This is a genomic window from Pseudomonas sp. NPDC089534 (assembly GCF_044749305.1).
Taxonomy (GTDB): Bacteria; Pseudomonadota; Gammaproteobacteria; order Pseudomonadales; family Pseudomonadaceae; genus Aquipseudomonas; species Aquipseudomonas ekonensis.
This window is the reverse complement of record NZ_JBIVHR010000045.1, coordinates 1-48993: the sequence shown is the minus strand read 5'-3', so window position 1 is coordinate 48993 and position 48993 is coordinate 1. Positions and strand designations below refer to the sequence as shown.

Here is a 48993-nt window from a genome sequence, read left to right as displayed (position 1 = left end):
GGCGCCCCCTGAGTACACCAGGCCATCACCCACCTCACTCAGACACAACGGGCCGCTTCGCTCAACACCCCGGGAGAGCGCCTGTTGCAGCAGATGCGTGAGGCAGGTCTGCCGCACACCGCCGCCGAAGAACATGTGACTGACAGTGAGAAGCAGTCCCTGCTGACTCACTTGAAGAGCAGCCACAAGGCGAAAGTGGAAGAGCCACGCAAGATTACGCTGCAGCGTAAAACCACCAGCACCCTGCGTGTGGCGGGCAGCAAGAGCATCAGCGTAGAAGTGCGCAAGAAGAAGGTTTTCGTGCAGCGCAGCCCGGAAGAGATCGAGGCCGAGCGTCAGCGTGAGCTGGACGAGCGCCGCGCCGTGGAAAACGCTGCCCGTCAAAAGGCTGAAGAGGAAGCCCGTCTGCGCGCTGAAGAAGAAGCGCGCCGTCAGCCTCCTGTTGCGCCGGCAGCCCCGGTCGAGCCAGTGGCCGCTGCGGCGCCTGCTCCGGCGGCCGAGCCTGTGCGCGAAGTGGTATCCGCTGCGCCGGCCGCCCCGGTCGTCGAAGTGCGCAAGCGTGACGACCAGCGTCGTCCGGACAAGCCACGCGCCGACGAGAACAGCCGTCGCGGCGGCGGTGACGGCGAGCGCAAGAACGCTCCGCACCGTGCATCGGTCAAGGAAAAGGCGCCGGCTCCTCGCGTGGCGCCCCGCACCACCGACGAAGAAAGCGATGGCTTCCGCCGCGGCGGTCGCAGCAGCAAGTCCAAGCTGAAGAAGCGCAACGCCCACGGTTTCCAGAGCCCTACCGGGCCGGTGGTGCGTGACGTGAAGATCGGCGAGACCATCACTGTGGGCGATCTGGCCCAACAGATGTCGGTCAAGGCCGCTGAAATCATCAAGTTCATGTTCAAGCTGGGCACCCCGGCCACCATCAACCAGGTGCTGGATCAGGAAACTGCCCAACTGGTTGCCGAAGAACTGGGCCACAAGGTGACCCTGATCAGCGACACCGCCCTGGAAGATTCCCTGGCCGAGTCCCTGAAGTTCGAAGGCGAGGCGGTGCCTCGTGCTCCGGTCGTGACCGTCATGGGCCACGTCGACCACGGCAAGACCTCGCTGCTCGACTACATCCGTCGCGCCAAGGTCGCTGCGGGCGAAGCCGGCGGCATCACCCAGCACATCGGTGCCTACCACGTCGAAACCGAACGCGGCATGGTCACCTTCCTCGACACCCCGGGTCACGCGGCGTTCACCGCGATGCGTGCCCGTGGTGCCAAGGCGACCGACATCGTGATCCTGGTGGTCGCGGCCGACGACGGCGTGATGCCGCAAACCATCGAAGCGGTTCAGCACGCCCAGGCTGCTGGCGTTCCGCTGGTGGTGGCGGTGAACAAGATCGACAAGCCGGGTGCCGACCTCGATCGCATCCGCAGCGAACTGGCGACCCACGGCGTGACGCCGGAAGACTGGGGTGGCGACACGCCGTTCGTTCCGGTTTCGGCGAAGATGGGTACCGGCGTCGACGAGCTGCTCGAAGCCGTGCTGCTGCAGGCCGAAGTGCTTGAGCTCACCGCCACTCCATCGGCCCCTGGCCGTGGTGTCGTGGTCGAGTCGCGCCTCGACAAGGGCCGTGGCCCGGTGGCGACCGTGCTGGTTCAGGACGGTACCCTGCGTCAAGGCGACATGGTGCTGGTCGGTTCGAACTATGGCCGCGTGCGCGCCATGCTCGACGAGAACGGCAAGCCGATCAAGGAAGCGGGCCCGGCCATTCCGGTCGAGATCCTCGGCCTGGACGGCACGCCTGACGCCGGTGACGAGATGAGCGTGGTGGCCGACGAGAAGAAGGCCCGTGAAGTGGCCCTGTTCCGTCAAGGCAAGTTCCGCGAAGTCAAGCTGGCCCGCGCCCACGCCGGCAAGCTGGAAAACATCTTCGAAAGCATGGGCCAGGAAGAGAAGAAGACGCTCAACATCGTCCTCAAGTCCGACGTCCGTGGTTCGCTGGAGGCCCTGCAAGGCGCCCTCAACGGCCTGGGCAACGACGAAGTGCAAGTGCGCGTGGTCGGTGGCGGCGTCGGTGGCATCACCGAGTCCGATGCCAACCTGGCACTGGCTTCCAACGCCGTGCTGTTCGGCTTCAACGTGCGTGCCGATGCGGGCGCACGGAAGATCGTCGAGCAGGAAGGTCTGGACATGCGTTACTACAACGTGATCTACGACATCATCGAAGACGTCAAGAAGGCCCTGACCGGCATGCTCGGCAGCGATGTCCGCGAGAACATCCTGGGTATCGCCGAAGTGCGTGACGTGTTCCGTTCGCCGAAGTTCGGCGCGATCGCCGGCTGCATGGTGGTCGAGGGTGTCGTGCACCGTAACCGTCCGATCCGCGTACTGCGTGAAGACATCGTGATCTTCGAAGGCGAGCTGGAATCCCTGCGCCGCTTCAAGGATGACGCTTCCGAAGTGCGTGCCGGCATGGAGTGCGGCATCGGCGTGAAGAGCTACAACGACGTCAAGGTCGGCGACAAGATCGAAGTCTTCGAGAAGGTTCAGGTTGCTCGCAGCCTCTGACTCGCGCACTTCAGGAGCCGCCTCGGGCCGCCGCAGCGATCTGCGCAGCCCGTCCGGCGGACTCTAAACGCAACGCCCGGTCTGGCCTCCGCCAGGCCGGGCGTTTGCCGCTTTCAGACCTCGCGGATTTCACCGTGGGGCAGTTACAGGTAACAAACCATGGCAAAAGAATACAGCCGTACCCAACGTATCGGCGATCAGATGCAGCGTGAGCTGGCCCAACTGATCCGTCGTGAAGTCAAAGACCCGCGCGTCGGCCTCGTCACCATCACCGCGGTGGATGTCAGCCGTGACGTCGGTCACGCCAAGATCTTCATCACCGTGATGGGGCAGGACAGCGCCGCCGACATCGCGCAGAGCATCAAGGTGCTGAACGCCGCGGCCGGTTTCCTGCGCATGCAGTTGGCCCGCGAAATGAAGCTGCGCAGCGTGCCGCAACTGCATTTCCACTACGACGAGAGCGTCGCCCGCGGTGCGCACCTGTCGGCCCTGATCGACCGTGCCGTGGCTGAGGACAGCCTGCACGAGACGGCGGCCGAACCCGAAGACTCCAAGGAGTAATCCGGTGGCCCAGGTCAAACGTATCCGTCGTAACGTCAGCGGCATCATCCTGCTCGACAAGCCGCTGGGGTTCACCTCCAACGCGGCGCTGCAAAAGGTTCGCTGGCTGCTCAACGCCGAGAAGGCCGGGCACACCGGCAGCCTCGATCCGCTGGCCACCGGCGTGCTGCCGCTGTGCTTCGGCGAGGCGACCAAGTTCTCGCAGTACCTGCTCGATTCCGACAAGGGCTATGAAACCCTGGCGCAACTGGGCAAGACCACCACCACGGCCGATGCCGAGGGCGAGGTTTTGCAGGAGCGCCCGGTGACCGTTGGTCGCGCCGACATCGAAGCCGTCCTGCCGAAATTCCGTGGGCAAATCAATCAGATACCGCCGATGTACTCGGCACTCAAGCGTGATGGCCAGCCGCTCTACAAGTTGGCCCGTGCAGGTGAAGTAGTGGAGCGCGAACCGCGTTCTGTTACTATTGCGCGCTTGGAATTGCTGGCCTTCGAAGGCGATACTGCGCGACTGGCGGTGGATTGCAGCAAGGGCACCTATATCCGCACCCTGGTGGAGGATATCGGTGAGCAGCTCGGTTGTGGTGCGTACGTCGCCGAATTGCGTCGTACCCAGGCCGGGCCTTTCACCCTGGCGCAGACCGTGACCCTCGAAGAGCTCGAAGCGGCACATGCCGAAGGCGGCAACGAAGCGCTCGACCGCTTCCTGATGCCATCGGACAGCGGCCTGCAGGATTGGCCGTTGCTGCAGTTCTCGGAGCACAGCGCGTTCTACTGGCTCAACGGCCAGCCGGTGCGGGCTCCGGATGCTCCGAAGTTCGGCATGGTGCGGGTACAGGATCACAACGGTCGCTTCATCGGCATCGGTGAAGTGAGCGAAGACGGGCGCATCGCGCCGCGTCGCTTGATTCGGTCGGAATGACCGGAACCGGTTCGCGTAACAGCGGGCCGGCGAGGGTGGCTGTCAACAGGCACGGTCACTGCTCTTTTATTGATACAGGGATTTGTCCCTGGCCTGTTGAAACCGTCCCTGGACGGTTTCCTGATAAAAGGATTGCCTCATGGCTCTCAGCGCAGCAGAAAAAGCTCAAATCGTTACCGACTACCAGCAAGCCGTTGGTGATACCGGCTCTCCAGAAGTGCAAGTTGCACTGCTGACCGCCAACATCAACAAGCTGCAAGGTCACTTCAAGGCCAACGGCAAAGACCACCACTCCCGTCGTGGTCTGATCCGCATGGTTAACCAGCGTCGCAAGCTGCTGGACTACCTGAAAGGCAAAGATCTGAGCCGTTACAGCGCTCTGATCGGCCGCCTGGGCCTGCGTCGCTAATCAGCGATTGCGCTATGAGGTTGGTTGTCTGTCGGATGCCAGCGGTTTACCGCCGGCATCCGGCAGGCTCCCAGCCTCAAGTTTTATCTGAAGCACCTGATTTATCCGAGCAGCACCCCGGACAATCCGCATCGGGCCGATTCCCGACGTTGCCCAAGAATTTCGCAAGAAACCAGTTCCCCCAAGAGCCACAAAGAAGGTAGGACACCGTGAACCCGGTAATCAAGAAGTTCCAGTTCGGTCAGTCGACCGTCACCCTCGAGACAGGCCGCATCGCCCGTCAGGCCACCGGCGCAGTACTGGTCACCGTTGACGACGACGTCAGCGTATTGGTGACCGTCGTAGGTGCCAAGCAAGCCGATCCGGGCAAGGGTTTCTTCCCCCTGTCCGTTCACTACCAGGAAAAGACCTACGCCGCCGGCAAGATCCCTGGCGGTTTCTTCAAGCGTGAAGGCCGTCCTTCCGAGAAGGAAACCCTGACTTCCCGACTGATCGACCGTCCGATCCGTCCGCTGTTCCCTGAAGGCTTCATGAACGAAGTGCAGGTCGTCTGCACCGTCGTCTCCACCAGCAAGAAGACCGATCCGGACATCGCTGCGATGATCGGCACCTCGGCTGCCCTGGCCATCTCCGGCATTCCGTTCGACGGCCCGATCGGCGCCGCCCGCGTCGCTTTCCACGAAAGCACCGGCTACCTGCTGAACCCGACCTACGAGCAACTGGCCGCTTCGAGCCTGGACATGGTCGTGGCCGGTACCGAAGAGGCCGTGCTGATGGTCGAGTCGGAAGCCAAGGAGCTGACCGAAGACCAGATGCTGGGCGCCGTGCTGTTCGCCCACGACGAATTCCAGTCGGTCATCAAGGCCGTCAAGGAACTGGCCGCCGAAGCCGCCAAGCCGACCTGGGACTGGGCGCCTGCCGCCGAGGCCACCGAACTGCTGGGCGCGATCCGTGCCGAGTTCGGCGAAGCGATCTCCCAGGGCTACACCATCACCGTCAAGGCCGACCGCTATGCCCGTCTGGGCGAGCTGCGCGACCAGGCGGTCGCCAAGCTGTCCGGTGAAGAAGGCCAGCCTTCGGCCGGCGACGTCAAAGCCGCTTTCGGCGAAATCGAATACCGCACCGTCCGCGAGAACATCGTCAACGGCAAGCCACGCATCGACGGCCGCGACACCCGCACCGTGCGTCCGCTGAACATCGAAGTCGGCGTGCTGCCGAAGACCCACGGTTCGGCGCTGTTCACCCGTGGCGAAACCCAGGCCCTGGTGGTCGCGACCCTGGGCACCGCCCGTGACGCGCAACTGCTGGACACCCTGGAAGGCGAGAAGAAAGACTCGTTCATGCTGCACTACAACTTCCCTCCGTTCTCGGTGGGCGAGTGCGGTCGCATGGGCGGTGCCGGCCGTCGCGAAATCGGTCACGGCCGTCTGGCCCGCCGTTCGGTCCAGGCCATGCTGCCTGCCGCCGACGAATTCCCGTACACCGTTCGCGTGGTGTCGGAAATCACCGAATCCAACGGCTCCAGCTCGATGGCTTCCGTGTGCGGCGCTTCCCTGGCCCTGATGGACGCCGGTGTGCCGATGAAGGCGCCGGTGGCCGGTATCGCCATGGGCCTGGTGAAGGAAGGCGAGAAGTTCGCCGTCCTGACCGACATCCTGGGTGACGAAGACCACCTGGGCGACATGGACTTCAAAGTGGCCGGTACCGCCAAAGGCGTCACCGCGCTGCAGATGGACATCAAGATCAAGGGCATCACCGAAGAGATCATGGAGATCGCCCTGGGCCAAGCCCTGGAAGCGCGCCTGAACATCCTCGGTCAGATGAACAAGGTCATCGGCCAGTCGCGTACCGAACTGTCGGCCAACGCACCGACCATGATCGCGATGAAGATCGACACCGACAAGATCCGCGACGTGATCGGCAAGGGCGGCGCGACCATCCGTGCCATCTGCGAAGAGACCAAGGCTTCGATCGACATCGAAGACGACGGTTCGATCAAGATCTTCGGCGAAACCAAGGAAGCCGCAGAAGCTGCCCGTCAGCGCGTTCTGGGCATCACCGCCGAAGCCGAGATCGGCAAGATCTACGTGGGCAAGGTTGAGCGCATCGTCGACTTCGGCGCGTTCGTCAACATCCTGCCGGGCAAGGACGGTCTGGTGCACATCTCGATGCTGAGCGACGCTCGCGTAGAGAAAGTGACCGACATCCTGAAGGAAGGCCAGGAAGTGGAAGTGCTGGTGCTGGACGTGGACAACCGCGGCCGCATCAAGCTGTCCATCAAAGACGTGGCAGCGGCCAAGGCTTCGGGCGTTTAATCCCCCCCAGGCTTTAGCGCAATGAAAATGCCCCGCCGTGAAAACGGCGGGGCATTTTTTTGTCTGTCGAAAATGATTGCATGAGGTGCGAGTTGCCGGACGCCGAGACGGATGCTAGGTTTAGCCCACCGCCCGTGTAGCTCAGCCGGTAGAGCAGCGCACTCGTAACGCGAAGGTCGCAGGTTCGATTCCTGTCTCGGGCACCATCTCTCCCTTATTTCACCTTGCGGCTCAGCTCCTCGACCGTGCGCTTGAGCTGATCCACCGCGCGGTCCTGATCGCTGAGCTTCTGCTTGAGGCTCGACAGCTCGCTGGAGCTGGAGCTTGAGGTGGAACCGCTGCTGCGCTTGAGGTCCTCCACCTGGCGCCGCAGGGAATCCAGATCCCGGTCCTGCTCCTTGACCGTCTTCTTCAGGTCGTCGATTTCCCGGTTGCTGGCGCTTGAGCTGGAGCCGTTGCTGCGCTTGAGCTCTTCGATCTGTCGGGATTGCTCGTTGACGGTGTCTCGCAGTTTCCTCAGTTCATCGATGCTCATGTCGCTTCGGACAATGACGTCCTTGCCGAAGTCGTTGTGGACGAGAGACACCTTGTCGCCGTAGGAAGGGCCGCTGTCGCTCAGTTCAATCGCCATGGCGGCTCCTGGCAGGGCCAGGGCGGCGAGCAGGGCGGTCATTGCGGTGGCGGACACGATGGACGGGGTTTTCGAAAGGCTGCGCATCACTGGGGGTTCCTTGTGGACAGCGGAGAGGTGTGCCGATATGGCACATCGCTATGACTCGGAATCCGGATTTATGTTCCCCCGGTCAGCTTTTTGTGCGAGAGATGTAAAGACCCGTGTCATTCGTCATCCAAACATCCTATATTCGGCGCCAGCACAAGCATCGCCCTGCAGTGTTCAGATGATCCCGAATGGTTCTGAAGGCCGGACAAACCGCGGCAGAGAGATCCTAGAAGATCCAGATCCATCTCCCATTCCCATGATCAGCGAGAACGCCATGATCCCTAAAGAACAACGAATCGATGTAGCGCTGGAAAAGTACCTGGCCGCCACGCCTTCCCTTCAGGAAGAAATCAGCGCCCTGGACGCCGCCGAGCAGAAGCAGCAGGCGCAGTGGGCGTTCGAGGACGAAGCCGAGTCCCGTGGGCTGGAGCCCTGGGAACTGGTGCTGGAGCTGGTGGCCGAGTCGCCGCAGGAGCTCAAGGCCATGCGCCTGGAAGTGCACCAGGAGGTGGCCGAGGCCCTGGGCATGGAGCTGCAGGACTATCTTGAGCTCAACGAAATCGACGATTGAAACAAAAACGCCAGCCCCGACGGAGCTGGCGTTTTTCGTTGCGCGGCGGCCTCAGAGGCTCAGGCGCATCGACAGGTCCACCGCCTTCACATCCTTGGTCATGGCGCCGATGGAGATGTAGTCCACCCCGGTGCGGGCGATCGGCAGCAGCGTGCTTTCGTTGATGCCGCCGCTGGCCTCCAGCTTCGCCTTGCCGCCGTTGAGGCGCACGGCTTCGCGCATGTCGTCAAGGCTCAGCTCATCAAGCATGATGATGTCGGCGCCGGCGTCCAGCGCTTCCTTCAGTTCATCCAGGCTTTCCACTTCGACCTCCACCGGCTTGCCCGGCGCGATCTTGTGCGCGGCGGCAATGGCCTGGGGAATGCCGCCGCTGGCGGCGATGTGGTTTTCCTTGATCAGGAACGCGTCGTACAGGCCGATGCGGTGGTTGTGGCAGCCGCCGCAGGTCACCGCGTATTTCTGCGCCAGGCGCAGGCCCGGCAGGGTCTTGCGGGTGTCGAGCAGCTTCACCCCGGTCTCGGCGACGAAGTCCGCCAGCTGTCGGGCGCGGGTCGCGACGCCGGACAGCATCTGCAGGAAGTTCAGTGCGCTGCGTTCGCCGGTCAGCAGCGAACGGGCCGGGCCTTCCAGGTGGAACAGCGGTTGGTTCGGGCTGACCCGGTCGCCGTCGCGCACCTGCCAGTGCACCGCCACCCGAGGATCGAGCTGGCGGAACACGGCATCGACCCAGGCGGTGCCGCAGACCACGGCGGCGTCGCGGGTGATGATGGTGGCTTTGGCCAGGCGTTCGGCCGGGATCAGCTGCGCGGTGATGTCGCCGCTGCCGATGTCTTCGCGCAACGCACGGCGGACGTTGGCTTCGATTTCGGCGGTCAAATCGGCGAGACGTAGATTCGGCATAACGGGCTCCACAGACAAAGTGGCCCGATTATAGGGGCATGGCAGGGGCCAACCCAAGGCGGTCGAGCAGGGACTTGCCCGCAGCCGGTCGATTTCCTTGAGCAATCCCCGATCGGCTGCGGTCTTTGGAAGGGAGCGCCGGCCTAGGGGAATCCCTGAGGGCTCTGGCGTCCGGGACATTTTTTGCAAGATAATCCGCCTTGCATTTGACGTCATGTCTTTGACGTCTGTCTTGAAGTCCGGTCGACAGCCCTTTCCCAAAGGGGGCCCGAACGCCTGCGCACTTGAAGAATCACCGTTCCAGGAGGCTTGGATGCACAACGACGGGAATGTAGTGCCCTTGCACAAGGCCGCTACCGATCAGGCGAGCCCTTCGCCGCTCGCCCGCCTGCCTGTGATTCTGCTTCAGGTCCGCGACAAGGCGGCCCAGCAACTGCGCCACGGCCTGCAGGCGCTGTTCGACAATGCCGACGACACCCTGTTCGAGATGGCCGACCGGGCGCGCAGCGACGTCGAGCAGAATCTGTTTTTCGAAGCCATGCGCGACCTGCGCCTCAAGCGCAAGAACATCGAACGCGGCTTTCTCGAGCATCTCTGCGAGGCCTTCATCGGCCTGACCCAGTACGATCCCGCGCACAGCGCCTTGCCGTGCGCACCGATGCCGGAGGACGGGGCGGACCGCACCGACGACCGGGAGCGCAGTGTCGCGATCGAAACCATGGTCGGCCGGGTGCTGAACCGCGACGGATTCGCCCTCGATCAGTTGACGGCGCGGCTCAATGCGCTGCTCGGCAAGACCCAGGACGATCGGTACAACCCCTTGGGCCCGGCGATGCTGTGCGAATACTTTCTGCTGGCCGGCCGCAATCTGGGGGTGGAGATCAAGGTCAAGCTGATCCTGCTCAAGCTGTTCGAGCGCTATGTCCTGGCCGACACCGATCAGCTCTACGCCGAAGCGAATCAGTTGCTGGCCGCCACCGGTGTGTTGCCTGACCTGAAGCCCGCGCCCGCCCGCCGGGCCATCGACCGGGCCCTGGCCAGTGCGCACAGCGAGCCTGAGCAAAGCGATCCGCCGCCCCTGGAGGACGGCGTGCAGGAAGTCTTCACGGCCTTGCAGGCGCTGCTGTCGCACCTGCGCGGCAGCGTGGCGCCGATCCTGGAGCCCAGCTCGGCGGTCCAGCCGATCTCCACCCGCGACCTGCTGCGCCTGCTCTCGCATCTGCAGCAGTACGTGCCGGCGCTGGCGGCGCTGGACGATTTCGACCTGCGCAACCAGCTCGAGCAATTGCTGACCCAGGTCAGCGTCAGGAGCGGCAAGTCACGCATCGTCGGCGGCGCCGACGAGGACGTGATCAACCTGATCGCCATGCTGTTCGAGTGCATCCTCGACGACCGCAACCTGCCGGACTCGCTCAAGGCGTTGATCGCCCGGCTGCAGATTCCGATGCTCAAGGTCGCGGTGCTCGACAAGAGTTTCTTCAGCCGCAGCAGTCACCCGGCACGGCGCCTGCTCAACGAAATCGCGGATGCCGCCATGGGCTGGGGCGAGTGCGACGGCCATGCGCGGGACAGCCTGTACCTGCGCATCGAGCAGGTGGTGCAGCGTTTGCTGACCGATTTCAATGACGATCCGGCGATCTTTTCCGAGTTGCTGGCCGATTTTCTCGCCTTCACCGGCGACGAGCGCCGCCGCAGCGAATTGCTTGAGCAGCGCCTGCGCGATGCCGAAGAGGGGCGGGCCAAGACCGAGCTGGCCCGCCGGCGCGTCGAGCAGGCGCTGAACCAGGCCCTGCCGGGCAAGCGCCTGCCGTCTGTCGTGGTGGCGTTCGTTGAGGACGCCTGGAGCAAGGTGCTGCTGCTGACGTGCCTGAAGCATGGCGACCTGAGCGCGGAATGGCAGGCGGATGTGCAGACCATGGAGCAGTTGATCTGGAGCGTGCAGCGCCACGACGATCCCGAGTCCGGCCCGCGCTTGCTGGCGCTGGTGCCGGGCCTGCTCAAGGCATTGCGCGACGGCCTGAACAGTTCGGCGTTCGATCCGTTCGCCACCGGCGAATTCTTCAGCGAGCTGGAGGCGTTGCACGTGCGCCTGTTCGAGCGCGCCGATGAGTCCGTGCCGGCCGAGGCGCCTGCCACGGTCGAGGTGTCGCGCAGGATTGTCCTGCGCACGGCCGAGGAGGCTTTGCCCGTGCGCCTGCCCCGGGACGATGCCGGCCTGCTTCAGGTCGAGCAGTTGCGGCTGGGCAGTTGGGTGGTGTTTCAGGAAGACGAAGAGCACACGCTGCGCTGCAAGCTCGCCGCCATCAACGAGACCACCGGCAAATACGTGTTCGTCGACCGCACCGGCATGAAGGTGCTGGAGCGCGACCGCACCGGGCTGGCCCTGGAGTTGCGGCGCGGCGCGGCGTGGAGGCTGGACGACACCTTGCTGTTCGATCGGGCGCTGGAGTCGGTGCTCGGCAATCTGCGGCGGCTCAACCGCGCCAAGTGATCGCGTCCGGGACGCGGATCACGGCATACTGGGCGCCAACACAGTCGGCGTTGAAGGAATCGGTATGCAGTTGGATCCCGCAAGCGGGTGGTGTCACGGGGTGCAGGTCTGTCCGTCGCCCAACTTCAATGAACGCCCGGCGGGTGAAGTCTCCCTGCTGGTGATCCACAACATCAGCCTGCCGCCGGCGCAGTTCGCCACCGGCAAGGTGCAGGAATTTTTCCAGAACCGTCTGGATGTCACCGAACATCCCTACTTTGCGGGTATCGCCGACCTGCGGGTGTCTGCGCACTTTCTGATCGAGCGTGACGGCAAGGTCACTCAGTTTGTCTCCTGTCTTGAGCGCGCCTGGCATGCCGGCGTCTCCAGTTTCGAGGGGCGTGAGACCTGCAACGATTTTTCCGTGGGCATCGAGCTTGAAGGCACCGATGATCTACCGTTCACCGACGCGCAGTATCAGGCGTTGACCGCGCTGACCCGGCAGTTGCAGGCGAGGTTTCCGGCCATCACCGGACAACGCATCTGCGGGCACAGCGACATCGCCCCCGGCCGCAAGACCGACCCGGGGCCGGCATTCGACTGGGCACGCTACCGGGCGGCCCTGGCACAAGAGGAAGGACAATGAGTTTTCTGGTGTTGCTGTTGGCGGTCTGGATCGAGAAGTTCTCGGCCCTGCGCCATCGGGTTCAACGCGACGGCGGATGGATCCGCGAACTGCACAAGCTCGAAAGCGGCGGTTTGGGCAAGCGCCCCTGGCTGGTGCTGACGGTGCTGGTGCTGCTGCCGGTGGCGCTGCTCGGGCTGCTGCTGGTGGTGCTGGAGCCGGTGGCCTACGGCCTGCTGGCCCTGCCGGTGCATCTGCTGGTGGTGATCTACAGTCTGGGGCGCAACGACCTGCTCGGCGGCCTGGGGCCGTTCCGCGACGCCTGGCGCCGGGAAGACCTGCAAGCGGCGGCCCATGTGGCCAAGCGGGACCTGGGCATCTGCGCCGACCGTGGCGAGCAGTTGCTGGCGCGGGTGCAGGGGCATCTGCTGTGGCAGGCCTACCAGAGTTTCTTTGCGGTGATCTTCTGGTACTTCCTGCTCGGCCCGGTGGCGGCCCTGAGCTACCGGTTGCTGGCGCTGGCCGAGGACAACGCCGCGAACCCGGCGGTGGCCGAGCGGGCGGCGCAGCTGCGGCACGCGTTCGACTGGGTGCCGGTGCGCCTGCTGGCGGCGAGCCTGGCCCTGGTGGGCAACTTTGTCGCGGTCAGCCGGGTGATGCTGCACGAGCTGCTGAACTGGAACATCAGCGCCGCCCGCCTGATCGACAAGGCAGGCCTGGCGGCCGGGGAGATCCCGCCGCCGGTGACCGGCCCGGAAGGCATCAACACCCTCGACTGCCTGTGGGAGCTGCTGCTGCGCGCCGCCGTGCTGTGGTATGCCGGGTTTGCCTTGTGGACCGTCCTGGTGCGCTGACCGGATTCCCTGTGGCGAGGGAGCTTGCTCCCGCCCGCGATGGGCCTGCTGCGCAGTCCAGCGGGAGCAAGCGCCCTCGCCACGCCCGTTAACCTTAAGTTACAAAACCTCCCTCCGATTTGAGCTATACAGAGATGGCGCTCGATAGTGGCCATCTGCTGTCGCCTCGCGCCTGCCAATAAAAACAAGAACAAACCAAGGGAGACTTCCAGTGAAGAGCTTGCTCTATCCCGCCGTCTCGCTGATGAACCGCCTGAGCTTCGGCATGAAGTTCAGCCTGATCAGCGTCCTGTTCCTGGTGCCGATGCTGGTGACCAACTTCTATCTGGTGCGCGATTCGTACCGCGAGTTCCAGGGCACCCGTGTGGAGCTGCAAAGCCTCGACCTGCTGGGCAGCAGCCTGAGCCTGCGCCGGGATCTGGAGACCCTCAACAACCTGGTGCAGATCAACGTGACCCTCGGCCAGTCCGGCAAGGCCGGCAACGTCGAGGCGAGCATCACGACCCTTGAACAGAGCGTGCTGGCGCGTCTGCAAGGGTTGACGGCGATGACCGACGATCCGGAGCAGATCAAGGTGTTCGAGGCCAAGCGCGACGAAATGATCGCTGCGTTCAAGGCCCAGCAAGCGGAAAACTCCCTGCAAAGCAAAAGCGCGCTGATCGGCAAGCTGCTGGGCAGCGCGCAGATCTTCAGCCAGATCATCGCAAGCCAGGCCGGCCTGAGCCGCGACGGCCAGAGCGACATGCGCCAGCTCAGCGAACTGGTCACCGCCATCACCCCGGCCGTCACCCAGACCCTCGGCGAAGGCCGGGCCATGGGCTCGTACTCGTTGGGCCAAGGCTTTCTCAACAGTTCATCCAGCACCCGCTTCGACGAGTTGCTGGCGCAGATCGAAAAGCTGCAGGCCGAGTACGGCCTGAAACTGCAGGACGCCCTCGGTTCGAGCAAGGCCGCGCATGAGTTCCTCAGCGCGCCGGCGGACGCCAGCAAGGCGTCGCTCAAGCAGGCCAGCGAGCTGTTCGAAGAGCAGGTGGTGATGGCCGACACCCTCGATGCGCCGTGGCAGGCGTTCTACGATCAAGTCACCGAGCTGATGGAGCGCACTTACCAGCTCAACGACGCCACCCTGAAATTCCTCGACAGCCAGTTGCAGCAACGCCTGGCGCAGAACCGCACGCACATGGTGCTGCAAGCGGTGGCGCTGGCGGTGGTGTTCGTGCTGATCTTCTACCTCTACGGCGGTTTCTACGCCTCGACCCGCACCACCCTCAAGCGTCTGGGCGCCATGATGGACAAAGTGGCGGCCGGCGACATGACGGTGAATTTCCGCGCCAACAGCCAGGATGAGTTGGGCGAGCTGGGCGAGGTGTTCAACGGCACCGTGAAGAAGATCCACGACCTGATCGAACGGGTCGGGCAGACCGTCAGCGAAGTCGAGCGCCAGGCCGGGCAAGTGCAGAGCGTGTCGGCCCAGAGCAACCAGGCGGTGGCCGGGCAGCGTACCCAGATCGAGCAGGTGGCGACGGCCATGAACCAGATGTCGGCCACCTCCCAGGAAGTGGCCCGCAGCGCCGCGGCGGCGGTCAGCAGCGCCCACAGCGTGAACGACGAAACCGTCAGCGGGCGCGGTCTGGTGGAGTCCCAGCAGGGCAGCATCGCGGCGCTGGCCAGCGAGATCGATCAGTCGGTGCTGGTGATCAATCAGTTGGCCAGCGACAGCCAGTCGATCAGCAGCGTACTGGAAGTGATCAAGAGCATCGCCGAGCAGACCAACCTGCTGGCGCTCAACGCCGCCATCGAAGCGGCGCGGGCGGGCGAGCAGGGGCGGGGCTTTGCGGTGGTGGCGGACGAGGTGCGGACCCTGGCCAAGCGCACCCAGCAGTCGACCGAGGAAATCGAGCAGATGATCGCCAGGCTCCACGGCGGCGTGGGCGCGGCGGTGAAGGCCATGGGCGTCAGCCACCAGATGGCCAACGGCACCGTAGGGCAGTCGGAAAAAGTACAGCAAGCGCTGGAGAACATCCTCGGCGCGGTCGGCATGATCGTCGACCAGAACCAGCAGATCGCCGCCGCCGTGGAACAGCAGACCGCCGTGGCCCATGACATCGACCGGAACATCGTCGAGATCAACCGCGCCGGCGAACGCACGGCGCAAGGCGCGCACCAGACCGAGGATGCCAGCCGGGCCTTGTCGGCGCAGGTGGTGGAGCTCAAGCAGTTGATCAACGCGTTCCGGGTCTGACGACGGGTTTGATCCGGTCCCTGCGGGCGCAGGTCCGCTCCCGCAGGTGAGGTTGTGGAATTTTTTGTAGTACTTTTTTGCTTACATTTGTAAGCCAAATCCTGTTTTTCTCCGCGCTCTGTTTTTTCGTCTTCAATCAATCAAGATCACTCGACTTGACCGCTTGGAGGAGCCCGTTAATGTCCGTTGCAACCTTGGGAGTCCAGGGCCGTTGCGCCCATTGTCAGACCACCCTGGTGCTGAAGTCCTGGCAACTCAACGCCCTTTCGATCAATGAAGCCTTCACCTGCCCCCATTGCGAACAACGGCTGGAGCTGCGTTGCCCGCAGCAGATCAAACGCTTCAAGTCCCTCGATTCGCTGGGGCTGCTGCGCGCCAGCGCGCGGGTGACGGTGTGCACCGCCTTGCTGGTGGCCTTGGTGATGGAGTGGGTGGGGCTGCTCAGCGTCACCGAACAGTTGAACGCCTCGTTGATCACGGTGTTCGTGTACTTCGCGGTCACGCGCTACTTCCGTCACCGCCAACGCTTGACGCTGATCCTCGACGCCGCCAAGGCCCACGGCGACTGATCTACCAGCCGAACACCTCGCAGGCGTTGGCCGTGCTGGCGGCGGCCAGCCGTTCGGGGCTGACGGCCATCAGGGCGGCCAGCGCCACGCAGATCGCCGGCAGATGCACCGGGGTGTTGCGCACGCCGGGGAACATGGCGGGGGCCATGTCCGGCGAGTCGGTCTCCAGCACCACCGAATCGAGCGGCAGATCCGCCAGCACCCGGTGCAGGCGCAGCGCCTGGGGCCAGGTCGGTGCGCCGCCCAGGCCCAGCCTGAATCCCAGCTTGATGTACTCCCGCGCCTCTTCGCGGCTGCCGGCGAAGGCGTGGATGATGCCGGCGCGCTTGAGCCTGAACCGCTTGAGCGTGGCGATCACCGCCGCATGGCTGCGCCGCACGTGGATCAGCGCAGGCAGCCCGAAGTCCGCCGCCAGTTGCAGCTGAGCCTCGAACAGCGCCTGCTGGCGCTCGCGGTCGAGGGTTTCGATGAAGTAGTCCAGGCCGATCTCGCCCACCGCGCACAATTGCCGATGGCCGCGCAGCCGGGTCAGCCAGTCGCCGAGCGCCTGCACGTCCTGCGGACGGTGTTGGTCGAGATACACCGGATGCAGGCCGAACGCCGCGTACAGGTCGGCGTCGCCCTGCACCAGGTCCCACACCCGTTGCCAGTTGTCTTCATGAACCCCCAGCACCACCATCCGCCGCACCCCCAAGGCGCGGCTCTCGGCCATCAACGCCGCACGGTCGGCGTCGAAGTCGGGAAAGTCCAGATGGGTGTGGCTGTCGATCAGCTCCACGGTTCAGTCCCGGCGGATGCGCTGCTTGAAGGTGCGGGCGATGGCCTGCACGCCAGGCTCGTACTCCGACTGCTCGACGGCGGCCAGCGCCAGGGCCAGGGCCTTGTCGGCGATCAGCTGGTGCTGCTGGGCCATGGCGTTGACCGGCAGCGGCAGGAAGTCCAGCAGTTGCGTGTCGCCGAAGGTGCCCAGGCGCAGCGGGCGGTTCTTGAGCGGGAAGTCGTGCAGCGCATCGAACACGCCCTGCAGCAGCACGTAGGAGGTGGTCACCAGTGCGTCCGGCAAATGCCCCAGCCGTTGCAGGAGTTCTTCCATCAGTTGCTTGCCGCAGTCGCGGCTGAACGATTCGGCGTGCTCGATGAGGACGTCGCCCTTGAACCCGGCCAACGCCTGTCTGAACCCGGCGGCCCGCTCCTGGCTGATGCTCAGTTCGGGACGGGCGCCGAGCAGGACGATCTGCTTGGGCTGCGGGTCGAGCAGGCTCTGGGTCAGGTGCAGGCTCGCCTCGCGGTCGTCGCTGATCACCGAGCAGAAATGCGCAGGATCCATCACCCGGTCGATGGCGATGATCGGCAGGCCCTTGGCCTGAAGCTGGCGATAGCTGTCGTCGCCGGCCGGCAGGCAACTGGCGACGATCAGCGCATCGCAGCGGCGGGCGCGGAACAGTTGCAGCAGTTGCCGTTCGCTGTCCGGCGCATCGTCGGAGCTGGCGATCAGCAATTGGTAGCCGCGGGCCCGGGCGCCTTGTTCCAGCAGCTTGGCGATCCGCGCGTAACTGGGGTTTTCCAGGTCCGGCAGGATGAAGCCCAAGGTGCGGGTGTGCCGGCTGCGCAGCCCGGCCGCCTGGGGATTGGGGGTAAAGCCGTGCTGATCGACCACCGCCCGCACCCGCTCGACGGTGGCGTTGCTGATGCGTTGCTGTTCGGCCTTGCCGTTGATGACGTAGCTGGCGGTGGTCACGGACACTCCGGCCAGCCGCGCGATATCACTGAGTTTCACCCGGGATTTCCTTGTTTTTTCCAGCGTGCCCCGACATTTTCGCCAATCCTAACCGATTCGGGGAGGCGACCATTGTCGCAGCGCAGCCGACGGTTGGCCTTCAAGGATGGGACATTATCGAGTAACGTGCCGATCAATCTAGATTAAACGTTTCAGCAGGCGTATTTTCTGCACTTTAGTCGCCTTTGGCCGGTGCTGCCGCGAATCCGCCAAAACTGCCCCTGAAAAGTGCAGGCGCTAAGCTGAAACTATCCACAACAATACCTGGCACCTCCCGATGCCAAAAAGGAGAACGCATGCTCGAGCTCACTGTAGAGCAGATTTCCATGGGCCGGTCGGCTGTGGATAAGTCCGCCGCCCTGCAACTGCTGGCTGATCGCCTGGTGGCCGACGGACTGGTGGCCGACGGCTACCTGGCCGGTCTCCAGGCACGGGAGGCCCAGGGCTCGACCTTTCTCGGGCAAGGCATCGCCATCCCCCACGGCACCCCGGAAACCCGCGACCAGGTGTTCGCCACCGGCGTGCGGCTGATGCAGTTCCCCGACGGCGTGGATTGGGGCGACGGCCAGACCGTCTATCTGGCCATCGCCATCGCGGCCAAGTCCGACGAGCACCTGCGCCTGCTGCAACTGTTGACCCGCGCCCTGGGCGAGACCGACCTGGGCCAGGCGCTGCGCCGCGCCGGCTCGCCCGAGGCGTTGCTGAAGCTGCTGCAAGGCGCGCCCCAGGAGTTGGCGCTGGATGCGCAGATGATCGGCCTTAGCGTGTCCGCCGACGATTTCGAAGAGCTGGTCTGGCGTGGCGCCCGGCTGCTGCGTCAGGCCGATTGCGTGAGCAACGGTTTCGCCGGCGTGCTGCAGCAGGTCGAAGCGCTGCCGCTGGGCGACGGCCTGTGGTGGCTGCACAGCGAGCAGACCGTGAAGCGTCCGGGCCTGTCGTTCGTCACCCCGGACAAGCCGATGCGCTACCTCGGTCAGCCCCTCAACGGGCTGTTCTGCCTGGCCAGCCTGGGCGAGGCCCACCAGGCGCTGCTCGAACGCCTGTGCGCGCTGCTGATCGAGGGGCGCGGCCATGAACTGGGCCGCGCCACCAGCAGCCGCAAAGTCCTGGAGGTGCTGGGCGGCGAGCTGCCGGCCGACTGGCCGAGCGCGCGCATCGCCCTGGCCAACGCCCACGGCCTGCATGCGCGGCCGGCGAAGGTGCTGGCGCAACTGGCGAAAAGTTTTGAGGGCGAGATCCGCATCCGCCTCGTCGACGGTCAGGACAGCGCCGTGTCGGTGAAGAGCCTGAGCAAGCTGCTCAGCCTCGGCGCCCGTCGCGGGCAAGTGCTGGAGCTGATCGCCGAACCGGCCATCGCTGCCGATGCCTTGCCGGCGCTGCTGGCGGCCATCGAAGAAGGATTGGGCGAAGAGGTCGAGCCGCTGCCGGCGGTCTCCCCTGCGCAGGAGGCGCTCGCCGAGGTGGCCGAGGTGGTTGTCGCGCCGGCCTCCGGCAGCCTGCTGCAAGCCATTGCCGCCGCCCCCGGCATCGCCATGGGGCCGGCGCACATTCAGGTTCAGCAAGCCATCGACTATCCGCTGCGCGGCGAGTCCGCCGCCGTCGAGCGCGAGCGCCTCCGGCAAGCGCTGAGCGAGGTGCGCCGCGACATCCAGGGCTTGATCGAGCGCAGCCAGGCCAAGGCCATCCGCGAGATTTTCATCACCCACCTGGAAATGCTCGACGACCCGGAGCTCACCGACGAAGTCGACACCCGCCTCAAGCAGGGCGAAAGCGCCGAAGCGGCGTGGATGACGGTGATCGAAGCGGCGGCCAGGCAGCAGGAGTCGCTGCAGGACGCCTTGCTCGCCGAACGCGCCGCCGACCTGCGCGACATCGGCCGGCGGGTGCTGGCGCAACTGTGCGGCGTGCAGGCCGCGAGCGAACCGGCGCAACCGTACATCCTGGTGATGGATGAAGTCGGCCCGTCCGATGTGGCGCGGCTCGATCCGGCGCGGGTGGCGGGGATCCTCACCGCCCGCGGCGGGGCCACCGCCCACAGCGCCATCGTGGCCCGGGCGCTGGGCATTCCGGCGCTGGTCGGCGCCGGCGCGGCGGTGCTGCTGCTGGCGCCGGGCACGCCGCTGCTGCTCGACGGGCAGCGTGGCCGCCTGCACGTGGACGCCGACGCCGCGACCCTGCAACGGGCCGCCGAAGAGCGCGACACCCGCGAGCAACGCCTGAAGGCCGCCGCCGAACAGCGCCATCAAGCGGCGCTCACCACCGACGGTCACCGGGTGGAGGTGTTCGCCAACATCGGCGAAAGCGCCGGCGTCGTCAGCGCGGTGGAACAGGGCGCCGAAGGCGTCGGCCTGCTGCGCACCGAACTGATTTTCATGGCCCACCCGCAAGCGCCGGACGAGGCCACCCAAGAAGCCGAATACCGCCGCGTCCTCGACGGCCTCGCCGGGCGTCCGCTGGTGGTGCGCACCCTGGACGTGGGCGGCGACAAGCCGTTGCCCTATTGGCCGATCGCCAAGGAGGAGAACCCGTTCCTCGGCGTGCGCGGCATCCGCCTGACCCTGCAGCGGCCGCAGATCATGGAAGCGCAGTTGCGCGCCTTGCTGCGTTCGGCCGACGACCGTCCGCTGCGGATCATGTTCCCCATGGTCGGCAGCGTCGAGGAATGGCGCCAGGCCCGGGACATGACCGAGCGTCTGCGCCGGGAAATCCCGGTGGCCGACCTGCAACTGGGGATCATGATCGAAGTGCCGTCCGCCGCGCTGCTGGCGCCGGTGCTGGCCCGGGAGGTGGACTTCTTCAGCGTCGGCACCAACGACCTGACCCAGTACACCCTGGCCATCGACCGCGGCCACCCGACCCTTTCCGCCCAGGCCGACGGCCTGCACCCGGCGGTGCTGCACCTGATCGACATCACCGTGCGCGCCGCCCATGCCCACGGCAAATGGGTCGGCGTGTGCGGCGAGCTGGCGGCCGATCCGCTGGCGGTGCCGGTGCTGGTCGGCCTCGGCGTGGATGAGCTGAGCGTGTCCGGCCGCAGCATTGCCGAGGTCAAGGCGCGCATCCGCGAACTTGCCCTGACCCAGGCGCAAACCCTTGCCCGGCAGGCGCTTGCCGTGGGCAGCGCACAGGATGTGCGCGCATTAGTGGAGGCTCTGTAAATGGCCAGGATTCTTACCTTGACCCTCAACCCGGCGCTGGACCTGACGGTGCGCCTGCCGCGCCTTGAGGCCGGTCAAGTCAACCGCAGCGACGAGATGCACAGCCACGCCGCCGGCAAAGGGGTGAACGTCGCCCAGGTGCTGGCCGACCTGGGGCATCAGCTGACGGTCAGCGGGTTTCTCGGCGAAGAGAACCTGCAGGCGTTCGAGAACCTGTTCGCCCGGCGCGGGTTCGTCGACGCGTTCATCCGCGTGCCGGGCGAGACCCGCAGCAACATCAAGCTGGCCGAGCACGACGGCCGCATCACGGACATCAACGGGCCGGGTCCGGTGGTCGGCGCCGTGGCGCAGCAGGCCTTGCTCGACCGTCTGGTGCAGATCGCGCCGGGCCACGATGCGGTGGTGGTGGCCGGCAGCCTGCCGCGCGGGGTGAGCGCACAGTGGCTGCGCGAGCTGATCGAGCGCCTGAACGGTTTGGGCCTGAAGGTCGCGCTGGACACCAGCGGCGAAGCGCTGCGCGCGGCGCTCAAGGCCAACCCGTGGCTGATCAAGCCCAACGCCGAAGAGCTGGCCGATGCGCTGGGTTGCGATGTGCTGTCCCACGAGGCCCAGGCGCAGGCGGCCAGCCGTCTGCACGCCCAGGGCGTCGAGCATGTGGTGATTTCCCACGGGGCCGAAGGCGTGAGCTGGTTCGCGGTCGGCGCGGCCCTGCACGCCACGCCGCCGAAGGTCAGCGTGGCCAGCACGGTGGGGGCGGGCGACTCGTTGCTGGCCGGCATGCTTCACGGCCTGCTCAGCGCCGATACGCCTGAGCAGACCCTGCGCACCGCCACGGCGATCGCCGCGTTGGCGGTGACCCAGATCGGTTTCGGCATCCACGATGCGGCGCGGCTGGCGCCGCTCGAACAGGGCGTGCGCGTGCGTCCCCTGACAGAACAATAAGAGGGTTTGTCATGAAGTTAGCCATTGTCACGGCCTGCCCGAACGGCATGGTCACCAGTGTGCTGTGCGCCCGCCTGCTGGAGGCGGCGGCCCAGCGCCAGGGCTGGAGCACCAGCGTCGAGGTGGTGGATGCCGCGCACCCGGAGCGCCGGATGTCGGCCGCCACCCTTGAGGCGGCCGAGTGGGTGCTGCTGGTCGCCACGGGGCCGGTGGACATGACCCGGTTCATCGGCAAGCGGGTGTTCCGGATCGCGCCGGCGCAGGCGTTGCAGGATGTCGAAGCGGTGCTGCGACGCGGGGCCGCCGAGGCCGCCGAGCAAGTCGCCGATCATGCCGCCGGTCACGCCGAAGCCGTGCCTGCGGCATCGGGCGCCCCGCGCCTGGTGGCCGTCACGGCGTGCCCGACCGGCGTCGCCCACACGTTCATGGCCGCCGAAGCCTTGCAGCAGGCGGCCAAGCGCCTGGGCTACGAGCTGCAGGTCGAGACCCAGGGCTCGGTCGGCGCCCGCAACCCGCTCAGCGCGGCGGCCATCGCCGAGGCGGACGTGGTGCTGCTGGCGGCGGACATCGAAGTCGCCACCGAGCGCTTCGCCGGCAAGCGGATCTACCGCTGCGGCACCGGCATCGCCCTCAAGCAGTCCGAAGCCACGCTCAAGAAAGCCTTGGCCGAGGGCAAGCCGGAGAGTGCCGCGGGCGACGCAAAGGCTGCGCCGAAACAAGAGAAGACCGGCGTCTACAAACACCTGCTGACCGGTGTGTCGTTCATGTTGCCGATGGTGGTGGCGGGCGGCCTGATGATCGCGCTGTCGTTCGTGTTCGGCATCACCGCGTTCAAGGAGGAGGGCACCCTGGCGGCGGCGCTGATGCAGATCGGCGGCGAGACCGCGTTCAAGCTGATGGTGCCGTTGCTGGCCGGCTACATCGCCTATTCCATTGCCGACCGTCCGGGCCTGGCGCCGGGGATGATCGGCGGCCTGCTGGCGAGCACGCTCGGGGCCGGGTTCATCGGCGGGATCGTCGCCGGGTTCATCGCCGGCTACACGGCCAAAGCGATCAGCCGCTATGTGGCCTTGCCGCAAAGCCTTGAGGCGTTGAAGCCGATCCTGATCATCCCGTTGTTCGCCAGCCTGTTCACCGGGCTGGTGATGATCTACGTGGTCGGCAAGCCGGTGGCGGGCATGCTGGCTGCGCTCACGCATTTTCTCGACAGCATGGGCACCACCAACGCGATCCTGCTCGGCGTGCTGCTGGGCGGCATGATGTGCGTCGACCTCGGCGGGCCGATCAACAAGGCCGCGTATGCGTTTTCGGTGGGGCTGCTGGCGTCCCAGAGCTACGCGCCGATGGCCGCGACCATGGCCGCCGGCATGGTGCCGCCGATCGGCCTCGGCATCGCGACGTTCCTCGCCCGGCGCAAGTTCGCCCAGACCGAGCGCGAGGCCGGCAAGGCGGCGCTGGTGCTGGGGCTGTGCTTTATCTCCGAGGGGGCGATCCCGTTCGCCGCCAAGGATCCGCTGCGGGTGATCCCGGCGAGCATCGCCGGCGGCGCGTTGACCGGTGCGTTGTCGATGTATTTCGGCTGCAAGCTGATGGCGCCCCATGGCGGGTTGTTCGTGATGGCGATTCCGAACGCGATCAACCATGCGCTGCTGTATCTGCTGGCGATTGTCGCGGGGAGTTTGCTGACGGCGTTGGCGTATGCGGTGGTCAAGCGGCCGGAGTCGGTGGAGCTGGCAGTGGAGCCCGGCGTCGCCTGATCGCGGGCCTGTGGTGAGGGAGCTTGCTCCCGCTGGGCTGCGAAGCAGACCCTTTTTTTGGGGGCCGCTGCGCGCCCCAGCGGGAGCAAGCTCCCTCGCCACAGGTAAACGCCTTGGCCTTGGGCGGGTGTCACTCCGGGGTCATGAAGGCGTGCTTTAGTTTTCCTTTTTTCAGGGAGAACACCATGAGCGAATTCGACCTCGGTCGCCGACGGGTCATGCAGGTTGTCGGCGCCGGATTGCTGGTGCCGGGGATGGCGCCGGCCGTGATCGCCTCGGTCAAGGACCGGCCGAAACTCACCGACGGCGTGCAGTCCGGCGACCTGCTGGGCGACCGCGCCATGATCTGGAGCCGCACCGACCGCCCGGCGAAGATGGTGGTGGAGTGGGACACCCGCAGCCGCTTCGGCAATCCGCGCCGCGTCGTCTCGGCGCTGGCCGACGCCGGCACCGATTTCACCGCCCGGGTCGAGCTCACCGGCCTGCCCGCCAACCAGGCGATTTTCTATCGCGTGCACTTCGAAGACGCCCGCACCGGGGTCGCCAGCGAACCGTGGCTGGGCCACCTGCGCAGCGCACCGTCGGGCCGGCGCGACCTCCGTTTCGTCTGGAGCGGCGACACGGTCGGCCAAGGCTTCGGCATCAACCCGGACATCGGCGGCATGCGCATCTACGAAGCCATGCGCCTGCGGCTGCCGGACTTCTTCATCCACAGCGGCGACACCATCTACGCCGACGGCCCGGTGCCGGCGCAGCTGACCACCGAGGGCGGCCGCATCTGGCGCAACCTCACCAGCGAAGCCAAGAGCAAGGTCGCCGAAACCCTCGACGAATACCGCGGCAACTACCGCTACAACCTGATGGACGAGAACGTCCGCCGGTTCAACGCCGAGGTGCCGCAGATCTGGCAGTGGGACGACCATGAAGTGGTGAACAACTGGTCGCCGGGCAAGCAGCTCGACGAGCGCTACCAGGAAAAGGACATCCACACGTTGGTGGGCCGCGCCCGCCGTGCCTGGCTCGAATACGCGCCGATGCGCCTGCAGGCCGCCGACGGCGGCGGGCGGATCTACCGCCGGCTGAAATACGGGCCGATGCTGGAAGTGTTCGTGCTCGACATGCGTAGCTACCGCGGGGCCAACGACGACAACCTCGGCGCGGCCAAGCCGTTCCTCGGGCGCGAGCAACTGGACTGGCTCAAGCGCGGGCTCAAGAGTTCGAAGGCCCAGTGGAAAGTGATCGCCGCCGACATGCCCATCGGCCTCGGCGTGCCCGACGGCGAAGTCAGTCCCGGCGTGCCGCGCTGGGAGGCGGTGGCCAACGGCGACCCCGGTCAGGCCCAGGGCCGCGAGCTGGAAATCGCCGAACTGCTGGGTTTCCTGCGGGCGCAGCAGGTGCGCAACTTCGTGTTCCTGACGGCGGACGTGCATTACTGCGCGGCCCATCACTACCACCCGGACCGCGCCGCGTTCCAGGACTTCGAGCCGTTCTGGGAGTTTGTCGCGGGACCGTTGAACGCCGGCAGCTTCGGGCCCAATGCGCTGGACAAGACCTTCGGTCCGGAGGTGGTGTTCCAGAAGGCGCCGCCGACGCAGAACGCCTCGCCGTTCGCCGGCTTCCAGTTCTTCGGTGAGGTGAACATCGACGGACGCAGCGGCGAGATGAGCGTGATGCTGCGGGATCTGAACGGGGTGGCGGTGTTCGAGCAGAAGCTGCAGCCGGCCTGACCCCTGCGGCACCTGTAGGCGCGAGCCTGCTGGCGATGGCGGTGGGTCAGTCAACGATGAGTCGACAGGCCCGGCGCCATCGCCGGCAGGCTGGCTCCCACAGTGGAGATGTGTCAGTAGACGTCGCGGCGGTAGCGGCCCTGTTCGATCAGGCGTTCGACTTCGGCGGCGCCGAGGATGTCGTTGAGCGCCTCGTCGACGCCCGAGGCCATGCCCTTGAGGCTGCCGCAGATGTAGATCACGGCGCCGTCCGCCAGCCACTTTTTCAGTTCCTCGGCGGCTTCGCGCAAGCGATCCTGCACGTAGACCTTCTCGGCCTGATCCCGCGAGAACGCCAGATCCAGCCGCGCCAGATCGCCGTTGACCAACCACTCCTCCAGCTCCGCGCGGCAGAGGAAGTCGTGTTCGCGGTTGCGCTCGCCGAACAGCAGCCACTGACGCTGTTGGCCATCGGCGATCCTGGCCTTGAGCAGGCTGCGCAGCCCGGCGAGCCCGGTGCCGTTGCCCAGCAGAACCATCGGCACCGGCGCGTTCGGCAGGTGGAAGCCGCTGTTGCGCCGTACCCGCAGACTGATGCCGGTGCCGATCGGGGCGTGTTCGGTCAGCCAGCCGGAGCCGATGCCCAGGCTGCCGTCGGCGCGCTGTTCCTGGCGCACGATCAGTTCCAGCACGCCGTCGGCGGCTATCGAGGCGATCGAGTATTCGCGCATCGCCAGCGGCACGGTCGCGTCGATCAGCGCCTGGGCGTGCAGGCCCAGCAGGTGCGCCCGGTGTTCGGGCAACTGGCGGGTGGCCAGGGCCCGCTCCAGCGGTTCTTCGAGGCCGTTGACCGTGACGGTGGTTTCGCCGCGGATGCCGAGGCCGTCGAGGAAGTGCTCGATGGCCCACGGGCAGTTGCGCGGCAGCACCTCGACCAGGTCGCCGGCCAGCCAACTGCCGATGCCCGGTGCCGTCAGGCCCAGCAGGAAGACGGGGGCGCCGCTGCTGTCGGGGTTCATCAGGTCGCGGCGCGCCAGCGTCCAGTTCTCGTAGTCCGGGGCGCGCCAGGTGTCGACCGGCGCCTGCCCGGTGATCAGGCCCAGCTGCGTCTGCCAGTGGCGCAGGGCGTAAGGGTCGCCGCCGTCGACTTCCACCGGCGCGAACAGGGTCTTGGCGCCGTGCTCGCCCAGCCACCGGTGCAGGCGTCGGGCGAAGCCGCAGAAGTGCTCGTACTGGCGGTCGCCGAGACCGAGCACGGCGTAGTTCAGGCGGTCGAGGGCCGATGCGTTGCCCAGCACCTTGCGCTCGAAGGCGCGGGCGCTGTCCGGCGCCTGGCCGTCGCCGAAGGTGCTGACCACGAACAGGGCGTTGCCCGACTCGCGCAGATCCTGTTCGCTGACGTCGGCCAGCGGCTGCACCTTCACCGGCAGTCCGGCGGCCTGCAGTTGGCCGGCGGTCTGCCAGGCCAGCTGTTCGGCGAATCCGCTCTGGCTGGCGAAGCCGATCAGCCACGCCGGCGCGTCGCCGGTCGGTTGCCCGATGCCTTGGCGGGCGTCCCTGACCTGTTTTTTCTTGCGCCGGCGGTCCAGGTACAGCAGCCAGCCGGTGATGAAGAACAGCGGCATGAGCACAGCGGCGACGGTCACGATGATCCGACCGGCGAGGCCGAAATAGCTGCCCACGTGCAGGGCGTAGATGCTGGTCAGCAGCTGCGCCTTGAAGCTCTTGTCCGCGTAGCGGTCGACCCGTTTGACGATGCCGGTGGCCGGGTCGAGGGTGATCTGGTTGAGGGCGCGCTCATGGGGCGAGCTCTCCAGCAGGTAGAACACGGTGGCCGGTTGGCCGGCCACCGGCGGCATGCGGATGTTGTAGGCGGAGAGGCCAGGGCCGGCGGCGCTGTAGATGCTGCTCCACATCGCCGCGTAGTCGGCGGTCGGCGCCGGGCCTTCCGGGGCCGGGCCGCGGCCGCCGCGCACGCGCTCGTTCTGCGGGGCGTCCGACAGCAGCTTGGTCAGGCCTTTGTTGTACCACTCGTAGGACCAGGACAGCCCGGTCAGCGCCAGCAGCAGATAGACCAGCAGGCACCAGGTGCCGGCCACCGAGTGCAGGTCCCAGTTGAAGCTGCGGCCCTTCTTGTTCCAGTCCAGGGTCAGCCACACGCGCCAGCTGTTCCACTGGCGCGGCCAGCGCAGGTACAGGCCGGACAGGCAGAAGAACACCAGGATCAGGGTACAGGCGCCGGTGATGTTGCGGCCGGTGTCGCCCATGGCCAGGAAGCGGTGCAGCTGCAGCATCAGGCCGAAGAAGTCCTGGCCGACGGCATCGCCCATGAATTCGGCGGTGTAGGGGTTGAAGTAGCGCATTTCGCCGCGGCGCTCGCCCTTGGGCGGAGTGAAGTACACGCGGGCGGCGGTGCCGCTGTCGGTCTCGACCCAGAGCATCGAGACCTTCTTGCCCGACGCGCCCTCGATGCGCTCCACCAGTTCGGCGGGCGGAAGGACGCCGGCCACCTGTTTTTCCACCTGCAGCACCGAGGGGTTCAGCGCCCGCAGGATTTCGTCCTGAAAGGAATAGGCCGCACCGGTGATGCCCATCAGGGCCAGCACCAGGCCTGCGCTGATGCCAAAAAACCAGTGCAGCTGGAACAGGGTCTTCTTCAACACGTCACTCGCCTTGTCCGTTCGAAAGTCTCATCACGGCGCGCATTATGCCGTGGGCTTGGAGAAGCGTTCTTTGATTACGCACAAATGCCCCGTTCAATCGAATGAACGGGGCATTGGCGTTTCCACGTCTTCCTTGCGGGAGCGAGCAGGCTCGCTCCCGCAGGCCTTGCAGCCGTCAGAAGTGGAAGTTGGTGCTCAACAGTGCCGTACGGCCCGCCGCCTGGTTGGCGAAGTGGGTCGAGAAGGCCTTGTCGTAGTAGGTTTCGTTGGTCAGGTTCTGCACGTTCAGCTGCAGGTCGACGTTCTTGCTCAGCTTGTAGGCGGCCATCGCGTCGTAGCGGACATACGAGTCGACCATGGTGGTGTTGGCCACGCTGCCGAACACGTCATCCACATAGAACGCACCGCCGCCGACGGTCAGCTTCGGCGTGACCTGATAGGTGGTCCACAGGCTGGCGCTGTTCTTCGGCGTGTTGGGCAGTTCGTTGCCGTCGTTGGCCTTGCCCAGCGGGCCGCCGTCGATCTGCTCGCTGTCCATGTAGGCGTAGCCGGCGAACACTTGCCACTTGTCGGTGATCTTGCCGCTGGCCGACAGTTCGATGCCCTGCACGCGGGTCTTGCCGGCGTTTTCGTAGGAGGTGGTGTCGACCTGGACGCGGGCGTTTTCCTTCTCGGTGCGGAAGATGTCGGCGGTCAGCGACAGGCGATCGTTCAGCAGGTCCCACTTGGTGCCGATTTCGTAGTTCTTGGTGGTTTCCGGCTCCATGTCGCTCTTGAGCAGGTTGCCGTTGCGGTCCGGCGTGCCGCCCAGCGGGTTGCCTTCCATGCCTTCGCCCAGGGTGTTGCCCGGCGGCGTGGCGGAGGTGGCGTAGGACGCATAGATGCTGCCGTTCTCGGCCGGCTTGTAGACGACGCCGAACTGGCCGGTGACGAACTCGCTGGTGTCGGAACCTTTGGAGGTGGTGGTGCCCGCGTTGGTGTAGGTCTTGTAGCCGGTCTCGAAGTGGTCGTAGCGCAGGCCCATGTTCACCAGCCACTGCTCGGTCAGCTCCAGGGTGTCGAACACGTACAGCGCGTAGGTGTCGGACTGGGTGTCGGTGCCGGCGTAGTTGCGCGAGATGGCGCCGTTCCACGGATCGTTCGGCGTCGGGTTGGACAGCGAGGTGCAGTTGTAGCCGCTCGGTGCGCCGATCATCGCCGGGGTGCAGTTGGTGCTGGCGGCCACGTTGGTGGTGCGCGGGGTGGTGTCGGTGTTGACGTTGTACGAGGACTTGCTGCTTTCCTCGCGGGTGTACTCGACGCCGGTGGAGAAGCTGTTCTTGAAGCCGCCCAGGTAGAACGTGCCGAACAGGTCGGTCTGGTTGGTGGTGGTCTCGGTGTTGCTCACGCGGGTGTTGGCGCGGCGCCAGACGCTGCCGTTGTTGACGTTGCCCTTGCTGTCGTCCGGCTGGGTCAGGATGTAGTCCTGCATGCTGGTGCCGTGGCGCAGGGTGTTCTTGACCGTCAGCGCGTCGTTCAGGTCATGCTCGATGGCGAAGGTCGCGGTGTCGGTGCGGCCTTTGCGGAAATCGCGGTCCAGACCGTAGAAGTTGCTGTGGTCGCCGCCGGCGTAGGGCTTGTCCGGGTTGGACTTGGTGCGTGCGGCGGAACCGGCTTTCGGGATGGTGTACGGGATGCCCGAATCCGGGGTGTCGTTGCTCTCGAGGTGGTAGTAGTCGAGGTTGACGCGGGTGTCGGTGCCCAGGCCGAAGGCCAGGGACGGCGCGATGCCCCAGCGGTCGTAGTCGACCTTGTCGCGGCCGGCGACGTTGCTTTCGTGGCTCATCAGGTTCAGGCGGCCGGCGGCGGTGTCGCTGAACTGGTAGTTGCCGTCCAGGGTGTAGCGCTGGGTCTGGTCGGAGCCCCAGGTGAAGCCGCCGTCGAACGAGTTGCCCAGGTGCGCCTTCTTGCTCACCAGGTTGATGCTGCCGCCGGCGGCGCCGCGGCCGCCGATGGCGGAGTTCGGGCCCTTGCTGACTTCGATGTTTTCCACGGCGAAGATTTCGCGGCTCTGGGAGCCGGTGTCGCGCACGCCGTCCAGGTAGGTGTCGCCCTGGGCGTCGAAGCCACGGATGAACGGACGGTCACCCTGAGGGTTGCCGCCTTCGCCGGCGCCGAAGGTGATGCCCGGCACGGTGCGCAGCGCGTCCTGCATGTTCAGGGCGCCGGTGTCCTTGAGGACCTGTTGCGGAATCACGGTCACCGAGCGCGGCGTGTCGACCAGCGGCGCGGTGTACTTGGGCGAGGAGGCTTTCTCGACCTGGTAGGACGTCGAGTCCTGGGCTTCGCCGGTGATGGCGGTGGCGTCCAGGGCGATGGCGTTGCCGGAAGGCTTGCTGTCGGTCTTTTCGGCGGCGAACACCACGTGGCCTGCGGAGCTGGCGGTGATCGCCACACCAATGGCAGAAGCGAGCAAACGAGGTGAGCTGACCGGCATTTGTACTTGTCGACGTGACATTGAGATATCCCCTCCCCAAGGATTGAGGCGGCGGAATATAGGGTAAACAAGTATTCGTATCAATTGCGAAACATTGCCATTCGCACTGAATTTACATTCTTTACAATTTAGCCTTACGGTTTTTGCCGGTTCGTTCGTCACGCGGGTTTTACACAGCCAATAAGAATCAATACCATTGCCGCCTCTTTGCCATCAGGTGCCATCGCCATGCTGCTGCACATCCCCGGACTGTTCGAAAAGGACGAAGTGCAACGCATCCGCGAGGCGCTGGAGCAGGCCGATTGGGCCGACGGCAAAATCACCGCCGGCTACCAGTCGGCCAAGGCCAAGCACAACCTGCAACTGCCCGAAGGCCATCCGCTGGCCAAGGAAATCGGCGCGGCCATGCTGGACCGGTTGTGGAAGAACCCGCTGTTCATGTCCGCCGCGCTGCCGCACAAGGTGTTCCCGCCGCTGATCAATTGCTACACCGCCGGCGGCAGCTTCGGGTTCCACATCGACAATGCGGTGCGCCAGCCCCAGGGCAGCATCGAGCGGGTGCGCACGGACCTGTCGGCCACCCTGTTCTTCAGCGAGCCGGAGGACTACGACGGCGGCGAACTGGAGATCCAGGACACCTACGGCACCCAGCGGGTGAAGCTGCCCGCCGGCGACATGGTGCTGTACCCCGGCACCAGCCTGCACCAGGTCAACCCGGTCACCCGCGGTGCGCGCTATGCGTCGTTCTTCTGGACGCAGAGCCTGGTGCGCGAGGACAGCCAGCGCGCCTTGCTGTTCGAAATGGACGGTGCGATCCGTCAGCTCACCCAGGACGTGCCCGATCACCCTTCGCTGATCCGCCTCACCGGCACCTACCACAACCTGCTGCGCCGCTGGGTCGAGGTGTAAGTGACGGACTTCCGCTTGCGCCGCGAGGAAGTCCTCGACGGCGACCGGCTCAACGCCATGCTCGAAGAAAGCCCGGCCCGCGCGGCCCAGGCGATTCTGCTGGCGGCGGGCGAAGGCGTGCTGGAGGCGCAGGCATTGCTCGGGCAGATCCTGCTCGACGGCCATGGCATCGCCCTGGACCTGCCGCTGGCGGTTCGCTGGTTCGGGATCGCGGCGGGGCAAGGCCATGCGATGGCGCGCAACATGCTCGGCCGTTGCCATGAGCACGGTTGGGGATGTGCGGCGGACGCTGCGCTGGCCGCACGGCATTACCGGATCGCGGCGGATGCCGGATTGGACTGGGCGATGTACAACCTGGCCAATCTGTTCGCCACCGGACGCGGGGTGGAGGAAGACCAGGCGCAAGCACTGGCGCTCTATCGCTGCGCTGCCGGGCTGGGGCATGCCAAGTCCATGAACCTGCTGGGCCGCTATCTGGAAACGGGCGATGCGTGTCCGCAGGACTTGCATGCGGCCCGCGACTGGTATCGACGGTCGGCCGAGGGTGGGGATTTCCGCGGACAATTCAGCTTTGCGGCGCTCCTGGCGGACGAAGGACGGATCGACGATGCGCTGGACTGGCTACGCAAGGCGCTGGCCACAGGCAATGCAAACTTCTTGCGGGTGAGCAGTGAGGCGCTGCTTAGCGCGCATCATCCTGAAATACGTGAAATGGCCATTGCCTATAAGTTGAAACTTTCCGACTTGACTGCGGGCCAGTCAGGAAATGCTGCGGCCTGACACATTACTGGTTCTTGTCTTGTCGGATTTATTGAAGATCTGAATTCAGTTTTAACATTTGCGAGCTTGTTGGTTATGTTTGAGTTGCCCTAAGGTTTGATTGGCCGGTGGCACGGATCGACTGGAGTTTAAAGTTTGATCTTTGCTGGCGGTAATTAAACTTGTATCGCTGCCCGGTCTGGGCAGGGAAAGGGAATTCAAATGGATACTAAAATAGTAGAGGCCGCCGCCAAGGCGCCGAAGTTGTTCGTGGATGCATCGCTGAGCGAAGGCGATGAATATAACCGGGGAACCGGCATCCAGTTGACGAAAGAGCAGATCATCAGCCTGAGAAAGTATGAAACGCTGGGGCTTTCTCTTCCGATCCAATTGCAGGATGTGATTGCCTACCTGAACTACGGTTCAGGTGATGACGGTGGCGTAGGGCTGAAGGCCACAGACTTTCTGCGCACCTTCACCAATACGTACAACCATGCTAAACGCTGGTCTCCATTGCGCGAAAAGATCATGTTGACCGGCACTGACCTTAAAGTCTTTTCGGGAAGTATCATCCGGGTCGGTAGCGGGATTGTTGAGATCTATGAGGATCTCAAGGCTTCAAGGTATCTGGAAGAGCACAATATCAATACGCCGGAAGAGTATCTTGAGCTGAAAAAGCAAATTCCGAATTTGCCGGAGCTCGACTTGCCTTCCGGCGATGTTCCGGAAATAAAGCTCTATCTCAATGACATGCTTGCCAAGGTAAGGCTCGCTCATGAGAGGGCCGAGCGTGTGCGCGAAGAGTTGGACTCCTTTGGCAAGGACATGCGAGAAAGTGTCTTGCCAGAGATTAAGTTGCGGTTGGAGTTTGTGTCGAAGAACACCTACCAGGCCGATATTCAGGCACTGCAAGACAGAATCGATCAGCGCTCCCTGGAAATTGACGAACTCAACAAGCAATACAACCAATTGGTGCAGGAAGCGATCAAGGCGGCGGCGACACTTAATATCGGTGGACTGATCCTTGGTATCTACCAGGGCGTCAAGGCCGAAAAGATTCGCTCCGAACGCAATAGGCTGAAGGGGTTGCAGCAGGTTGACAACCAAACGATGGCCAGCAAGAGCCAGACCCTGAGCTCCCTGAACAAGGTGCGCGACGATCTTCAGAACCTGAGCTACGTCGCCATCGAGGCCGAAGTCGCCACCCAGAATCTCATGCTCGTATGGAATGCACTGAGCACCTACATCGTGGCATCCGTAAAGGAAGTGGATGGACTGCAGGAAGCGACCTCTCTACGCCGCTTCAAGAACCAGATCCTCAGCATCATTGATCCTTGGGAACAGATCAAAGTCAGTTCGGATCAGTTGCTGGAGGTATTTGCGGCGGCGGACAGGGAATATGAAAGCTATGGCTTGGTTTTTGGGAGTAAGGCAATCGTGGTGTCTCCATTTGATGAATCGAACAATCCCTCTTTCAACGTGACGGATCTGCGTCGTCATAACGAAAAGGTTCAGGCGTCCAGCACGACGGCGCAGATGCTTGGCGAACAGTATGCGTACCTGCCGAGCACTGTCGCGGTGATGAAAGGGCTGTCGGGCGCAGTCAACGGCAGCACGGTTGACCTGCGCGGCCATGCCCAGACGAACATCCTCTTTCTGGAACCGGCGCAGAAAAGGCTGAAGGGCTATCAGGCTGAGCTTGAGTATCCGGAAGATGCGGATGAAGTCCGGGAGGACATGGAAGCCGAACTGAAAGCTGTCTTCGCTAGAGTGCAGAAACAGACCGAAGATTTCAAAAGTGTCCTCGCCGGCATTCGCACCCCCTATGACAGGGAATTTTCGAAGCAGGCGGTCGATGGGCTGCAGCAGGAGCGAATCACCAAGGAAGCGCTGAGAGTCAAGGCTGTCGAGAATGTCACGGAACTTGACGCGCAGATGAAGGAGATTTCGCAAGCCATCGATGCGATCGCCAAGGCAGGCATCGAAAAGATCGGTGAGGAGGCCAAGCTGTCGCTGGAAAACCTGAAGGCGTTGGGGCTGGCGCCACCCCAGGTGCAGGTTGCGATGCTGGCGATCGATACGCTGAAGAAATTGATCGCGGGCATCGGGGAGGCCATTTCGTTTCTCAACATGCTGGCGGCATACGAGCAGTTGAAGACGAGGGCTGGCGAACTGCGGGATCGAGCACAGAAAATCGTCAAGGACATTGCCCAGATCGATGGAAAGATCGAGCTGGTGTCGACCCTGGATGAGCTGGATGACCATCGCTGGAAGTATGTGGATGAGTTTGCGCGACTGATCGCTGATTTCGAAGGCTTTTCGGGCAGCCTCAAACAAGACGGTTCGCTGCCGGTCGAGGAGCGCGCTGAAACGGCGTTGGCCTGTATGGATGTCGTCATCAAGTACTTGAATACCATTCAGCGGTTATAAGGAGTCGAGGAGATGGACGCTGATCCATCTCCTCTTTCAGGGATATGAATAATTCAATCGACTATGAGTTTTCCGCGCAGCAGCGAATGCTGTTGGATCGCTATCTCCGCCTGCTGGGCACGTTGGTGCCGCTTTACGATAAGGCCGGCCTGGTGTTTGAAAGGCGCAGAAAGAGCGGCCATCAACGGGCGGAGTTGATGTGGGATACGCGCCTGAACAGGGCGGGGTTTCTCCAGGGGCACATTGGGTCGAATCTGCGCCTCATTGGCGATTCGGCCAAAAAGCTCAGGGCCTGCGTAGCGGATTTGGAGACATTCGCGAGCGAGTCCCTGGACATCACTCGGCGGACATCCAGGAATGAACCGCTCGCCAACATTGATCTGCATGAATACACATTGTTTCGTGCGGGGAAGTGGAGTGTGCTCCCGCCGACCAGCGTCAAAGGGTTGGTCAATGAGTTGGCGTCTCGCTTCTATGGCCCGGGTTCAGACCTGTTTTCGATCAGGCTGGCGACGCAAGTGACGTATGACGATTCATTCGGCCTGAAGGCGGTGTTCACGAAAATAATGGGTTGGCAATCCTGTGCCTGTCATTCAGCCCCCACTGTCGCCGAGGAACTGTTCAGGGGGAGCGAAACCACACCGCAATGGGATACCCGCTTCTCTTCTTCGGATCCCTTGGTCAGGGGCGCAGAGTATCAGGCCGACGTGACGGGGCTGTTCGATGATTTCATTCCGCTGAACACCCAAATGGGGTTCTCGATCGGGGAGGTGACCGTACGCATCGATGCCGTGAAGGAAGAGCTGGGCAAGACAACGGACATGAACACCTTGGGGAACCTGAATTCCAGAGCGGGAACGGCCCTGGAGGTCGCCAAGGATGCTTTGCTGTTGCTGGAAAAGCTGGAGGCGTGGGTGAAACCGTGAAACACAAAGGCCCATTTGCATGGGCCTTTGTGCTTGATGAAGCCGCTTACACGTAGTACGACTTCAGCGGCGGGAAGCCGTTGAACTCCACCGCGCTGTAGCTGGTGGTGTACGCGCCGGTCGACAGCCAGTACAGGCGGTCGCCGATCGCCAGGTTCAGCGGCAGGCCGTACTTGTAGTTCTCGTACATGATGTCGGCGCTGTCGCAGGTGGGGCCGGCGATGACCACTTCTTCCATCTCGCCTTTCTTCTCGGTCCAGATCGGGAACTTGATGGCTTCGTCCATGGTTTCGATCAGGCCGGAGAACTTGCCCACGTCGGTGTACACCCAGCGCTCGACGGCGGTGCGCGACTTGCGCGCCACCAGCACCACTTCACTGACCAGGATGCCGGCGTTGGCGATCAGCGAGCGGCCCGGCTCCAGGATGATTTCCGGCAGGTCGTCGCCGAAGTCTTCCTTGAGGAAACGGATGATTTCCTCGGCGTAGGTCTCCAGGCTGTTGGTGCGGGTGATGTAGTTGGCCGGGAAGCCGCCGCCCATGTTGATCAGCTTCAGGTGGATGCCGTCCTCTTCCTTCAGGCGCTCGAAGATCACCTTGACCTTGGCGATGGCGGCGTCCCACACGCTGATGTCGCGCTGCTGCGAGCCGACGTGGAACGAGATGCCGTAAGGCACCAGGCCCAGGTCGCGGGCGAGGATCAGCAGGTCCATGGCCATGTCGGTCTGGCAGCCGAACTTGCGCGACAGCGGCCAGTCGGCGGTAGTCGAGCCTTCGGTCAGGATGCGCACGTAGACTTTGGCGCCCGGCGCGGCCTTGGCGATGTTGCGCAGGTCGGCTTCCGAGTCGGTGGCGAACAGACGCACGCCCTTCTCATAGAAGTAGCGGATGTCCTTGGACTTCTTGATGGTGTTGCCGTAGCTGATCTGGTCCGGGCGCACGCCGCGGCCCAGCACTTTGTCCAGCTCGTAGATGGAGGCGATGTCGAAGCTCGAACCCTTTTCCTTGAGCACGTCGATGATCTCGACGGCCGGGTTGGCCTTGACCGCGTAGTAGACCTTGGCGAATTCGAAACCGGCGCGCAGGTCATCGTAGGCCTGGGCGATCATCGCGGTGTCGATCACCACGAACGGGGTTTCCTGCTTGTCGGCGAACGCCTTCATCTTCTGAAAGGTTTCGCGCGCGAAATAGTCTTCGACCTGGATCGACATACCTGGGAGCTCCTATGGGCAAACTCGTGAAAACAATGGGTGCAATGAACGTCCTCCGTATCCCCACTTTGGTTCGCCTACTTCCCAAGGCATGTCGCCGAAAGCAAAAAGGCCATGGGAAATGCAGCTTTCTTTCCCTTGGCCTTGCTGTCTCGTCGTCAGTACTTGAGCCGGATGGATCGTTTCCAGCATGGACGTTCGGCGCGAACTTTAGGGCGTGGGGGGCCTGAGATCAACTAAAAATGTCGCGTTTTTGCACGCTTCTGACGTACGTCGTCGGTATCGCTCTTTGTAGCCGACCGAGATGACGGCCAGATGTTCCCCGGAAATTTCGAAGTGTTAAAAATAGCTGCACGTTCGAAGCTTTTGCGCGCCAGATCGTCGATAAGTACGATGGCTGCAACTTCGGCGACGTTGGCGGCAAGTGGGCGGTATGGGGGGGAGTTGGCTTGCTTGAAAGGAGCGGCTGAGTAATATCAACTGACGCGACTGTTGATATTTTTTTTCACCTTGCTGAATTGAGTAAATCTGTCAGGTTGAGGCCGGATACCAGTCGAAATTCGGACGCCGTCTGACAGATTGCTTCACTTCGCTGCTCAGTATTTCAAGTGCAGAGCTTAATTTTCTGGTTTATCGACTGCTTTGCAGAGCACCACCCGGTCCTTGAGATGCAGTTCACTTGAGTCAGTGGCGTTGTTCATCGCCAATATGAAGTTCAGCCATGCGTTCTCCTGCTTCAAGAGGCGTTCAAGCTTTTTCTCACCTGAGCCGTCTGGTGGGTTGTCGAACACATACGGTCGGCAGCTGGAAAAACCCTTTGGCACGGTAGAAAGAAGATCGTAATCGCTGTTGCTCTTGACGATGTTGTACGTTTGCCAGCTGAGGAATGACAGTAGGCACAGCGCCGTAGTGATCATCAGCGGCAAAGCGATACGCCATCGCAGTGGCATCGGATAGGCTTTTGCTAGCGCTCTGCGGGTCATGAAGTCGGTGATTTTTTTACCATTCACCAAGACCTGTACTACATCAAACTCCAACGGATTGTAGATCGATATTTCAACCGTTTCGTTGGGAGGGATGTCAGTGAGAATGAGTTCCTTGTCTTGCGCATTGTGTTGCCATTTGACTTTGGCTTCGTGGCGAGAGTAGACAATCCTGGGCGTGAATTGAAAGTTGCCTCGATACAGGACCTTCAGACTTGTCAGGGTCGTATTTGATTCGTTGTAAATGGCGATATGGGTGCAAACATAACGATTTTCGCCCTCGACCATCTCGGCCGGTGCATGAAACAGATAAGGGCCCAAGGTCGTCCAGCCAACGGCATCGGGGAGTTCTTTACGTAATGCGTTCAGCGCCACAATTTGATCGATCACTGCATCATCCTTTTGATCCTTCCTTGAGAAGCGTTTTTTAATCGGTCGATAGAGGATGATATTCATATGCCATCATTTGGTGCAAACCGGCGACCGATTGATAAAGGACTGAAGAGACAGTGTAAACGGGGCTGTCAGACAGCCCCTTGTTATCAGGCAATCACCACTTCGGCCGGTGACACAATATTGGTTTTCATTCCGCGCGATCGACCCGAACTCAGATAAGCCGCAATCGATTCCTGCGTCACTTCGCCAAGAAACACCCGCTCGGCGTCCAGCACCGGCAGCCACGCGCGGTTGAACTCGTACATGCGCGACAGCAGGATCCGCAAGTGCTCGTCATAGGCCGCCGTGGCGTTGAACTCGCGCAGGAACTGCCCGCAGGCGCCGGCCTGGCGGTGCAGGTCGCGGCGGCGCACGTAGCCCAGCGCCTTGTTCTCGGCGCAGGTGACCACCACATGGCGGCGGTCATGTTCGTCCATCAGTTCCAGCGCATCGGCCACCGGCGTCTCGGGGCTCACCGACGGCGCGTTGTCCGCCGCGTCTTCGGCCTTCACCAGTAGCAAGCGCTTGAGGGTGCTGTCCTGGCCGACGAAATGGCTGACGAAGTCGTCCGCCGGGTGCGCGAGCAGGGTGTCGGGGTGATCGATCTGCAACAGTTTGCCGGCGCGGAAGATCGCAATCTTGTCGCCCAGCTTGATCGCTTCGTCGATGTCGTGGCTGACCATGATCACGGTCTTGTTCAGCGCCCGCTGCATCTCGAAGAACTCGTTCTGGATCATCTCGCGGTTGATCGGGTCGACCGCGCCGAACGGTTCGTCCATCAGCAGCACCGGCGCATCCGCCGCCAGCGCGCGGATCACGCCGATCCGCTGCTGCTGGCCGCCGGACAGCTCGCGGGGGTAGCGGTGCAGGTACTGCTTGGGTTCCAGCTTGATCATGTTCATCAGTTCGCGGGCGCGGTCGTGGCATTTCTGTTTGTCCCAGCCGAGCAGTTTCGGCACCACCACGATGTTTTCCTCGATGGTCATGTTCGGGAACAGGCCGATCTGCTGGATCACGTAGCCAATGTTGCGGCGCAGGGTCACTTCGTCGAGGGCCGTGGTGTCCTCGCCGTTGATCAGGATCTTGCCGGTGGTCGGCTCGATCAGGCGGTTGATCATTTTCAGGGTGGTGCTCTTGCCGCAGCCGGACGGCCCGAGGAACACGCAGATTTCGCCTTCGTTGACGGTCAGGCTCACCGAATCCACGGCCTTGACGTCTTTGCCGTTGCTTTGGAAGGTCTTGCCGAGGTTCTGGAGTTCGATCATTTGAGGAGTCCTTTTGGTGTCAGCGCGCGTTGCAGCGCTTGCAGGATCAGGTCGGCGAAAATGGCCAGCAGGCTGACCAGCAGCGCGCCGACGATCAGCATCGGCATGTCGCTGCGGCTGATGGCGGCGAGGATCAGCACGCCGAGGCCGCCGGCGCCGATGGTGGCGGCGATGGTCATCACGCCGATGTTCATCACCACGGCGGTGCGCACGCCGGCGAGGATCACCGGCACCGCGATCGGCAGTTCGACCATGCGCAGGCGCTGGCCGAAGGTCATGCCGATGCCGCGTGCGGCCTCGCGGATGCCGGGCTCCACGCCGGTCAGCGCCAGGTAGGTGTTGCGCATGATCGGCAGCAGCGAATAAAGGAACACGGCGGTGATGGCGGGCAGCGGCCCGAGACCCTGGCCGAACTTCGAATAGAACGGCAGCAGCAGGCCGAACAGCGCAATCGACGGCACGGTCAGCAGCACGGTGGCGCTGGCCTGCAAGGGGCCTGCGAGGCTCTCGAAACGGGTCATCAGGATACCCAGGGGCACGCCGACGAGAATGGCGAGACTGACGGCGACCCCCACCAGCGCGATGTGCTGCCAGGTCAGGCGCATCACCTGCGGCCAGTCGAGATGGGAAAAGGCGTTCAGCAATTCCATGGCTTTTCCTCCTTAGTTGAGCGGGTGCCGGCGCAGGAAATCGGCGGCCACGGTCGACGGGCTTTCATGATCGACATCGACCCGCGCGTTGAGCCGGCGCATGGTGTCGTCGTCGAACAGTCCGGCCAGGGGCTTGAGCTGTTCGGCCAGCTGCGGGTGCGCGTCGAGAAAGGCCTGGCGCACCACGGGCGCGGCGGTGTAGTCCGGGAAGTAATGCTTGTCGTCTTCCAGCAGCGTCAGGCCGAACGCGTTGAGGCGACCGTCGGTGGTGTAGACCAGGCCGGCGAACACCTGGCCGTTGCGCAGCGCCGTATAAACGAGGCCGGCATCCATCTGCCGGATGTTTTTGCGCGTCAGGTTCATGCCGTAGCGTTTGACCATGCCGTCCAGACCGTCGGAGCGGTTGGCGAACTCGGTGTCCAGCGCCACCAGATGATTCGTCTTGGCTTCGGCGCGCAGCGCGTCGTTCAACTGGCTGATGCTGCGGATCTGCGGGTATTGCGCAGCTATGTCGGCGGGCAGGGCGAGGGCGTAGGTGTTGCTGAATTTCGACGGTGCGAGCCAGACCAGTCCCTTTTTCGCGTCGAGTTCTTTCACCCGTGCGTAGGACTGTTCGCTGTCGAGTTTCTCGGCGACATGGTTGTAGGCCACCAGCGACACGCCGGTGTACTCCCAGAGCAGGTCCAGCTGCCCGCTTTCGTGGGCGCTGCGGGCCAGGTTGCTGCCCAGTCCGCCGGTGACCTGCGTGTCGTAGCCTTTGCTGCGCAGGTATTGCGAAGTGATTTCCGCCAGCAGGGTCTGTTCGGTGAACACCCGGGCGCCGATGCGGATCACCGGTTTGTCGGCGGCTTGGGCAAATCCTGCGAACAGCAGGACACAGCCTAAGATCAAGCTAAGTCGTTTCATGGGTTTTCCTTCCGGGAGCCTTAGGACGGGCGCAGACCGCGTTCCAGCCAGAGGCGGCTGGCGAGGGTGACCGCGCCGTCGAGCAGCAGGGCCAGCAGCGCGGTGCACGCGGCGCCGAGCAGCAGTTGCGGCTGATTGTTCAGGGCGATGCCGGGGAAGATCAGGCTGCCGAGGCTGTTGGCGCCGATCAGGAACGCCAGCGGCGCGGTGCCGACGTTGATCGCCAGCGCCACCCGCACGCCGCCGACGATGATCGGTACGGCGTTGGGCAGTTCGACCTGCCACAGCACCTGGCGCGGGGTCATGCCGATGCCGGTGGCGGCTTCCTTCAATGAACCCTGGACGTTTTTCAGGCCTTCATAAGTGTTGCGCACGATAGGCAGCAGGGAGGCGAGGAACAGGGCGAAGATCGCCGGGCCGCTGCCGATGCCGAGAATCCCCAGGGCAATCGCGAGCACGGCCAGCGGCGGCACGGTGTTGCCGATGTTGAAGCCCTGCATGAAGCGTTCGGCGCGGCCGAGCATGGCCGGGCGGCTGAGGAGGATGCCGGAGGGAATGCCCACGGTCAGGGCGGCCAGCATGGAGACGAGGACAAGCACCAGGTGGGCTTGCAGGTAGAACAGCAGATCGTCGCGGTAGCGTTGGATCGTGTCGATGCCGATCCAGTGGATCAGCAGGGCCAGGAGGGCGATCGCCACCGCACCTCCCGTCAGCCCTTTGCCATAGCGGATAGCCACAGGCGGACTCCTTTTCCAGTCGGCGACCGCTGTCCCGTGCGGCAATGCCATACTTGGCTGCCGGAGCGGCGGTCGCGAGAAGCGGCTGTTTTCCGTTACGCCAAGACGTGCCGGAAGCGAGCCATGAGCGCGGCCCCGCAGGGCCGACTTGCCGGATTCTCAGGCCCTTGCGAGAGGGCGTGACAGGGGAGTGGACGTGCGCGCGCTTTGAAAGGTTCCCCGGCGAGACAGCATTTGGCCATTTCGGATGCGCTCAACGGTTCGGATATTGAAGCGAGTTGGGCTATAATCGCCGCCCTTTTTGAATCCCCGCCAGGCGATTTCCCATGACCAGACAGGCCGCCGAAGTCGCGAAACGCCGCACTTTCGCCATTATTTCCCACCCCGATGCCGGTAAAACCACCATCACCGAAAAGCTCTTGCTGATGGGCAAGGCGATTGCGGTGGCCGGTACGGTGAAGTCCCGCAAATCCGATCGCCATGCGACATCCGACTGGATGGAGATGGAGAAGCAGCGGGGCATTTCCATCACCACGTCGGTCATGCAGTTCCCGTACCGCGAACACATGATCAACCTGCTCGACACCCCGGGCCACGAAGACTTCTCCGAAGACACCTACCGCACCCTGACCGCGGTGGACTCGGCGCTGATGGTGCTCGACGGCGGTAAGGGCGTGGAGCCGCGCACCATCGCCCTGATGGATGTCTGCCGTCTGCGCGACACGCCGATCGTCAGCTTCATCAACAAACTCGACCGCGACATCCGCGACCCGATCGAGCTGCTCGACGAGATCGAGGCCGTCCTCAAGATCAAGGCCGCGCCGATCACCTGGCCGATCGGCTGCTACCGCGACTTCAAGGGCGTGTACCACCTGGCCGGCGACTACATCATCGTCTACACCCCGGGCCACGGCCACGAGCGCACCGAAACCAAGATCATCGAGAAGCTCGACTCGCCGGAAGCCCGCGCGCACCTGGGCGACGAGTACGACCGGTTCCTGGAGCAGCTCGAACTGGTGCAGGGCGCCTGCCACGAGTTCAACCAGCAGGAGTTCATCGACGGTCAGCTGACCCCGGTGTTCTTCGGCACCGCGCTGGGCAACTTCGGGGTCGACCATGTGCTCGACGCCGTGGTGGACTGGGCCCCGCGCCCGCTGCCGCGGGTGGCCCACGAGCGCACCGTGGAGCCGGTGGAGGAGAAGTTCTCGGGCTTCATCTTCAAGATCCAGGCGAACATGGATCCCAAGCACCGCGACCGCATCGCCTTCATGCGCATCTGCTCCGGCAAATACGAGAAGGGCATGAAGATGCGCCACGTGCGCACCGGCAAGGACGTGCGCATCGGCGACGCCCTGACGTTCTTCTCCTCCGAGCGTGAGCAGCTGGAAGAGGCGTACGCCGGCGACATCATCGGCCTGCACAACCACGGCACCATCCAGATCGGCGACACCTTCAGCGAGGGCGAGAGCCTGGGCTTCACCGGCATCCCGCACTTCGCCCCGGAACTGTTCCGCCGCGTGCGCCTGAAGGATCCGCTGAAATCCAAGCAGCTGCGCCAGGGCCTGCAGCAACTGGCCGAAGAGGGCGCGACCCAGGTGTTCTTCCCCGAGCGCAGCAACGACATCATCCTCGGCGCCGTCGGTGTGCTGCAGTTCGATGTGGTCGCCAGCCGCCTGAAGGAGGAATACAAGGTCGAATGCTCCTACGAGCCGATCACCGTGTACTCCGCGCGCTGGATCGAATGCGGCGACAAGAAGAAGCTTGAGGAATTCTCCAACAAGGCCGTGGAGAACCTGGCGCTGGACGGCGGCGGTCACCTGACCTACCTCGCCCCGACGCGGGTCAACCTGGCGCTGATGGAAGAGCGCTGGCCGGACGTGAAGTTCCGCGCGACCCGTGAGCATCACTAAGCGCTGAGCGATGCACCCGAAACCCCGCTGCGAAAGCCGCGGGGTTTTTTGTTGCCTGCCGGTTTCCTGTGGGAGCGCGCCTGCTCGCGATGACGGCGTGTCAGGCGCCCCTTGAGCGACGGGATGACCGCCATCGCAAGCAGGCGCGCTGCCGCAAAGGCAGGCATAAGCGTTTTTCGGCATAACGCTTATTTCAAAGCGGTCTTCGGCGCCAGGGCAATTTAGCCAGGCCGTCAGCGTCCCATATGGAGAACCCGGCTGACCGGAACTAGATTTCACAGAGCGCCAGTCCGGCACTGTTGTTTCACCTGAAAAAGGGATGGAATCGGCTATGAAGAGCAGGTTGCTACGCGTTTTGCTGCTGTTGAAAGTGATGGTGATGCTGTCCCTCGGCACTGCGGCGGCCTGGGCCGAATGCGAGGATCACGATACCCAGGCGTTCAGCGGGCAGGCCGGACACAGCGGCCTGATGCTCGCCAAGTCCGAGTCCGAACCCGGCGACCAGGGCCAGGGCGGCAGCGCCGACGATGACGATTCGACCACCGACGAGCCGGACAGCGACGATCCGGACGAAGGCGACAGCCAGACGTAGGTCGCAGGCAAAAGAAAACCCCTTTTCTCCCGACTGATGCGCAATCGGAGGAAAAGGGGTTTGTTGAACGCTGATCCCCTGTGGGAGCGGGCTTGCCCGCTCCCACAGTTCGTTTGGCTTATGCCGCGCCGTCGAGGAACTGTTCGGCGTAGTGGCAGGCCACCTGCCGGGTGTCGAGCTTGCGCAGTTCCGGCACTTCGCTGCTGCAACGCTCGGTGGCGTACGGGCAGCGCTTGTGGAAGGCGCAGCCGGGCGGCGGGTTCAGCGGGTTGGGCAGCTCGCCGGCGATCTTGATCTTCGGCTTGTCCGGATCCGGGTGGATGGCCGGGGTCGCCGACAGCAGCGCCTGGGTGTACGGGTGCAGGGGACGGGTGTAGATGTCCTCTTTCGGGCCCATTTCCACCGGGCGGCCGAGGTACATCACCAGCACCTGGTCGGCGACGTGGCGCACCACCGCCAGGTTGTGGGAAATGAACACGTAGGCGGTGTTGAATTCCTGCTGCAGGTCCATGAACAGGTTCAGCACCTGGGCCTGGATCGACACGTCCAGCGCCGACGTCGGCTCGTCCGCCACCAGCACCTTCGGTTGCAGCATCATCGCCCGGGCCAGGGCGATCCGCTGGCGCTGGCCGCCGGAGAACATGTGCGGATAGCGCTGGTAGTGCTCGGGGCGCAGGCCGACCTGTTTCATCATCGCCTGGACTTTCTCGCGACGCTCGGTGGCCGACAGGTTGGTGTTGATCAGCAGCGGCTCGGCCAGTTGGTCGCCGATCTTCTGGCGCGGGTTCAGCGACGCGTAAGGGCTCTGGAACACCATCTGCACGTCTTTGCGCAGTTGCTTGCGCTGGGCCTTGTCGGCGCCGGCGACTTCCTGGCCGGCGATCTTCAGGGAGCCGGTCGACGGCTCTTCGATCAGGGTCAGGGCCCGGGCCAGGGTGGACTTGCCGCAGCCCGACTCGCCCACCACGGCGAGGGTCTTGCCGGCCTCCAGCTCGAACGACACGCCGTTGAGGGCGCGCACGGTCGCATGGCCCTTGAACAGGCCGCGGGAGACCTCGTAGTGACGGGTCAGGTCACGGGCGGTGAGTACGACGGCCATTACGCCACCTCCTGGTTCAGCGGGTAGAAGCAGCGGGCGAGGCTGTGGGTTTTCGGGTCAAGGGCAGGGCGCTGCGCGCGGCAGCTCTCTTGCACGTACGGGCAGCGCGGCGACAGCAGGCAGCCCTGCGGACGGTCGTAGCGGCCCGGCACGATGCCCGGCAGGGTCGCCAGGCGCTCGGCGCCCAGGCTGTGCTCCGGGATCGCCTTGAGCAGCGCTTCGCTGTACGGGTGCGCCGGGATGTCGAACAGTTGCGGCACCTGGCCGACCTCCACCGCTTGGCCGGCGTACATCACGCACACGCGCTGGGCGGTTTCGGCCACGACGGCGAGGTCGTGAGTGATCAGCACCAGGCCCATGTTCTGCTCTTTCTGCAGCGCCAGCAGCAGATCCATGATCTGCGCCTGGATCGTCACGTCCAGCGCGGTGGTCGGTTCGTCGGCGATCAGCAGTTTCGGCTCGCCGGCGATGGCCATGGCGATCGCCACCCGCTGGCTCATGCCGCCGGACAGTTGGTGCGGATAGGCGTCCATGCGGCTGGCGGCGGCCGGGATCTCGACCTTCTCCAGCAGTTCGATGGCGCGCTTGCGGGCGGCCTTGCCGGACATCTTCAGGTGCAGGCGCAGCACTTCCTCGATCTGGAAGCCGACGGTGTAGCTCGGGTTGAGCGCGGTCATCGGATCCTGGAAGACCATCGACAGGTCCTTGCCGACGATCTGCCGGCGCTGGCGGTTGCTCAGCTTGAGCATGTCCTTGCCGTCGAAGCTCAGGGCGTCGGCGGTGACGATCCCCGGATGCTCGATCAGGCCCATCAGCGCCATCATGGTCACGGACTTGCCGGAACCGGACTCGCCGACGATGGCCAGCACCTCGCCCTTGTCCACTTTCAGGTCGAGGCCGTCGACCACCGGGGTGGCGTTCTTGTCGCCGAACCGGACGTTGAGATTCTTGATTTCTAACAGTGACATGGGAATCTCCTCAGGCGGCGTTCTTGAGTTTCGGATCCAGCGCGTCGCGCAGGCCGTCGCCCATCAGGTTGATTGCCAGCACGCTGAGCAAAATGGTCAGGCCAGGCAGGCTCACCACCCACCAGGCGCGTTCGATGTAGTCGCGGGCCGAGGCCAGCATGGTGCCCCACTCAGGGGTCGGCGGCTGCACGCCCAGGCCCAGGAAGCCCAGGGCGGCGGCGTCGAGGATCGCCGAGGAGAAGCTCAGGGTCGCCTGCACGATCAGCGGCGCCATGCAGTTGGGCAGCACGGTGATGAACATCAGGCGCGGCAGGCCGGCGCCGGCCAGGCGGGCGGCGGTCACGTAGTCGCGGTTCAGCTCGCCCATCACGGCGGCGCGGGTCAGGCGCACGTAGGACGGCAGGGACACCACGGCGATGGCGATCACGGTGTTGATCAGGCCTGGGCCGAGGATGGCGACGATCGCCACGGCCAGCAGCAGCGACGGCAGGGCCAGCATGATGTCCATCAGGCGCATGATGGTCGGGCCGAGGATCTTGGGGAAGAAACCGGCCAGCAGCCCCATGAGGATGCCCGGGATCAGCGACATCACCACCGAGGACAGGCCGATCAGCAGCGACAGGCGCGAGCCCTGGATCAGGCGCGAAAGCAGGTCGCGGCCCAGCTCGTCGGTGCCGAGCAGGAACTGCCATTGCCCGCCTTCGAGCCAGACCGGCGGGGTCAGCAGGAAGTCGCGGTACTGTTCGCTCGGGTTGTGCGGCGCCACCCACGGGGCAAAGATCGCGCAGAACACGATCAGGGCGAAGAACATCAGGCCGGCGACCGCGCCCTTGTTCTTGGCGAACGCCTGCCAGAATTCCTTGTAGGGCGACGGGTACAGCAGGCTTTGGTCCACGGCGGAGGCGGCGGTGGCTACTGAGGAAGTTTGAGTGCTCATGGGTATTGACCTCAGCGCTGGTGACGAATGCGTGGGTTGGCGAAGCCGTAGAGGATGTCCACCACGAAGTTGACCAGAATCACAATGCAGGCAATCAGCAGGATGCCGTTCTGCACGACCGGATAGTCACGGGCGCCGATGGCTTCGATCAGCCATTTGCCGATGCCGGGCCAGGAGAAGATCGTTTCGGTCAGCACGGCGCCGGCCAGCAGGGTGCCGACTTGCAGGCCGACCACGGTCAGCACCGGGATCAGCGCGTTGCGCAGGCCGTGGACGAACACCACGCGCGCCGGCGACAGGCCCTTGGCCTTGGCGGTGCGGATGTAGTCTTCGCGCAGCACTTCGAGCATCGACGAGCGGGTCATCCGGGCGATCACCGCCAGCGGAATGGTGCCCAGCACGATGGCGGGCAGGATCAGGTGATGCAGGTAGTCGAGCAGGGCGCCCGGTTCATCGCTGAGCCAGGTGTCGATCAGCATGAAATGGGTCTTGCGCTCGACGTCGATCAGCAGGTCGTTCTGGCCGGAGACCGGTGTCCAGCCCAGGCTGACCGAGAAGAACATGATGAGGATCAGGCCCCACCAGAAGATGGGCATCGAGTAACCCGTCAGGGAGATGCCCATCACGCCGTGGTCGAACAGGGAGCCTCGCTTCAGGGCGGCGATCACGCCGGCCAGCAGGCCGAAGACGCCGGCGAAGAGCAGGGCTGCCATCGACAGTTCGAAGGTGGCCGGAAACAGTTGCGTGAACTCGCTCCAGACGCTCTCTCGGGTGCGCAGGGATTCACCGAGGTCGCCGTGGGCGAGCTTGCCGATGTAGTCCAGGTACTGGGCATACAGCGGTTTGTTCAGACCGAGGCGTTCCATTGCCTGAGCGTGCATTTCGGGGTCGACCCGACGTTCGCCCATCATCACTTCCACGGGGTCGCCGGGAATCATGCGAATCAACGCGAAAGTCAGCAAGGTGATGCCGAAAAACGTGGGGATCAGCAATCCCAGTCGGCGGGCAATAAAACTTAACATCTTGTGTGGTACCTCATCAGCCGGTTAGGCGTGCCCGGCTTCCCTGGGTTCAGGGAGGCCGGGAGTCTCTTATCTACTTCACCTGGGTGGTGGCGAAGTTATTGGTGGTCAGAGGGCTGATGTAGTAGCCCTCTACGTTGTTGCGCATGGCCGTGAACATCCGGGTGTGGGCCATGCTGATCCACGGTTGGTCCTGGTTGAACAGCACCTGGGCCTGTTCGTACAGCTTGGCCCGTTCGGCCGGATCTACTTTAGCCCGTGCATGGTCCAGCAGCGCCTGGAATTTTTCGTTGCACCAGCGCGAGTAGTTTTCGCCGTTCTTGGCGGCCTCGCAACTGAGCATAGGCGTCAGGAAGTTGTCCGGGTCGCCGTTGTCGCCCGCCCATCCGGCCGACACCATGTCGTGCTCGCCGCTTTTGGCGCGTTTGAGCATTTCGCCCCATTCCATCACGCGGATGTCGATCTTGAGGCCGATCTTGGCCAGGTCGGCCTGCATCATCTGCGCGCCGAGCATCGGGTTCGGGTTGGTCGGGCCGCCGCCGTTGCGGGTGAACAGGGTGAACACGGTGCCTTCCGGCACGCCGGCTTCCTTGAGCAGGGCGCGGGCCTTGTCGAGGTCGCGGGGCGGGTTTTTCATTTCATGGTTGTAGCCCAGCAGGGTCGGCGGGTACGGGTTGACCGCCACGGTCGCGTTGCCCTTGCCGAACAGCGCATCGACGTAGGCTTCCTTGTCGAAGGCGATGTCGATGGCTTTGCGCACCCGCACGTCGCTCATGTACTTGTGCTGGGTGTTCATCGACACGTAGGAGACGGTCATCGCATCCAGTTCGGCGACTTTCAGCTTGTCGTCCTTCTTGATGCTCGGAATGTCGTCGGGCTTGGGGTACAGCGCGATCTGGCATTCGTTGGCCTTGAGCTTCTGCAGGCGCACGTTGTTGTCGGTGGCGATCGCCAGGATCAGGGCATCGGCCGGCGGCTTGCCGCGGAAGTAGTCCGGGTTGGCCTTGAAGCGCACCTGCGCATCCTTGTTGTAGCGCTGGAAGACGAACGGGCCGGTGCCGACC

General features: G+C 64.1%; 38 protein-coding genes, 1 tRNA gene and 1 pseudogene. 23 read left to right on the top strand and 17 right to left on the bottom strand.

Translation table 11 applies throughout. The features are described 5' to 3' along the window. Nucleotides 1-24: 24 nt before the first annotated feature. From infB to ACIP0B_RS15700, 6 genes are all read left to right on the top strand, one after another. Nucleotides 25-2553 (top strand): translation initiation factor IF-2, encoded by a 2529-nt coding sequence (gene infB, locus ACIP0B_RS15725; protein WP_400833419.1) that lies wholly within the window; start codon nucleotides 25-27, stop codon nucleotides 2551-2553. A 159-nt stretch (nucleotides 2554-2712) separates the two neighbouring features. Further along, on the top strand, nucleotides 2713-3114 hold the full coding sequence (gene rbfA / locus ACIP0B_RS15720; RefSeq protein WP_400833414.1) for a 30S ribosome-binding factor RbfA: 402 nt from the start codon (nucleotides 2713-2715) through the stop codon (nucleotides 3112-3114). 4 nt (nucleotides 3115-3118) lie between these two features. Beyond that, the gene (gene truB, locus ACIP0B_RS15715; protein ID WP_400833411.1) at nucleotides 3119-4036 is read left to right on the top strand and encodes a tRNA pseudouridine(55) synthase TruB; all 918 of its coding nucleotides are present in this window, start codon (nucleotides 3119-3121) and stop codon (nucleotides 4034-4036) included. 139 nt (nucleotides 4037-4175) lie between these two features. Next, on the top strand, nucleotides 4176-4445 hold the full coding sequence (gene rpsO / locus ACIP0B_RS15710) for a 30S ribosomal protein S15 (protein ID WP_085578459.1): 270 nt from the start codon (nucleotides 4176-4178) through the stop codon (nucleotides 4443-4445). Nucleotides 4446-4654: 209 nt separating this feature from the next. After that, the gene (gene pnp, locus ACIP0B_RS15705; RefSeq protein WP_400833410.1) at nucleotides 4655-6760 is read left to right on the top strand and encodes a polyribonucleotide nucleotidyltransferase; all 2106 of its coding nucleotides are present in this window, start codon (nucleotides 4655-4657) and stop codon (nucleotides 6758-6760) included. A gap of 130 nt (nucleotides 6761-6890) precedes the next feature. Further along, nucleotides 6891-6966: transfer RNA gene (locus ACIP0B_RS15700), tRNA-Thr, on the top strand. An 8-nt stretch (nucleotides 6967-6974) separates the two neighbouring features. Here ACIP0B_RS15700 and ACIP0B_RS15695 read toward each other — a convergent pair. Next, nucleotides 6975-7478, bottom strand: a complete 504-nt coding sequence (locus tag ACIP0B_RS15695) for a hypothetical protein (protein WP_400833407.1) — start codon at nucleotides 7476-7478, stop codon at nucleotides 6975-6977. A 277-nt stretch (nucleotides 7479-7755) separates the two neighbouring features. On the opposite strand from ACIP0B_RS15695, the gene ACIP0B_RS15690 reads away from it, so the two are divergent. Further along, nucleotides 7756-8052, top strand: coding sequence for a DUF6388 family protein (locus tag ACIP0B_RS15690; RefSeq protein WP_400833406.1), 297 nt, complete (start codon nucleotides 7756-7758; stop codon nucleotides 8050-8052). Between the two features lie 51 nt (nucleotides 8053-8103). Here ACIP0B_RS15690 and nadC read toward each other — a convergent pair whose 3' ends face one another. Beyond that, complete coding sequence (gene nadC / locus ACIP0B_RS15685) at nucleotides 8104-8952, bottom strand: carboxylating nicotinate-nucleotide diphosphorylase (RefSeq protein WP_400833403.1); 849 nt, start codon at nucleotides 8950-8952, stop codon at nucleotides 8104-8106. Between the two features lie 313 nt (nucleotides 8953-9265). Here nadC and ACIP0B_RS15680 point away from each other — a divergent pair, with 313 nt between their 5' ends. From ACIP0B_RS15680 to ACIP0B_RS15655, 6 genes and pseudogenes are all read left to right on the top strand, one after another. Then, a complete protein-coding gene (locus ACIP0B_RS15680) occupies nucleotides 9266-11443 on the top strand; it encodes a DUF1631 domain-containing protein (RefSeq protein ID WP_400833402.1) in 2178 nt (725 codons plus the stop codon). A gap of 64 nt (nucleotides 11444-11507) precedes the next feature. After that, on the top strand, nucleotides 11508-12068 hold the full coding sequence (ampD, locus tag ACIP0B_RS15675; RefSeq protein WP_400833399.1) for a 1,6-anhydro-N-acetylmuramyl-L-alanine amidase AmpD: 561 nt from the start codon (nucleotides 11508-11510) through the stop codon (nucleotides 12066-12068). Continuing rightward, complete coding sequence (gene ampE / locus ACIP0B_RS15670; protein WP_400833396.1) at nucleotides 12065-12901, top strand: regulatory signaling modulator protein AmpE; 837 nt, start codon at nucleotides 12065-12067, stop codon at nucleotides 12899-12901. Before ampD ends, ampE begins: the two co-directional genes overlap by 4 nt. A 244-nt stretch (nucleotides 12902-13145) precedes the next feature. Then, a pseudogene (locus tag ACIP0B_RS15665) lies at nucleotides 13146-14237 on the top strand (methyl-accepting chemotaxis protein); the annotation flags it as partial. Next, the gene (locus ACIP0B_RS15660) at nucleotides 14214-15143 is read left to right on the top strand and encodes a methyl-accepting chemotaxis protein (RefSeq protein ID WP_400833417.1); all 930 of its coding nucleotides are present in this window, start codon (nucleotides 14214-14216) and stop codon (nucleotides 15141-15143) included. The pseudogene ACIP0B_RS15665 and the gene ACIP0B_RS15660, both read left to right, overlap by 24 nt. 179 nt (nucleotides 15144-15322) lie before the next feature. After that, complete coding sequence (locus tag ACIP0B_RS15655) at nucleotides 15323-15712, top strand: hypothetical protein (RefSeq protein WP_400833393.1); 390 nt, start codon at nucleotides 15323-15325, stop codon at nucleotides 15710-15712. A gap of 1 nt (nucleotide 15713) precedes the next feature. On the opposite strand, the gene ACIP0B_RS15650 is transcribed toward ACIP0B_RS15655, so the two are convergent. Together ACIP0B_RS15650 and cra are read right to left on the bottom strand one after the other, a co-directional pair. Next, nucleotides 15714-16490 (bottom strand): TatD family hydrolase, encoded by a 777-nt coding sequence (locus tag ACIP0B_RS15650; protein ID WP_400833390.1) that lies wholly within the window; start codon nucleotides 16488-16490, stop codon nucleotides 15714-15716. A gap of 3 nt (nucleotides 16491-16493) precedes the next feature. Beyond that, nucleotides 16494-17489: a catabolite repressor/activator gene (cra, locus tag ACIP0B_RS15645; RefSeq protein WP_400833387.1), complete on the bottom strand. Its 996-nt coding sequence runs from the start codon at nucleotides 17487-17489 to the stop codon at nucleotides 16494-16496. Nucleotides 17490-17785: 296 nt separating this feature from the next. Here cra and ptsP point away from each other — a divergent pair, with 296 nt between their 5' ends. From ptsP to ACIP0B_RS15625, 4 genes are all read left to right on the top strand, one after another. Continuing rightward, nucleotides 17786-20647, top strand: coding sequence for a phosphoenolpyruvate--protein phosphotransferase (gene ptsP, locus ACIP0B_RS15640; RefSeq protein WP_400833384.1), 2862 nt, complete (start codon nucleotides 17786-17788; stop codon nucleotides 20645-20647). Continuing rightward, nucleotides 20648-21589: a 1-phosphofructokinase gene (pfkB, locus tag ACIP0B_RS15635; protein WP_400833382.1), complete on the top strand. Its 942-nt coding sequence runs from the start codon at nucleotides 20648-20650 to the stop codon at nucleotides 21587-21589. It begins immediately after the preceding gene. 11 nt (nucleotides 21590-21600) lie between these two features. After that, the gene (locus ACIP0B_RS15630; RefSeq protein ID WP_400833380.1) at nucleotides 21601-23346 is read left to right on the top strand and encodes a PTS fructose-like transporter subunit IIB; all 1746 of its coding nucleotides are present in this window, start codon (nucleotides 21601-21603) and stop codon (nucleotides 23344-23346) included. 185 nt (nucleotides 23347-23531) lie between these two features. Next, nucleotides 23532-25073: an alkaline phosphatase D family protein gene (locus tag ACIP0B_RS15625; protein WP_400833378.1), complete on the top strand. Its 1542-nt coding sequence runs from the start codon at nucleotides 23532-23534 to the stop codon at nucleotides 25071-25073. Between the two features lie 113 nt (nucleotides 25074-25186). Here the strand turns inward: ACIP0B_RS15625 and ACIP0B_RS15620 are convergent, their stop codons facing one another. Next, nucleotides 25187-27715, bottom strand: coding sequence for a PepSY domain-containing protein (locus ACIP0B_RS15620; RefSeq protein WP_400833375.1), 2529 nt, complete (start codon nucleotides 27713-27715; stop codon nucleotides 25187-25189). A 175-nt stretch (nucleotides 27716-27890) separates the two neighbouring features. Next, a complete protein-coding gene (locus ACIP0B_RS15615; RefSeq protein ID WP_400833373.1) occupies nucleotides 27891-30212 on the bottom strand; it encodes a TonB-dependent receptor in 2322 nt (773 codons plus the stop codon). 207 nt (nucleotides 30213-30419) lie between these two features. Here ACIP0B_RS15615 and ACIP0B_RS15610 point away from each other — a divergent pair, with 207 nt between their 5' ends. The 4 genes from ACIP0B_RS15610 to ACIP0B_RS15595 all read left to right on the top strand — a co-directional run bounded on the left by ACIP0B_RS15610 (nucleotide 30420) and on the right by ACIP0B_RS15595 (nucleotide 35215). Beyond that, nucleotides 30420-31100 carry a Fe2+-dependent dioxygenase gene (locus ACIP0B_RS15610; RefSeq protein WP_400833370.1) on the top strand — a complete coding sequence of 227 codons (681 nt, stop codon included), beginning with the start codon at nucleotides 30420-30422 and terminating at the stop codon, nucleotides 31098-31100. A gap of 57 nt (nucleotides 31101-31157) precedes the next feature. After that, on the top strand, nucleotides 31158-31880 hold the full coding sequence (locus tag ACIP0B_RS15605; protein WP_400833415.1) for a tetratricopeptide repeat protein: 723 nt from the start codon (nucleotides 31158-31160) through the stop codon (nucleotides 31878-31880). A 201-nt stretch (nucleotides 31881-32081) separates the two neighbouring features. Beyond that, nucleotides 32082-34289 (top strand): alpha-xenorhabdolysin family binary toxin subunit A, encoded by a 2208-nt coding sequence (locus tag ACIP0B_RS15600; RefSeq protein WP_400833368.1) that lies wholly within the window; start codon nucleotides 32082-32084, stop codon nucleotides 34287-34289. Between the two features lie 44 nt (nucleotides 34290-34333). Then, the gene (locus ACIP0B_RS15595) at nucleotides 34334-35215 is read left to right on the top strand and encodes a hypothetical protein (RefSeq protein ID WP_400833365.1); all 882 of its coding nucleotides are present in this window, start codon (nucleotides 34334-34336) and stop codon (nucleotides 35213-35215) included. Nucleotides 35216-35261: 46 nt separating this feature from the next. Here the strand turns inward: ACIP0B_RS15595 and ACIP0B_RS15590 are convergent, their stop codons facing one another. From ACIP0B_RS15590 to ACIP0B_RS15565, 6 genes are all read right to left on the bottom strand, one after another. After that, nucleotides 35262-36425 (bottom strand): type III PLP-dependent enzyme, encoded by a 1164-nt coding sequence (locus ACIP0B_RS15590; RefSeq protein WP_217893686.1) that lies wholly within the window; start codon nucleotides 36423-36425, stop codon nucleotides 35262-35264. A 617-nt stretch (nucleotides 36426-37042) separates the two neighbouring features. Further along, nucleotides 37043-37864 (bottom strand): hypothetical protein, encoded by an 822-nt coding sequence (locus ACIP0B_RS15585; protein ID WP_400833363.1) that lies wholly within the window; start codon nucleotides 37862-37864, stop codon nucleotides 37043-37045. Between the two features lie 86 nt (nucleotides 37865-37950). Further along, nucleotides 37951-39108, bottom strand: a complete 1158-nt coding sequence (locus tag ACIP0B_RS15580; RefSeq protein WP_400833360.1) for a betaine/proline/choline family ABC transporter ATP-binding protein — start codon at nucleotides 39106-39108, stop codon at nucleotides 37951-37953. After that, complete coding sequence (locus tag ACIP0B_RS15575; protein WP_400833358.1) at nucleotides 39105-39758, bottom strand: ABC transporter permease; 654 nt, start codon at nucleotides 39756-39758, stop codon at nucleotides 39105-39107. Before ACIP0B_RS15575 ends, ACIP0B_RS15580 begins: the two co-directional genes overlap by 4 nt. Before the next feature lie 12 nt (nucleotides 39759-39770). Continuing rightward, entirely contained in the window at nucleotides 39771-40664 is an 894-nt protein-coding gene (locus ACIP0B_RS15570) for a glycine betaine ABC transporter substrate-binding protein (protein WP_400833355.1), read from the bottom strand. Between the two features lie 20 nt (nucleotides 40665-40684). Further along, nucleotides 40685-41401: an ABC transporter permease gene (locus ACIP0B_RS15565; RefSeq protein ID WP_400833353.1), complete on the bottom strand. Its 717-nt coding sequence runs from the start codon at nucleotides 41399-41401 to the stop codon at nucleotides 40685-40687. A 326-nt stretch (nucleotides 41402-41727) separates the two neighbouring features. On the opposite strand from ACIP0B_RS15565, the gene ACIP0B_RS15560 reads away from it, so the two are divergent. Next, nucleotides 41728-43311: a peptide chain release factor 3 gene (locus tag ACIP0B_RS15560; protein WP_400833351.1), complete on the top strand. Its 1584-nt coding sequence runs from the start codon at nucleotides 41728-41730 to the stop codon at nucleotides 43309-43311. Between the two features lie 331 nt (nucleotides 43312-43642). Then, on the top strand, nucleotides 43643-43903 hold the full coding sequence (locus tag ACIP0B_RS15555; RefSeq protein WP_400833349.1) for a hypothetical protein: 261 nt from the start codon (nucleotides 43643-43645) through the stop codon (nucleotides 43901-43903). A 118-nt stretch (nucleotides 43904-44021) separates the two neighbouring features. Here ACIP0B_RS15555 and ACIP0B_RS15550 read toward each other — a convergent pair whose 3' ends face one another. The 5 genes from ACIP0B_RS15550 to ACIP0B_RS15530 all read right to left on the bottom strand — a co-directional run. Further along, a complete protein-coding gene (locus tag ACIP0B_RS15550; RefSeq protein ID WP_400833347.1) occupies nucleotides 44022-45002 on the bottom strand; it encodes a peptide ABC transporter ATP-binding protein in 981 nt (326 codons plus the stop codon). Continuing rightward, nucleotides 45002-45970 carry an ABC transporter ATP-binding protein gene (locus ACIP0B_RS15545; RefSeq protein ID WP_085578516.1) on the bottom strand — a complete coding sequence of 323 codons (969 nt, stop codon included), beginning with the start codon at nucleotides 45968-45970 and terminating at the stop codon, nucleotides 45002-45004. The genes ACIP0B_RS15550 and ACIP0B_RS15545 overlap by 1 nt, the downstream gene beginning before the upstream one ends. A gap of 10 nt (nucleotides 45971-45980) precedes the next feature. After that, complete coding sequence (locus ACIP0B_RS15540; RefSeq protein WP_085578518.1) at nucleotides 45981-46907, bottom strand: ABC transporter permease subunit; 927 nt, start codon at nucleotides 46905-46907, stop codon at nucleotides 45981-45983. Nucleotides 46908-46918: 11 nt separating this feature from the next. Continuing rightward, on the bottom strand, nucleotides 46919-47929 hold the full coding sequence (locus ACIP0B_RS15535) for an ABC transporter permease subunit (RefSeq protein ID WP_400833343.1): 1011 nt from the start codon (nucleotides 47927-47929) through the stop codon (nucleotides 46919-46921). Between the two features lie 73 nt (nucleotides 47930-48002). Continuing rightward, nucleotides 48003-48993: ABC transporter substrate-binding protein (locus tag ACIP0B_RS15530; RefSeq protein ID WP_400833340.1), on the bottom strand; the 991-nt coding region annotated here is incomplete at its 5' end.

What these genes read in the sequence shown, in the direction of transcription:
- rbfA (WP_400833414.1), top strand. Translation starts at nt 2,713, where the DNA reads ATGGCAAAAGAATACAGCCGTACCCAACGTATCGGCGATCAGATGCAG.
- rpsO (WP_085578459.1), top strand. Translation starts at nt 4,176, where the DNA reads ATGGCTCTCAGCGCAGCAGAAAAAGCTCAAATCGTTACCGACTACCAG.
- ACIP0B_RS15695 (WP_400833407.1), bottom strand. Translation starts at nt 7,478, where the DNA reads ATGCGCAGCCTTTCGAAAACCCCGTCCATCGTGTCCGCCACCGCAATG.
- ACIP0B_RS15690 (WP_400833406.1), top strand. Translation starts at nt 7,756, where the DNA reads ATGATCCCTAAAGAACAACGAATCGATGTAGCGCTGGAAAAGTACCTG.
- nadC (WP_400833403.1), bottom strand. Translation starts at nt 8,952, where the DNA reads ATGCCGAATCTACGTCTCGCCGATTTGACCGCCGAAATCGAAGCCAAC.
- ACIP0B_RS15680 (WP_400833402.1), top strand. Translation starts at nt 9,266, where the DNA reads ATGCACAACGACGGGAATGTAGTGCCCTTGCACAAGGCCGCTACCGAT.
- ampD (WP_400833399.1), top strand. Translation starts at nt 11,508, where the DNA reads ATGCAGTTGGATCCCGCAAGCGGGTGGTGTCACGGGGTGCAGGTCTGT.
- ampE (WP_400833396.1), top strand. Translation starts at nt 12,065, where the DNA reads ATGAGTTTTCTGGTGTTGCTGTTGGCGGTCTGGATCGAGAAGTTCTCG.
- ACIP0B_RS15660 (WP_400833417.1), top strand. Translation starts at nt 14,214, where the DNA reads ATGACGGTGAATTTCCGCGCCAACAGCCAGGATGAGTTGGGCGAGCTG.
- ACIP0B_RS15655 (WP_400833393.1), top strand. Translation starts at nt 15,323, where the DNA reads ATGTCCGTTGCAACCTTGGGAGTCCAGGGCCGTTGCGCCCATTGTCAG.
- ptsP (WP_400833384.1), top strand. Translation starts at nt 17,786, where the DNA reads ATGCTCGAGCTCACTGTAGAGCAGATTTCCATGGGCCGGTCGGCTGTG.
- pfkB (WP_400833382.1), top strand. Translation starts at nt 20,648, where the DNA reads ATGGCCAGGATTCTTACCTTGACCCTCAACCCGGCGCTGGACCTGACG.
- ACIP0B_RS15630 (WP_400833380.1), top strand. Translation starts at nt 21,601, where the DNA reads ATGAAGTTAGCCATTGTCACGGCCTGCCCGAACGGCATGGTCACCAGT.
- ACIP0B_RS15625 (WP_400833378.1), top strand. Translation starts at nt 23,532, where the DNA reads ATGAGCGAATTCGACCTCGGTCGCCGACGGGTCATGCAGGTTGTCGGC.
- ACIP0B_RS15615 (WP_400833373.1), bottom strand. Translation starts at nt 30,212, where the DNA reads ATGTCACGTCGACAAGTACAAATGCCGGTCAGCTCACCTCGTTTGCTC.
- ACIP0B_RS15610 (WP_400833370.1), top strand. Translation starts at nt 30,420, where the DNA reads ATGCTGCTGCACATCCCCGGACTGTTCGAAAAGGACGAAGTGCAACGC.
- ACIP0B_RS15605 (WP_400833415.1), top strand. Translation starts at nt 31,158, where the DNA reads ATGCTCGAAGAAAGCCCGGCCCGCGCGGCCCAGGCGATTCTGCTGGCG.
- ACIP0B_RS15600 (WP_400833368.1), top strand. Translation starts at nt 32,082, where the DNA reads ATGGATACTAAAATAGTAGAGGCCGCCGCCAAGGCGCCGAAGTTGTTC.
- ACIP0B_RS15595 (WP_400833365.1), top strand. Translation starts at nt 34,334, where the DNA reads ATGAATAATTCAATCGACTATGAGTTTTCCGCGCAGCAGCGAATGCTG.
- ACIP0B_RS15590 (WP_217893686.1), bottom strand. Translation starts at nt 36,425, where the DNA reads ATGTCGATCCAGGTCGAAGACTATTTCGCGCGCGAAACCTTTCAGAAG.
- ACIP0B_RS15585 (WP_400833363.1), bottom strand. Translation starts at nt 37,864, where the DNA reads ATGAATATCATCCTCTATCGACCGATTAAAAAACGCTTCTCAAGGAAG.
- ACIP0B_RS15580 (WP_400833360.1), bottom strand. Translation starts at nt 39,108, where the DNA reads ATGATCGAACTCCAGAACCTCGGCAAGACCTTCCAAAGCAACGGCAAA.
- ACIP0B_RS15575 (WP_400833358.1), bottom strand. Translation starts at nt 39,758, where the DNA reads ATGGAATTGCTGAACGCCTTTTCCCATCTCGACTGGCCGCAGGTGATG.
- ACIP0B_RS15570 (WP_400833355.1), bottom strand. Translation starts at nt 40,664, where the DNA reads ATGAAACGACTTAGCTTGATCTTAGGCTGTGTCCTGCTGTTCGCAGGA.
- ACIP0B_RS15560 (WP_400833351.1), top strand. Translation starts at nt 41,728, where the DNA reads ATGACCAGACAGGCCGCCGAAGTCGCGAAACGCCGCACTTTCGCCATT.
- ACIP0B_RS15555 (WP_400833349.1), top strand. Translation starts at nt 43,643, where the DNA reads ATGAAGAGCAGGTTGCTACGCGTTTTGCTGCTGTTGAAAGTGATGGTG.
- ACIP0B_RS15550 (WP_400833347.1), bottom strand. Translation starts at nt 45,002, where the DNA reads ATGGCCGTCGTACTCACCGCCCGTGACCTGACCCGTCACTACGAGGTC.
- ACIP0B_RS15545 (WP_085578516.1), bottom strand. Translation starts at nt 45,970, where the DNA reads ATGTCACTGTTAGAAATCAAGAATCTCAACGTCCGGTTCGGCGACAAG.
- ACIP0B_RS15540 (WP_085578518.1), bottom strand. Translation starts at nt 46,907, where the DNA reads ATGAGCACTCAAACTTCCTCAGTAGCCACCGCCGCCTCCGCCGTGGAC.
- ACIP0B_RS15535 (WP_400833343.1), bottom strand. Translation starts at nt 47,929, where the DNA reads ATGTTAAGTTTTATTGCCCGCCGACTGGGATTGCTGATCCCCACGTTT.